Source organism: Alishewanella agri BL06 (assembly GCF_000272005.1).
GTDB lineage: Bacteria > Pseudomonadota > Gammaproteobacteria > Enterobacterales > Alteromonadaceae > Alishewanella > Alishewanella agri.
Genome location: NZ_AKKU01000011.1, coordinates 1 through 57,671, shown reverse-complemented (window position 1 = coordinate 57,671; position 57,671 = coordinate 1). Strand labels below are relative to the sequence as shown.

Here is a 57,671-nt window from a genome sequence, read left to right as displayed (position 1 = left end):
CCACCCGTGATGCTTTACTCCCTTTTATCGCTATTATGCTGCTCGCTGAAGGTAAACCATTATCAGCTCTGAGTCGGGAGTTGCCACAACGCTTTACTGCCAGTGAACGCATCCAAAATGTTCCGGCGGAACTAAGCCAAAAGCTGCTGGCTATCGCGGCGTCTCAGCCTGAACTTATTTTGCAGCAATTGGGAATGACAGACACAACCACGCAAGATATCGATCAAACTGACGGTGTTCGTCTTACCCTGAATAATGGCCATATTCTGCATTTCAGAGCCTCAGGCAATGCACCTGAACTTAGAATTTACAGCGAAGCTGATACCGATATCACTGCCAAACATCTGGCACATCTTGGCACCAAAATAAAACTCAACTAACTTATCCACACGTCTCCGGTACCGGTCAGAGGTCCTACCGGTACCGGAGTGCTGTGGATAAGTGTGGGGAACTAGCCGAAGATGCCGCGGGTATCAATGACGACTTTGGTGGTTACATCGTTAATGTGCAATGCTTTGAACTGACGATGATCAACCAGCACCACCAGCACATTGGCGCGCTCTAAGGCTTTTGGCAGGGTAGTCAGCTTATCATTGTGCTGGCTTAAGCGTTTTGGTAAAGCCTTGATATTAGGCTCCACCAACAGAATTTCACCAACATTGTCATTGATCAAATGCTCAGCGATATCCAGCGCCGGGCTCTCGCGCAAGTCATCAATATCCGCTTTAAACGCCAAACCCAAACAAGCAATTACCGGGCGTTTAAATTGATCTGCCGCTTCTTTCACCTTGTTGATAACATAATGCGGCTTACTGTCGTTAATTTCACGCGCGGTACGAATCATCCGCGCCAGCGCAGGTGCTGAGTCGACAATAAACCAAGGGTCAACCGCAATACAGTGGCCGCCCACACCAGGGCCTGGGCTGAGGATATTTACCCGAGGGTGGCGGTTCGCCAGCTTAATCAGTTCCCAAACGTTAATTTTTAACTCATCACAAATCAGCGATAGCTCGTTAGCGAAGGCGATATTAACATCACGAAAGGCGTTTTCAGTTAACTTCGCCATCTCGGCAGTGCGCGCATTGGTACGCAAGCATTCGCCACGCACAAACAGCTGGTATAAGCCCATCGCTTTTTCGGCACAGCGATCGGTAATACCACCGATAATCCGGTCGTTACTTACCAGTTCCTGTAATACCCGGCCAGGCAGCACTCGCTCCGGGCAGTGGGCGATAAACACATCAGCACTGTCAGAAGGGTCCAGCGGTACTTTTAAATCCGGGCGAAGTTCCGACAGCCATTGGGCGATTTGCTCAGTGGTACCAACCGGCGAAGTCGACTCCAGAATAATTAAATTCCCCTTTTCGATAACAGGCGCAATATTCTCCAGCGCCGAGCGGATATAACTTAAATCCGGCGCTTTATCATCTTTAAAGGGCGTAGGTACGGCAATCATAAAGGCCTGGGCCGGCTCCGGAGTTAACGAGGCCCGCAGCTTACCCGTGGTTACCGCGGCCTGTACCAGCATATCTAAATCTGGTTCGATGATATGAATTTTGCCCTGGTTAATGGTATTAACCGCATGCTCAGACACATCGATACCTACCACCTCAACGCCGCGTGAAGCGATAACCGCTGCAGTAGGTAAACCGATATAACCCAGGCCGATGACAGAAACTTTTGCAAAAGAAGACAGCATTATCCGATCCTTATAACGCTAGAGAAGTGATATAACCATCATAAAGCCGCGAAAATGAATATACAATTTACCAACCAAAATTCTCTTCACCGCTACCGTCTCCGGTACCGGTCGGAGGTCTGACTGGAGCCGGAGACGTATAGCTATGAAAGTATTGTTATTAGGCGCCAATGGCCAGCTAGGCCAGGCGCTAAAAGCCGAAGCGGCTGGGTTTCCTGCATTAGCGCTTATCAGCACCGGGCGCAGCGAAGTTGATATTTGTGATACTGCCAGTATCAGGCAAGCCATTACGCGCTACCAACCACAGGTTATCATTAATTGCGCTGCCTATACTGCAGTAGATAAAGCCGAAGCCGAGCCGGCACAAGCCTACCGCATCAACTGCGATGGCGTGGCGAACCTTGCAGCGCAAGCCGCCCTGTACAATATCGTGTTGCTGCACATCAGTACAGATTATGTTTTCTCCGGTGAGCAGGCGCATCCGTATACCGAGCAAGATAGCCCAGCACCCAAGTCAGTTTACGGCGCCAGTAAATTGGCCGGCGAACAAGCGCTGCTGCAAAGTGGCTGCAAAGGGGCGATTATCCGCACCAGCTGGCTCTATTCGGAATTTGGCAGCAATTTTGTAAAAACCATGCTTAGGCTAGGCCAATGCCGAAAACCGCTCAAAGTGGTTGCCGACCAGTATGGTAGCCCAACCTATGCCAGCGATCTGGCTGCCGCGCTATTACAAATGGCGGCAGCCGCAAAGCAGCCCCTATTTAACCCGCCACAGCTTTGGCATTACGCCAATAACGGCATTACCAGCTGGTACGATTTTGCCTGCGCCATTTTCCACGATGCCGGGCTTGAATGTCAGGTCGAACCCATTCAAACTAGCGCCTATCCAACTGCCGCTAGCCGGCCAGCCTTTAGCGCCTTGGCCAGTGGTAAAATTCAGCAGCACTTTAATACACCAGTGCCATCCTGGCGCGACAGTTTAAAGCCGGCGCTAACCCGGCTGCAAAGCCCAGCCTCACATAAAGTAACAGATTAAAAATAAGGTAATATGGCAAAAGTTATTTTTGTAACAGGTGGCGCGGGTTTTATTGGCTCAGCCCTGCTAAGACACCTATTTCAGGCAACCGACTACACCCTGGTTAACATCGATAAGCTAACCTATGCCGCAGATTTGGCTGCGTTATCCGACATCGAGGCCTCGCCCCGCTATTATTTTTCACAAACCGATATTTGTGACCGTGCCGCTCTAGACAGCTTATTTCAGCAATTTCAGCCAGCTGCCGTTATGCATTTGGCCGCAGAAAGCCATGTCGACCGCTCCATTACTGGCCCGGCAGACTTTATCAATACCAATATCATCGGAACCTACACCTTATTGGAAGCGAGTAGGGCATACCTGCAGCAAGCCCCAGCCGCAGTTAACGCCAATTTTCGGTTTCAGCATATCTCCACCGATGAAGTATTTGGCGACCTGGCCGGTAGTAACGATCTTTTTACTGAAAGCACACCCTATGCTCCCAGCAGCCCCTATTCGGCCAGCAAGGCCGCCAGCGATCATCTGGTACGGGCCTGGCATCGCACTTACAACTTACCAATTTTGATCACCAACTGCTCTAATAACTACGGCCCTTATCAAAACCGCGAAAAACTGATCCCGCTTATGATCAGCAAAGCCCTGGCAGGTGAACCTATGCCGGTATACGGCAACGGCGAACAAATTCGCGACTGGCTATTTGTAGAAGATCACGCCCGAGCGCTGCTTACCGTTTTGACCAAAGGCAAAGTAGGGCAAACCTACAACATCGGCGGCCACAACGAAATCAAAAACATCGACGTAGTAAAAGCCATCTGCGCACTACTGGACGAACTCGCCCCAAAGCAACATTCAACATTCAACACTAAACATTCAACATTAATCACCCATGTAGCCGATCGCCCCGGCCACGACCAACGCTACGCCATCGACGCCAGTAAAATACATCGCGAGCTAGGCTGGCAGCCGCAAGAAAGCTTTGCCAGCGGCCTGCGAAAAACGGTAATCTGGTACCTGCAAAACAGGCTCGACCTCTGACCGGTGTCCGACACCAGTGGATAAGTCGCACATTTTATACACAGGTGTCGAAGACGTGTGGATAACTACATTATAAATCTGAGCTGCAATGAAGATTCTTGAAACCTCCTTACCCGGCTGCCTGCTACTTAGCCAAACCCAATACCGCGACCAGCGCGGATATTTCCAAGAGTTATATGTGCAGCAGCGCTACGAGGAGCTGGGTATAACCGAGGCTTTGGTTCAGGACAACTTGTCACACTCAACCAGGGGAGTAATCAGAGGGATGCATTTTCAGCGGCAACAGCCGCAAGGCAAGCTAGTTACCGTATTACAAGGCCGCATTTACGATGTCATGGTCGATATCCGACCAAATTCTCCCACCTATGGCCAGTGGCAGGGTATCATCCTTAGTGCCGACAACCCGCAACAGCTCTGGATCCCTGCAGGATTTGCGCACGGCTTTCAGGCACTCGACAGCACCAACCTAGTGTTTTACAAAACCAGCAGCTATTACAATCCTTCGGACGAAGGCGTGTTCCAGCCGTTTGACCCCAAACTCAACATAAGTTGGCCATTACAAGACGCTATCCTGTCAGAAAAAGATAGCCAAGCCCCGAATGCTGATTGGTAATAATTAAAAATGCAATATATTATCCACATGTCTCCGGTACCGGTCTGACATCTGACCTCCGACCGGTACCGGAGACGTGTGGATAACTCAAAACTTGTAACCCCTACAGCGGTTTGGTAGCATTGCCGCGGGTAATACGCCCGTACAGGATGTTTATGTAAGATGCGAGTTTTATCAAAAGCAGTTTTGGCAACCTTGGGTTTAAGTTTGGCTCCGGGGCTGCAAGCCACACCATGGGTAAAAACAGACGACCAATTTTTGCAGCAAAGTATTCATCTATTGGCGAATTCTGGCCATATCAATACACCAGTAAATACCTGGCCAATAATGTGGCAGCCGATATTAGAAGACCTCGCCGCCATTGATACGCAGCTTCTCAATGATGCTCAACTCCATGCCTATTTACGAATAAAATCTGCCGCCGCTTTTGCAAAACAAGACCAAATAAAAAGTTTAGCTGTGGCAGCCAGCGAAAATGCTCAGGGTCAAAGAAGCTTTGGCAATCAATATCAGCAAGAAGCAATGATTAGTGTCGGCGCAGAACTAAAAGATAATAACTGGACTACCGGCATCTATAAACAATTCAATCATAACGCTTACGATGCTAACAGTTTTTCCAGCAACGACTCAAGTTGGGACGGTAGCTATGGTGCATATACTGCCGGTAATTGGGTAATGATGGCCGCTATTCATCAACAGTGGTGGGGGCCGGCTATTCACAGTAGTTTTAATTTTAACAACCAGCAACGCCCGGCAAAAAGCTTACAAATAAGTCGTCTTAATCCGAATTTACCACTGCACCAACGCCTAAGTTCACTTGGCGCCGTACAGTTTAATTTGCAATATGGTGAATTTGCCGGCACGGCTCCAACCCGTCATGCAACCTATCTGGCCAGCCGAATTGGCTTAAAACCACTAGCTGATTTAGAAGTTGGGATAACTGGTCGAAAATTGCAGCCTAAGCTTGACCAGCAAAGCATGCAGGAACCCTTTTTTGACCAGCTACCAACAGAAAATATAACTACCCTTGGTTTGGATTTACGATATCACCTGAACATCCAAACCGCGCTTTATGCTGAGTTCTCCAGCCAGCGAAGTGAGAAAAAGGCAACCGGTTGGCTAACCGGCGCACAGTATCATTTAGGTAATCAGTTTGTATTACTGCGTTTTTTCACTGAGTACCAATATATTTCTGCTGACTACAGCCAATGGTTATTTATCCAGCCTGGCCAGTTACAAGCCGCACTTAAAAGCGAATGGGTCGCTGGCGTACAAATTACTACACCGTCGGGTGAAAGTGGCTACCTTAAGTTCAGTAAAGGTACCTCGCAACAAAATGTTGCTCTGCAAGAACAATTAGTTGATCCTGCTGCTATACAAGCCGGATACCAACGACCCTTGCTAAAAGGCTTAGTTAGTATCGACTACCAGTTACAGCGTGCTAAACAGGAGAGTGGCAGTACAGAATTTGATCATGCGGTTGGCGCCCGATGGGAATGGCGCTGGTGATGGTGATAAAATCAGCGGTTAGTTGGTTGGTCGGATGAAACAATTGACGTCCTGCGCTGTTCAGCTTTACCATCTACGCCAGCATTAAGGAAGTAGTACTCTATGGACAGTTGGTATCTATTATATAGCAAATCCCGGCAAGAGCAGCGCGCCCAGCAACATCTCGCTAACCAGGGGTTTGAAAGCTTTGCACCGCATATCTTGGTGAAGAAACTTCGTGCCGGTAAAACAGTGGAGATAAATGAACCGCTGTTCCCTCGATATATTTTTTTGAAATGCCCAAAAGCCCTGAACTTGTCTACCATTCGAAGTACGCGTGGCGTTGCGGGCTTAGTTCGTTTTGGTGATACACTTGCCCGCGTGCCATCAGCATTGGTGCATAACTTATTACAGCAGCAAATTGTTTTGCAACAGCAAACACCAACACAGCCGTTTCAACCCGGCGATACGTTAGAAATTCTTAATGGTCCCTTCGCTAGTTTAAACGCAGTGTTTCAGCAAGCAGATGGGGAGCAGCGCAGTATCATTCTGCTAAATTTCCTGGGGCAGCAGTTGCAGCTCAGCTTTGAAAATAAAGACTTAAACAAAAACAGCTGAAAGCTGGCGCTAACCAGGTTAATGCCAGCGTTAAAATAGTAAAATCGAAGGGAGAGTTAAGGTATACTCCCGCTGGAAAATATAACAGTCAGTACTGGGGCGCTCAACTCAGGGGCGGTAGCATACCTAAAGGCTGTAAATGCATAATCAACTAAAAACGGAAGCAAGTGAATGAGGTTGTCTAAAAGTTTTTTTCGCAAACTGGTTGTGAGTACTGCAGCACTCTTTATGGCTGCCAGTGTCATGGCGCAGCAACCCAGCGCAGCACAAATCGAACAGTTCAAAGCGTTACCTAAAGCTCAGCAAGAGGCCCTTGCCAAGCAATATGGTATTGATATTTCTCAACTTGGTAATGTTGGTGCTGCAGATCGCTTACAAGACGAAGCCGTAATGCCGTTAAAGCAAGGAAATGACAGACAGCCAAGTTTCACCGAACGGGTTTCAACAACTCGCCCAGAGGGTTTGCAGCGCTTTGGTGCAAACCTGTTCGATGCGAACGTTAGCACTTTTGCGCCCGTAGCTAATGCACCGGTCCCAGAAAATTATCGATTGGGGCCAGACGACACCCTTTTACTACAGCTGTATGGCAAGCAAAACGATAATCTTGAGTTGGTGGTAAACCGCGAAGGTAATGTTAATTTGCCTGATCTAGGCCCTGTTAACGTTGCGGGCTTAACCTTTTTGCAAGCCAGTAACTTAATTCGTACCCGCTTAACTGAAGCGAATATTGGCTTGCAAGCAGCCGTTACCATGGGTCAGCTTCGCACCATTAATATTTTTGTCGCAGGCGAGGCGAAAAACCCAGGTATGTACGCGGTGTCGGCGCTTACTTCGGTAACTCAAGCCTTGTTTGTTAGTGGTGGTGTTTCAGAAATCGGTAGCCTGCGTAACATACGTGTTACCCGTAACGGGCAAATCGTTAGCACCTTCGATTTATACGACCTGCTGTTAAATGGCCAGAATAAAAACGACATACTGCTGCAGCATGGCGATGTTCTTTTTATTAGCCCAGTCGGTAAAGTTGTTACCATTGAAGGGGAAGTACGACGCCCTGCACATTATGAGTTGGCTGCAGATGACAACCTGTCAACACTGGTTAAAATGGCAGGTGGCCTGCAGCCCGGAGCGCAAACTAATGCATTATCACTGCAACGAGCCACCGCAGCAGGCCGGGAGTTGTTAACTATTGACTTTAATAATAGCCAACAACAACAGTTAAATTTAGTAACCGGTGACCGTATTCTGGTGCCAGAGCAACCAAACCGGATTCATGAGCAAATTACGTTGGCAGGTGCGGTTGCCCGTCCTGGGCATGTAGCTTGGCGGTCAGGTTTACATTTGCACCAGGTTATTTCTAATAGTTGGTCCGATTTACTCAACACAACAGATACCGACTACGCACTGTTAATTCGTAAACAGAATATCCGGGGCGACGTTGTTGTTATGCAGTTTAACCTGGCAGAGGCGTTGGCCTACAATCAACAAACGCCGGCGAAGCCGGTGCTGCTGCAGCCTCAGGATATTGTTGTCGTTTTTAACCAAGCTAATGCAAGTTATCAGCGTGAAAGCCTAAATGCCTTTATTCGTCGTGGTGTGCAAGAACATCTGGCTCAACTGGCTAACAATACACTTTTATCGGGCGATATCGCGGCAAATAATTTCCGTAATATCGAAGCGCGTACCGCTGTAATCGGTGCGTCACAGTTCGCAACCGAGTCACAAGACGTATCAGCTGAGAGTATCATTGAAAACTTTGTGGCGAACATGCTTAGCCAAATATATGTAGACTCTAAATATATTGAATTTTCCAAGCATTTGACCCGAAGGGAACTATTGTTTCCATTGCTGCAGCAACTACGTAAGCAAAGTAATAATCTACAGGCTATTCCAGTAGTGTCTATTAGTGGTGATGTTAAAGTGCCGGGCGAATACCCGTTAACAAGTAATGCATCTGTTAGTGCCTTACTGATTGCGGCAGGCGGGCTAACAAACTCCGCTTATTTAAATCGGGCCGAGCTAAGCCGTTTTTCTGGTCAGCAAGTACAGCAAAGTGGTATGACTCAACAAAATATCAATATCAATCTTGCTGAAATGCTAAATAACCCAGAAGCAGATCTTGCATTGCAAAGCCGCGATAGGCTTAACGTATTGTCTATTCCGGACTGGTCAAAAGTTCGCCTGGTAAACTTGCAAGGTGAAGTTAAGTTTCCGGGAACTTATCAAGTAATAAAAGGTGAAAAGCTATCAGACGTTATTCAGCGTGCCGGTGGTTTTACCGAGAATGCGTATCCATATGGTGCGGTATTTACACGTAACAATATTAAAGAACGCGAGAAACAACAAGCCGAACGCTTGCTGGCACAATTAAAAGCCGATATCGCGAGTAAAGCCTTAACCAATACCAATGCACTGGGTGCGGCAGCTTCGCCACCACTGGCTCTGATTAACGAATTGCAAACCATTGAACCGGTGGGGCGTCTGGTAATCGATTTAGAACAAATTATGCTAGGTCGAGCCGATTTTGATATAGAAATGGAAGACGGTGACGCTCTCTTTGTTCCTCGTACGCAGAACTCAGTAACGGTAATGGGCGAAGTTCAGCATCCTGGCTCCCATCGTTTCCGTGCCGGCATGAGTGTAAATGACTATCTGGCTCTTGCCGGAGGTTCACGCAAACGTGCCGACGAAAAACGGGTATTTGTAATCCGTGCCGACGGCTCGGTTATGGTTCCAACTCAGAATCGCTGGTTCGGTACAGCTAACAACGACTTAAAACCGGGCGATACCATTATTATGCCACTGGATACCGAATATAAGGATGGCCTGAGTATGTGGGCACAGGTAACGCAGATTTTCTACCAAACTGCGGTGGCAATTGCGGCACTAAATTCATTCTAATCATTATGGCTTAGCAGCTGTCTCTGGTGTGCGAGTAGCACTGGAGGCCGAAACTACTAACAAGGACCCTTATGTCTGAACAACTAACACAACCGAATTCTCAGGTTGCAGACGATGAAATCGATTTACGTGAGCTTTTTAGAGCGTTGTGGCAAGGCAAGTGGATTATTATTGTAACTACCTTACTGTTTTCGGTAGCAGCTGTGTTTTATGCTTTAAGTCTACCTAATGTTTATAAAAGTGAAGTTACATTAGCACCAGTAGCTGAAGATGCCGGCTTAAAAATTCCAGGTCAATTAGGTGGTTTAGCTGCGCTGGCAGGGGTTAATTTAGGCGGTTTGGGCGGTGGCGACAAAACCGGTTTAGCAATGGAGATCCTTAAATCCCGCGAGTTTATCGGCCGTTTTATTGAGCAAAACGATTTGTATTTACCTATTATGGCCGCAGAAGGATGGAACCGTACAAATGATAAACTTCTATTAGACCCTAAAATTTACGATGAGCAAACTCAGCAATGGGTTCGCAAGGTTAATGCTCCGTTCCAACCCAAGCCAAGTACACTGGAAACAGTTGAAGAGTTTAAAAAACTATTTTCAGTAAACCAAGATAAAACGTCCGGCATGGTAAAGTTAAGTGTTGAACATTTCTCACCTTATTTAGCAAAAAACTGGGCAGATAGCATAGTAAAAGCAATTAATGAAGAGATGCGTACCCGTGAGCTAGCTGAAGCGGAACGTAGTATTGCATATCTAAACAGCCAAATTGCGCAAACAAACCTTGCGGATGTTCGCACCATGTTGTACTCGCTGATCGAAGAGCAAACGAAAACCGTGATGCTAGCCAATGTGCGTGATGAATATGTTTTCAAAACTGTGGATCCGGCTGTAGTAGCAGAAAAAAAATCTAAGCCTGCTAGAGCTCTAATTTGCATTTTAGCGGCTATGTTAGGTTTTATGCTAAGCGCATTAATTGTTTTAGTACGTTATTTTAGTCGAAAGTAATTGAATCTGGATTAACAAATGTTGAAATTGAATGATGCACATATCGCCATTATTGGCTTGGGTTATGTTGGTTTACCGCTTGCGGTTGAATTTGGTAAGCACTATCAAACTTTGGGTTTTGATATTAACCAGGCTCGCATCAGTGAGTTGAAGCGGGGCGAGGATCATACCTTAGAAGTGAGTAGAGGCGAACTCGCTTTAGCAAGCAGGCTGAGCTACAGCAACGAAATATCTGATTTACGCCGTGCTAATATTTTTATTGTTACGGTACCAACGCCGATAGATGAACATCGTCAACCTGATTTGACTCCATTGGTAAAGGCGTCGGAAACCTTAGGTGAGGTTATTAAACCTGGCGATGTGGTTATCTATGAATCTACAGTTTATCCCGGTGCCACTGAAGAAGATTGTATTCCTGTCATAGAGCGGGTATCAGGCCTAAAATATAACGTGGATTTTTTTGCAGGTTACAGCCCTGAGCGGATAAACCCGGGTGACAAAGAACATCGTGTTACTACTATTAAAAAGGTGACGTCAGGTTCAACTCCTGAAATTGCAGAGTTGGTAGATAACCTTTACCGCAGCATCATTACGGCAGGCACCTATAAAGCCAGCTCTATTCGAGTGGCGGAGGCTGCCAAAGTTATTGAAAATACCCAGCGTGATTTAAATATTGCCCTGATAAACGAACTGGCAGTTATTTTCAACAAGCTTGGAATTGATACTGAAGAGGTTTTATTAGCCGCGGGTACTAAATGGAATTTCCTGCCCTTTCGCCCGGGCTTAGTTGGTGGACATTGTATAGGCGTGGACCCATATTATTTAACTCATAAAGCTCAAGCGATAGGCTACCACCCTGAAGTCATCCTTGCCGGTCGCCGTATTAATGACAGTATGGGCCGTTATGTCGTTGGTGAGCTGGTTAAAGCAATGATTAAGCGTCGTATTCACGTTGCAGGTGCTAAAGTACTGGTGATGGGTTTAACTTTTAAAGAAAACTGCCCAGATATTCGAAACACTAAGGTGGTTGATATTCTGGCTGAGCTAAAAGACTTTGGCGTTGATGCTGACGTCTTTGACCCTTGGGTAAATAGCGAGGAAGCCATGCATGAATATGGTATCACACCGCTTAATCGGCCAGAGACCGGGGCATACGACGCAGTAATACTGGCTGTAGGGCATAAAGAGTTTCGCGAAATGGGTGCTGCTGGTATCAAAGCGCTGACTAAGAAGGAGAGTGTACTTTATGATTTGAAGTATGTTTTACCGGCAGAGTCAGTTGATATGCGTCTTTAAAGGGTTATTGGTTCATGTATTACGATAAAATTAAGCAGCAGCTGCTTGGGGCTCCTAAAGTCTGGCTAATTACTGGTGTAGCAGGCTTTATAGGGTCAAATCTTCTTGAAACTCTATTGAAATTAAATCAGAAAGTTGTTGGTTTAGACAACTTTGCTACAGGTTATCAGCACAACCTGGATGAAGTTAAAAGCTTGGTCAGCACGGAGCAGTGGTCTCGTTTTAGCTTTATTAAAGGTGATATTCGTAATCTTGAAGATTGCCAGAAAGCGGTCGAAGGCGTTGATTACGTATTACATCAAGCTGCATTAGGTTCTGTTCCACGATCCATTGCCGACCCTATTACATCAAATGCTGCTAACATTACCGGCTTCTTAAATATTCTTGTTGCTGCTCGAGATGCAGCTGTGAAAAGTTTTACCTATGCAGCCAGTAGCTCAACTTATGGGGACCATCCAGCACTTCCTAAGGTAGAAGAGAATATCGGTAATCCGCTGTCGCCCTATGCGGTTACCAAGTATGTAAACGAACTTTATGCAAACGTTTTTGCTCGCAGCTATGGGTTTAAATGTATAGGTCTTCGGTATTTTAATGTATTTGGTAAGCGGCAAGATCCAAATGGTGCTTATGCAGCGGTAATCCCCAAATGGACAGCTGCAATGATTAACGGCGATGATGTCTACATAAATGGCGATGGCGAAACCAGTCGCGATTTCTGTTTTATCGAAAACACAGTTCAAGCCAATATTTTGGCAGCAACAGCTCCTGATAATGCAAAAGATCAAGTGTATAACGTTGCAGTAGGTGACAGAACAACACTAAATGATTTGTTCCGTTCGATAAAACAAGCATTAGAAACCAACGGTATTGTTGTTTCTAAGTCTCCGGTTTATCGAGAGTTTCGTGCTGGCGATGTACGACATTCTCAAGCAGATGTCAGCAAGGCTAAAATGCTCCTGCAGTTTGAGCCGACTCATGTCATTAAGCACGGTATTACGGCTGCAATGCCGTGGTACATAAATTTTATGAGTAAATAAGATGAAATTGTTAGTAACAGGCGGTGCGGGATTTATTGGTTCAGCCGTTGTACGTCACATAATTAAAAATACCAACAACTCGGTAGTGAACGTTGATAAATTGACCTATGCGGGCAATCTCAATTCGGTTGCCGACGTAGCACATGATGAGCGATATGTTTTCGAAAAAGCTGATATTTGCAATGCGGAGGCAATGGACTCACTGTTTGCTAAACATCAACCTGATGCCATAATGCATTTAGCGGCCGAGAGTCATGTGGATAGGTCTATTGATGGTCCTGCGGCTTTCATTGAAACCAATATTATTGGCACTTATACACTGTTGGAAGCATCTCGAAATTATTGGAGAGCCTTACCAGACGAACGCAAACAGTCATTCAGATTTCATCATATCTCTACGGATGAAGTGTATGGCGATTTACACGGTACAGATGATTTGTTTACTGAGTCTACTCCTTATGCGCCCAGCAGTCCTTATTCTGCCAGTAAAGCCAGCTCAGATCATTTAGTACGCGCCTGGTGCCGTACTTATGGCTTGCCTGTTATTGTAACTAATTGTTCAAATAACTATGGTCCTTACCATTTCCCAGAAAAACTGATTCCATTAATTATTCTAAATGCATTAGCCGGGAAGCCATTGCCAGTGTATGGAGAGGGGAATCAGGTCCGCGATTGGCTGTATGTAGACGACCATGCTCGTGCACTCTATAAGGTTGTTACAGAGGGTACAGTTGGTGAGACTTATAATATTGGTGGCCATAACGAAAAACAGAACATTGAGGTTGTTAAGACCATCTGTAAAATTTTGGAAGAGCTATTACCCGTTCAACATTCAACACTGAATATTCCAAGCTACGAGAGTTTAATTACTCACGTGAAAGATCGACCGGGGCATGACCTGCGCTACGCTATAGATGCGAGTAAAATTGAGCGAGAACTTGGCTGGAGACCGGAAGAGACGTTTGAAACAGGGTTGAGGAAGACAGTAAAATGGTACTTGGATAATAAAAGTTGGTGGCAATCTGTCCTGGATGGTAGTTATAAATTAGAGCGCTTAGGGAAGGGAATTTAGCGTATGAAAGGTATTGTACTAGCCGGAGGCTCTGGTACCCGGCTTTATCCTATAACGAGAGGCGTTTCTAAACAGCTATTACCTGTTTATGATAAACCAATGATCTATTATCCATTGTCAGTATTAATGCTAGCTGGCATTCGAGATATTCTCATCATTACTACACCCGAGGACCAACCAGGTTTTCAGCGTTTGTTGGGGGATGGGAGTGATTTTGGTATAAATCTAAGTTATGCAATTCAGCCAAGCCCCGATGGCCTCGCCCAAGCTTTCTTAATAGGGGAGCGGTTTATTGGTAACGACAGTGTTTGTTTAGTTCTTGGCGATAACATTTTCTATGGTCAGGGTTTTAGCCCCAAGTTAAAACAAGCGTCATCCCGTACAACAGGCGCTACGGTCTTTGGATATCAGGTTCGTGACCCCGAACGTTTTGGAGTTGTTGAATTCGATGACAACAAAAAAGCCATATCCATAGAAGAAAAACCGGTAAAACCCAAGTCTAATTATGCTGTTACCGGTCTATATTTTTACGACAATACGGTAATTGATATTGCAAAGAGTATATCGCCCTCAGCTCGAGGCGAGCTAGAGATAACCTGCGTGAATAGAGAATATTTAAAGCAAGGCTCTCTAAATGTTGAGATGTTGGGTCGAGGGTTTGCCTGGTTAGATACCGGTACCTATGACAGCCTACTGGAAGCTTCATCCTTCGTGCAAACAATAGAGCATAGACAGGGTTTCAAAGTTGCAGTTCTTGAAGAGATAGCATATCTGAATGGCTGGCTAACTGCAGATGATATTGTTCGGATATCAAGTACTATGGCAAAAAACAGTTATGGACAATATTTAGCGGAGTTAGTTAAAACAAAATGATACCTGTCAACAAACCCTACCTCCCGGCATTTGATAAATATACACATTATCTTGAGCGCGTATATCAGAGAGCTTGGCTAACAAATAATGGACCTCTTGTACAAGAACTTAAGGTTAGACTTGAAGAATACTTAGGGGTGAAAAATCTACTTCTGGTGGCGAATGGTACTCTCGCTATGCAGCTAGCTTATAAGGTATTTAATCTTAAAGGGAATGCAGTTACGACACCTTTCACTTTTATTGCAACGAGTAGCAGTCTTGCATGGGAAGGCATTGCACCAAATTTTGCTGATATAAACGCAGAAAGTTACAACTTGTGTCCTCATCATGCCGAAAAAGCTATTGATGATTATACGACCGCAATAGTACCGGTGCATGTATATGGTAACCCCTGCGATGTTGATGCTTTTCAGGCGCTCAGTGCAAAGAAAGATCTCAAAGTCATTTATGACGCAGCTCATGCATTCGGCGTTAATGTCAATGGTACCAGCGTACTTAATTATGGCGATGCGTCAACACTCAGTTTTCATGCAACAAAAGTTTTTCACACCGTTGAAGGAGGCGCTGTAATTTTTAAGAACAGTGACGACTATGAACGAGCGTTGTTGATGACCAACTTTGGTATTGATACAAAAACCATGAACATAAATGATAGCGGTATAAATACCAAAATGAGTGAGGTTCATGCTGCTATGGGGCTAGCAGTTCTTGATGACATTGACAACATAATCTCTCATAGAAAAGCACTCTTTGTTGAGTACTGTGCACAATTAAAGGATATTGTCACCCAGCCAAGTTGGCATAATCAGTCAACGTTGAATGGTGCATACATGCCGGTTACGTTCTCAAGTAAAGAAGAATGTACAGCCGTTTTAAAAGGTTTGGCCGATAGCGGAATTATAGCAAGACGTTACTTCAACCCTTCTATCAATACGATTGAACATTATAGAATGCAGAAGTTTGCGAGATGTGAAGTTTCAGAAAGCTATGCAGAGCGTACATTGTGCTTACCTTTATATTTTGACATGAACGATAATGAAGTCCATGCAGTGGTTACAGGTGTAAAGAAGGCTTTGTATGCCGATTCTATCTGATAACGAGCTAAAAGAGTTAGGCTTCAGAAAAGTCGGTAAGAATGTCCGTATTTCTACGAAGGCGAGCATTTTTAATGCTAAGAATGTCTCCATTGGCGACAATGTAAGAATCGATGATTTTGTTGTCATATCTGCAGGGGATGGCGGAGTAGACATAGGCAGTCATATTCATATTGCTGTTTACACCAGTTTAATTGGCAAAGCGCCAATAGTGATTAAAGATTTCGCTAATCTATCTTCACGAGTTTCGATATATAGCTCTAGTGATGATTACTCAGGCGAAACTATGACAAATCCATGTATTCCTGACAAATACAAGAATGTCGAAAATGAAGCCGTTACGTTAGAAAGACACGTAATTGTTGGGTGTGGCAGTGTGATTTTGCCTGGCTCTACATTAGCAGATGGCGTTGCAATTGGCGCTCTAAGTGTCGTAAAAGGTCATTGTAAACCATGGTCGATATTTGCAGGTACACCTTTAAAATATATTAAAGAAAGAAAAAAAAATTTACTCGAGCTTGAAAAGTTATTTGTCGACTTACTTTGTCAATAAATTTTGAAGTAACTTTGCATGTAAAGCACAGTAACCTAACTAGTATAAATTCTTGAAATCAATATCTCTAAATAAAAATATATTTGTGTCATATATCAGTCAGGCATATGTTGTTTTGCTGGGGATAATGATATTACCTTTTTACATAACGTGGCTCGGTGCTGAAGCTTATGGCCTTATCGGTTTCTTTGCGATGCTGCAGGCGATTTTTGGCCTTCTTGATCTAGGGCTCACCCCAACAATAAGCCGTGAGACAGCAAGATATCGCGCGGGAGTTCTAAGTGAATTAATTTACACTCAGTTGTTTCGGACAATGAATCTGATTTTCTCATCGATAGCGGTGTTGGGGGGCGGGGCACTTTACTATCTATCAGAGAGTATTGCCAGTAATTGGCTAAGTATCGAGAATCTCAATCCTTCCGAAGTTGTCATTGCCATAAAGATTATGGCGGTTTGTACTGCTTTGAGATGGATGACGGGATTATACAGAGGTGTGGTAATAGGCGGAGAGCTACTAGTCTGGCTTGGCGGCTTTAATATTATTATCGCCACAATGAGATTTCTATTAGTATTTCCAGTAATGTGGTTTTTTGGTGCGAATGTTACAGTTTTCTTTGCATATCAATTGCTAGTAGCGATAACAGAATTTGTTGCACTACTTTTAAAAGCATTATCGCAAACTCCCAGGTTGCCCAAAAAATTATCAGAAAGTCTTTCTTGGTCTCTAAAGCCTCTAGCACCGATTATTTCATTTTCGATGAGTATTGCCCTAACCTCAGGCTTGTGGGTGATCGTCACCCAAACCGACAAGCTTATTATGTCAAAACTATTGACACTTGAGCACTATGGCTATTTTACGCTTGCTGTTCTTGTCGCTAACGGAATAATGATGATTGCAGGACCCATTAGTGGTGCGATAATGCCGAGAATGGCAAGACTCGAAGCCGAAGGTAAAAGAGACGAATTGCTAAAAATTTATAGCTCCGCAACACGCCTTGTTTGCCTGTTAGCGGGTTGCTCAGGTATTATATTAATTGCTTTTGCAGAAAAAATTCTTTTTGTATGGACTGCAGATTTACATATTGCAACGACGGCGTCTTCAACGCTTAAATTGTATGCTGCTGGATATTTAATGCTAGTAATAGCCGCTTTCCCATATTATCTACAATATGCGTTAGGGAATCTCAAGTTACATGTTCTGGGAAGTTTACTATTTGTTAGCTGTTTGCTGCCGCTGTTATATTTCTTTACAAAAAACTTTGGTATGACTGGTGCTGGCATTGCATGGGTAATTACAAATGCAGTGTATTTTCTTTTTTGGACTGGCATTGTTCATAACAAATATTTGGAAAAATTCCATTTCTCATGGCTGGCTTTCGATGTCTTTAAAGTATTAGCTGTCCCAGCTGCCTTGGCGTTGTTATTTACATTTTCGGCGAATAGCGAATCAAGGACAACAATGTTCATTGAATTGAGTCTTATATCGATAACCATTTTCTTTCTAACAGCGTTGAGTTTAAACGAGTTTAGAAGGAAGTTGAAAGCTATTGTAGGTATTAATGAGTAGTTTTAAGCCTAAGGTTTCGGTTTGTATCGTAACTTATAATCAATCTCAGTATATTGCGGAATGTTTAGACAGTGTTGTTTCACAAAAGACTAATTTCGATTTTGAAGTCATTATTAGCGATGATTGCTCTACTGATGGCACTGCTAAAATTATAGAGCACTACACGAAGAAATATAGTTTTTTGAAGCTAGTGCCCAGGGAAAATAACATTGGTGCCTTTAAAAATTTTATAGAGACTCATAATCTAGCAACGGGAGAATATGTGTGTCATCTTGATGGAGATGATCGTTGGTTACCCGGAAAACTGCAAGCCCAAAGTGACTTTATGGACACTAACCCAGATTTCAGTGTGTGTTGGACCAGAGCTAATTTCTTTAACGACTCTGGCGGTTTTTACCCTGGTGAGAAATATGATTATTCAATGTTTGAAGATGGTATTATAACTTTTGAGTCTAGTTTGCAACTAGGGGCAGTTGCTAACCACAGCAGTATAATGTATCGAAAAGTCTGTAGGAAAACGAAGGATAGTAGTCTGAAATTACTTGATTTGTATTATACATGGGAATATCTATCCTTAGGTAAAGGAATGATACTCGACAAAGTGTATATAGAGTATAGAGTGTCTGCTAAAGGTGCGATAACAGTAAGTTCTAGCGTTAAAATTAAGAAATTATATGCGGCGCACGCTTTAACTTTTTTAAAAATGTTCCCGTCGAAGCGGAAGGAAATATTTATTTTTTCGCTTCTTAATTTTTTTTATGACATAAAGAATTTTAGGTCAAGTTCATTTGATTTCTTTATCTTGTGTCTGAAAAGCTTTTCTTTAGTGTCCCCTAGAAGAGTTTATTCAGTATTTGTTAGTTCACGAAAGTTGATTGTTCCCCGTTTGGAATATGATGATTGAATATTTTTTATATTTACTTTTTCTTTCTCTGTTAAAAGGTTTTCCATTTGCAAGGTTTGTCTGTCTAATTTTCTAAAATTCTTAATCGCATTTATCACATAACAATTTGAAATTTTGAATTTTATTTTTTAATTTTTTGTTTACTAACCGTTATTCTATAGCTTAAAATATTCTCGATTTATTAACTGATTGGTTGAGTAATGCCATATATAAACAGCCTTAAAAGTAATGATTCTACTGCGGTGTTTAGTGCTGTAATTGTATTTTTTGTTTTGCTTTTTTATATACTTAATACTACATTTAGTGTTTACTCGGTTCGGTTGCCTGTTGCTTATTTTGCGCTGATTCTTGGGTTTTTTTTAGCATTTATCAAATACCCTCTTACGTCTTGTAATGTTTTGGTTTCTCGCGAATCTTTGACTGTAATTTTTTTTATTTTGTTTTTTTTGATATATGCATCTTTTATTGAAATTGTTGCTGGCCTTTCAGGTGGTCTTTTTTATTTTTCAATTATTTTGATTAACATTTTGGTTTGTACGCTTTTTTGCTTTGTTTTTTGCGTTTTTTTACTTAAGCAGTTTTTTGATATTAATAATATTTTTAAAATCGTTCTTTACATTGCATTATTCAATTCTATTATTATAATAGCTTCTTTTTTTATTTCTGAGTTAAGATTGTTTGTAGAATCGTTTCTTTACCATCAGGAACGATCAAACATTGATTACTTGAATGTTGACTGGCGGTTAAGAGGTATCGCTGCTGCCGGTGGTGCAAGTTTGTCAATTTTTCTTGCTTTTTCGGTCATGTGCGCAATTATTTGTAATAAAGCAAAATTACTAAGCTCTAGCATTTGTCTTGCTTATATTGTAGTTATCATATTTGCTCAGTTCTTCGTGGCTCGGACAGGGCTTATTTTAAGTTTAGTAATGTTTTCATATTGGCTTATTGCAGAGCTGCTTAGATTTAGAACAGGTTTTTATCTGGTTTTAATAATATTGTGTTTTGTACTTATTTCATCTTTTTCGGCTTTCTATAATGAATTGTCGTCGATTTTGCCATTTGCCTTAGAGTTATTTTATAATTTTTTTTCGGGTGAAGGCTTTGAAACAGGATCAACAAACGATTTATTTGAAATGCTAGTTTTTCCTGAACATCCTGCATATTTGCTTTTTGGATTCGGATGCTTTGAAAATTGTCAATTTTATCGAAGCGATTCAGGTTATCTCAAGTCTATATCGGCAGTTGGTATTATTTTATCTGTTGTGATTTATTTTTTATTCTTTTATTTTTTATTTTTTAAAGTGTCAAGATTAATTTTTTTTGGTAAGTTTTATTGGAATTTATTCCTCATTCTTTTGTTCCTCTCGGAAGTTAAAGAGCCTTTCATTTATCAAAATTATCTAGGCAGAGTTATTATACTTCTAGTCTGTTTTTATTATGTAAACCAGTTTTTAACTAGAGAACGCCATGCGGATTTATCACGTGATTACAAGTCTTGATTTAGGTGGAGCTGAGATCACCTTAAAGAAACTTCTCCTTAACAATAAATACCGTGTTAATGCTAAAGTTATAGTGTTAAACGAAATTGGAGTTGTGGGTGAAGAGCTTATTAAATCCGGTGTCGAAGTCATTTCCCTTCCCGTGAATAACTTGTTTAGACTTCCAATAGTACTATATAAATTATCAAAATTTTTTAGAGAAGAAGATCCTGATATAGTTCACACATGGCTATATCATGCTGATCTGATTGGCGGTATTGCAGCTAGGATGGCAGGTATAAAAAATGTAATATGGAGTATTCGAACAACCCGATTAAAAAAGGGCTCTTATGCGACAGCTGTTGTCCGATTTTTTTTATCTGGCTTGTCTTACGTAATACCAAAAAGAATTGTCTGCGTGGCTGAAGCTTCTTTGGAGTTCCACCGCCAGTTGGGTTATTCAAGAAGTAAGTTTGTTGTTATTGGTAATGGATTTGCAATACCACCTAATGTTGTAGATTTTGAAGATAGGAAAAAATTTTTAACAGAGCTTAATATTAAACCCGGCGAAAAAGTTATCGGCTCTGTTGGGCGCTTTAGTTCAGACAAAGGGCAGGATCTTTTTGTTAAAGCTGCAGGTTTGTTGCTGGAACGATATAGTAATCTAAAGTTTATTATGGTTGGTCGGGGGAATGATACTGGAAATATTGAGCTTGTTCAGTTGATTGAGTCTACAGGTTTTCCCTCAAATTTTATATTGCTCGGGGAGCAATCAAATGTTGGCAGACACTATGCGCTTATGGATGTTTTTTGTTTACATTCCAGAACCGAGGGGTTCCCTAATGTGCTTGGGGAAGCAATGATGCATCAAATACCCTGTGTTGCTACACGAGCAGGTGATGCTGAGCGAATTCTAGGTAGCACAGGTATCGTTGTCGACGGTTTTGAACCAGAAAGTATTGCAAAGGCACTCAGTACAATGTTGGATTATTCTCATGAGAAGCGTATTGAGTTAGGTTGTATGGCAAGAGCCAGAATGATAAATGAGTACAGCTTTGATAGTGTAGTTGTTAAATACATGAATTTATATAAATCTTTAGTCTCGGATTCTTAATATGTGTGGTTTTGCTGGATATTGGTCATTTGGAAGAACAACAGTTGCTGACAATGAAGCGTTACTTCATCGGATGGGTGATGTAATCATCACTAGGGGCCCTGACAGCTCGGGAATCTTTTTTGATGCGGCTGATGCTATAGGTTTTACTCATCGCCGTTTGGCTATCGTGGATCTTTCCGAAGCTGGGCATCAACCAATGCGTTCACAGAGCGGCAGATATGTGATCGCATTTAATGGTGAAATTTATAATCATAACGAGTTAAGACGCGAGCTCGAGCAAACAGTTGCAGTTAGTTGGTCTGGTCATTCAGATACTGAGACTCTGTTAGTCGCAATCGAAAGATGGGGGCTCAAGCTCACCCTGCAAAAAGCGACGGGTATGTTTGCGCTATCACTTTGGGATAGTCAACGCAAGGAACTTTATTTAGCCAGAGATCGTTTTGGCGAGAAACCACTTTACTATTGTTTAAATCAAGGTTCACTAATCTTTGGTTCACAACTGAGTTCGTTGCGCGAGCATCCAGAGTTTTCTGCAGAAATTGAGCGTGATTCAATCGCTTTGTTACTTCGGCACAACTACATACCGGCACCTTATTCAATTTATAAAGGTGTTTTTAAATTACTGCCGGGCACAATAGTGTCATTTAGAGGCGATGCTGGCAGCACTTACGAGGAGTATTGGTCTGCTAGAGACGTAATTTTAAATGCTCTTGCAAACCAATCAGAAGGTGACGTTACAGCGCAATTGGATGAAATTGAGAAGTGTCTGTCAAAAGCCGTTTCTGGACAGATGCTCGCTGATGTACCGTTAGGAGCATTTCTATCCGGTGGAATTGACTCTTCCTTAATCGTAGCTTTAATGCAGAAACAGTCGGATAAACCTGTCAAGACATTTTCTATTGGTTTTGATGACGAGCGCTTTAACGAAGCTAAGTTTGCTAAAGAAGTTGCCACTCATCTGGGGACTGAGCATACAGAGCTTTACGTTACAGCACGGGATGCGCTTGCAGTTATCCCTGAACTCCCGGCAATTTTTGACGAACCATTCTCAGACTCTTCTCAAATTCCCACTTATTTAGTATCGAAAATTGCAAAGCAGCATGTCACAGTCTCATTATCCGGTGATGCTGGAGACGAACTCTTCTGTGGCTATAATCGTTATATGCTTACCGCTAATACATGGGGAAAGTTGAATAGACTCCCGGTGTTTTTACGTAAGGTTCTTTCTCGTCTGCTTTTATTAGTACCTGTTAAAGCCTGGGACTTTATTGGAAGAATACTCCCCAAGAGATACACACTTCGTAATTTGGGAGACAAGTTACACAAAGCTGCTGCAGTGATTACGTCAAAAGACATTAACGAACTATATTTACGACTCGTTTCTCACTGGCAGAGCCCTCAAGAGGTAGTTTTAGGTAGTAAGGAACCGCTTACCGCACTGACTGACCCAGAACGAAGAATTGTGGTTGACGATCCAATATTACAAATGATGGCTTTGGACACCGTAACTTACCTTCCTGACGATATTCTTGTAAAAGTTGACCGATCTGCAATGGCGGTATCTCTTGAGACCAGGGTGCCATTTTTAGATCACAACGTTTTTGAGTTAGCCTGGAAAACGCCTCTATCGATTAAATTAAAAAGTGGCCAATCCAAATGGTGCCTTCGACAGATTCTTTACAAGTACGTTCCTAAGGAATTGATTGAAAGACCTAAAATGGGTTTTGCAGTTCCATTGGATAGCTGGTTACGAGGCCCCTTATTGGAGTGGGCTGAGAACTTGCTTAATCATGAACGTCTGGTGTCGGAGGGATTTTTTGACGCTAATATAATTAGTAGCATGTGGCAAGAACATAAATCCGGTAAAAGAAATTGGCAGTACCAACTTTGGGATATATTAATGTTTCAGGCTTGGTTCGAGAAGTACCATAAATGAAAGCGAAGATACTTTTCGTCGTAAACGTAGATTGGTTCTTTGTTTCGCATCGTTTGCCTATAGCTGTTGCAGCAAAAGAGGCGGGTTATGAGGTTCACGTCGCGTGTCAGTTCACAGATAAAGCAGATGTATTGGTATCCTCTGGTTTCGTAGTGCATGAGTTAAAGCTAGAGCGAAGTGGAACCTCAATTGTTGCAGAGCTCAAAACGTTATTTTCCATATGGAGATTAATTAGTAAGCTTAAACCATCGCTGATTCATATGGTTACTATAAAGCCCGTGTTGTACGCTGGTATCGCTTCGCGTTTTTTTCGCGTAGCCAGGGTGGCATCGATTTCAGGTCTGGGTTTTGTGTTCATCGCTGAAGGCTTTAAAGCTAAGTTGTTGCGTTTTTTTATTAGTTTACTGTACCGCTTTGCACTCAGAAATTCGGCAACGAGGGTTATCTTTCAAAATAATACAGATAAGCAGTTGTTTATTTCTCAAAAAATCATTGAAGAAAATGCGGCGGTTACAATCCGTGGCTCGGGAGTTAACCTAAATAATTACGTGATTAGTGAGGAGCCAGCGGGGGCGCCGGTTTTTCTGTTACTTGCCAGACTTTTAGTTGACAAGGGCGTCTTAGAATTTGTTGAAGCTGCGAAGTTGCTTAAAGCCCGAGGCTTGGATTGTCGTATGGTATTGGTTGGTGATACTGATGAAAATCCAAAGTCAGTTACTAAGCAACAAATTGATAGTTGGGTCTCTGACGGTTTAGTCGAGTATTGGGGCTATTCTAAAGATGTTAATTCAACCTACGCTAACTGTCATGTTGCTGTGCTGCCAAGTTATCGCGAGGGGCTACCGAAATCACTCATTGAAGCTGCAGCTTGTGGGCGAGCAGTGATTACTACAGATGTGCCGGGATGTCGTGATGCTATTACTCCTGACGAAACGGGTTTGCTTGTCGAAGTCAAAAATGCAGAACAACTCGCTGATGCGATCGAAAAACTGAGTGTTAATAAGCATTTGCGCCTGAAGCTGGGCCTTAACGGCCGGCGATTGGCAGAGGCTGAGTTTGATATCAACACAGTAGTGGGCATCCATCTGAAGCTTTATCAGGAATTATTGGGGCGTTAAATTGCTTAAGGATGTAATTTTAATTACCGGTCACACTGGTTTCGTTGGATCGGCCCTGGTGGCCGCGCTATCCGGAAGCCAATTAAGACTCGTCGGGCGTCGTCACATAGCGGGGCAGCCAGGACAGTTTTTTCAGAAAGAGCTTACTACTACTGAAGACTACTCCGACTGCCTGGCCGGCGTTTCGGTCGTCATTCATGCAGCTGCGCGTGTACATGTGATGGATGATACGGCTGCAGACCCGCTGGCAGCATACCGTGAGGTCAACGTTGCCGGAACTCTTAATCTGGCTCGTCAAGCCGCAGCGTCCGGCGTAAAGCGTTTTATTTTTATTAGTACGATTAAAGTGAACGGTGAAGCAACGCTCCCAGAGCAGCCGTTTACTGCGCATGATTTAAGCAAAGCAACTGATCCTTACGGGATCTCCAAAGCGGAAGCCGAAGCTGCTTTAAAAAGATTATGTTCGGACACCGGAATGGAGTTTGTAATAATTCGTCCTCCGCTGGTATATGGTCCGGGAGTAAAAGCAAATTTTGCTGCGATGCTACGTCTCGCAAAAAGGAACTTGCCGCTGCCCCTAGGAGCTATTCGTAACCAGCGAAGTATGGTCGCGCTCAGCAATCTGGTCGACCTGATAAAAGTTTGTATTGATCATCCCAAAGCTGCCAATCAAACATTTTTAGTGAGTGATGACCGTGACCTGTCAACCACCGAGCTGTTACAGCTAATGGTTCGAGCCTATGGAAAAACTCCCAGACTTATCCCAGTGCCTGAGAGTTGGTTTAGACTGGCTGGTAAACTTACGGGTAAGCAAGCTATTGTTGATAGGTTGTGTGGCAATTTACAGGTAGATATTAGCCATACAAAAGAGACTCTCGGCTGGAAGCCGCCGATTACGGTGGAAGAGGGGATTAGGCGGTGCTTTAATAATGTTGAATGTTGAATGTTGAATGTTGAATGTTGAATGTTGAATGTTGAATTTCTTTTTTATTTCCTTTTGAGGTTATATGTTAATTAGGTTGTTGGATATTATTTTTGCCTTTTGTGGCTTAGTGGTAGGGTTTCCTGTGCTGGTTATTTTAACCATTATTGGTTTGTTTGACACAGGCTCACCAATATTCCGGCAAGTTAGAGTTGGGCGTAATAAAAAGCCGTTTACGCTGGTTAAGTTTCGTACTATGAAAAAAGATACTGCTTCGGTTGCTAGCCATCTTGCTAGTGCCAGCGCCATCACTCCCTTTGGTAGTTTTTTACGCAAAACCAAGTTAGATGAATTACCTCAGCTTTGGAATGTATTTTGGGGCGATATGAGCTTAGTTGGTCCAAGGCCGGGTTTATTTAACCAGGAAGAACTCACAGCAGCGCGGGACAAAAAAGGTATTTTTAATGCTCGCCCTGGTATTACGGGTTTAGCGCAGGTAAATGAAATTGATATGTCTACGCCAGAGCTGCTGGCTGAAACCGATGCCAAGATGTTAGAAAATTTAACCTTAGCAAATTATTTTAAATATATCTTTATGACCGTTGCTGGTAAAGGCAGTGGTGATCGTATTAAGAGGTAACAAGGATGAAACGCCAATATTTCGGTACCGATGGTGTACGCGGTAAGGTCGGTACCTTTCCGATGACGGCAGACTTTGCCATGAAGTTAGGTTGGGCTGCCGGTAAAGTGCTTGGCGCAGCTGGCACCAAAGAAGTGTTAATTGGTAAAGATACCCGTGCCAGTGGGTATATGTTGGAATCAGCATTGGAAGCTGGTTTATCGGCTGCTGGGGTGAATATTGCTTTGGCCGGCCCTTTGCCTACGCCGGCGGTAGCCTATTTAACCTCTACCTTTCGGGCCGATGCCGGGGTAGTGATTAGTGCCTCGCATAATCCCTATTATGATAACGGCATTAAGTTTTTCTCCAACAGCGGTACCAAGCTTACCGATCAGCAAGAGTCAGAAATAGAGGCCTTGCTGGAGCATGCTTTGCAATATGGTATTGATTACGCCAGTAGCGAAAGGCTGGGTAAAGCACGGCGTATTGATGATGCCTCTGGCCGTTATATTGAGTTTTGTAAAGGCACTTTCCCTAATAGCTTAACCCTGGCCGGACTGAAAATTGTGGTGGATTGTGCCAACGGTGCTGCCTATAAAGTAGCGCCAGCAGTATTCCGCGAGCTGGGCGCCGAGGTAGTAGCCATTCACGACCATCCAGATGGTATTAATATAAATTCCCATTGTGGCGCCACCCATCTCGACAGCCTGGCCACGGCTGTTGTGGCGCAACAGGCGCATTTAGGCCTGGCGCTTGACGGTGATGCCGATCGCATTATGTTAGTTGACCATAATGGTGTTGTGGTCGATGGCGATGAAATTCTGTATATGCTGGCCAGCACTGCTAAACAAAATGGCACCTTACAAGGTGGTGTAGTAGGCACCCAAATGGCTAACCTGGGATTGGAGCTGGCGTTAAAGGCGCTGGATATTCCTTTCGTCAGAGCCAAAGTAGGCGACCGCTATGTGCTAGAGCAGCTAAAAGCTCATAATTGGGTGATTGGCGGCGAGAACTCCGGTCATATTTTATTGCTGGATAAAGTAAGCACCGGCGATGCCATTGTAGCGGCTTTACAGGTATTGGTTGCGATGCTGCAAAGCGGCAAACCACTGGCCGAATTTAAGCTGGGTATGCAAAAGCTGCCGCAAGTGCTGATTAACGTGCGGGTAGAAGGTGAGGCCGCTGCAGTACTGCAATCTGACGCTGTTAAACAAGCAGTAAGTGCGGCAGAGCAACAATTAGCCGACAATGGCCGGGTATTACTACGAAAATCCGGCACTGAGCCGCTTATTCGGGTAATGGTGGAGGCTGCTGATGCTGTTCTTTGCCGGCAGATGGCGGAGATGATTGCTTACGCTGTTAAAAGTTGAACTATTATTGTGTTTTAACTTTTTTGTAATAAAGCGGAGACAAGGATGTCAAAGTTTACTTGCTCACCTCGTATAATTCATCACGGAGCAGTCGACGGTGTTACCGGTTCCTGCCATGAGTATTTGATAACACCAGACTACGCCGTGCTAATCGACTGCGGCTTATTTCAGGGGGACGAGCAGGGCAGCGGCAGCAAAGCTAATCTTGCAATCAACTTTCCCATCTCTCATATCCGCGCTCTTATTGTTACCCATGTCCATATCGATCATGTCGGAAGAATTCCTTATTTGCTGGCGGCCGGTTTTACCGGCCCTATTTTTTGCTCTGAAGCCTCAGCTCATTTGTTACCTTTAGTACTGGAAGATGCACTTAAAGTTGGGGTAACGCGCGACGAGCAGCTGATTAACGGCTTTTTGCGTACCATTGCCCGCCAGATTGTGCCCTGTAAGTTTAACGCCTGGGTTGAGTTCCCTGCTTTTAACGGTATTAAGGCACACTTCAGGCTAAAAAAAGCCGGGCATATTCTGGGCTCTGCCTATGTTGAAATTAAACATTGGGTTGCCGGCAAACCTTTTTTAACGGTGTTTTCCGGTGATCTGGGGGCGCCATATTCCCCCTTATTACCCGCACCAAAACCGCCTTATGCTGCTGATATTGTGGTAATTGAAAGTACCTATGGTGATAAGTTGCACGATAACCGGCGGGATAGGATTAAGCGCTTAGAGCAAGCATTGCTGCATTCGTTGCAGGATAACGGCACTGTGTTGTTTCCGGCTTTTAGCATCGGCCGTACTCAGGAGTTGCTATACGAGCTGGAAACGTTAATTCATCGGTTACGTGGCAAAAAAATTCACCAGCATTTAGGCTGGGATGAGCTGACCGTCATTGTAGATTCACCTTTGGCCGCTAAATTTAATGTGGCTTACCAACAACTGGCCGCATGCTGGGATGACGAAGCACTAAAACGCTTGCAGGAAGGTCGCCACCCGCTAAATTTTAGCCAGCTGTATACTATTGATAGCCACGCAGAACATTTGGCTGCGGTAAATTTACTTAGCAGTACCCGTAAACCGGCTATCGTTATTGCCGCCAGTGGTATGTGTGAGGGTGGCAGAGTGGTAAATTATCTGAAGGCTATGCTGGGTGACCCGGTGCATCAGGTAGTATTTGTAGGTTATCAAGCGCGTGGTACGCTTGGTGCGGCGATCCAGCAATATGGCCCGCGAGGTGGTTATGTTAATATTGACGGCCAGCGTATTGATATTAAGGCAGAAGTGTTAACATTAAGCGGCTATTCTGCCCATGCCGACCAGCAAGGGTTAACTCGCTTTATAAAAGGTATGCGCAAACGGCCAAAGCAAGTGCGGATTGTGCATGGTGATGTCGATGCGAAGAAAGCTCTGCAAACTGCTTTGGCTGCTTATGCGGATAAAGTGGTGATTGCGGAATGATGGGTTTTGAATGTTGAGTGTTGAGGGGTATTGCTATGCGGCTAACTGAACCACAACAGCAAATTATCAGGCAAGTGTTGTTAAAGCATTTTGGTCAGAACTCTGAGTTACGTTTGTTTGGTTCAAGGGTCGATGATAACGCCAGAGGTGGTGATATTGATCTCTACATTGAACCGGAAATCTGTTCTGTCGACGAGATCGTTGAGGCTAAGCTCAATGCTCTTGTTGATCTTCACCGTGCTCTGGGTGATCAAAAAATCGATCTTGTGGTTAACCGTAAAGCCGGAACAGTATTACCCATTTATAAAATTGCTAAAGAGACGGGTGTTCCGTTATGAATAAGGCTGTTTTTCAGGGAATAATTGATGTATGTAAAGTACATGCTGAGCGTTTGCGCTGGTCCATGTCGCATTTAGCTGAAAAAAAACCTTTTACGGCCGATAGTCTGGCGCAACTGACCGAGATCGAACTGGCAATATTTGATCAATTTATTGTGCGCTTTTCTAAATTGCAGGATGTAATGGGCGCTAAGCTTTTACCAGCGGTGCTTGAATTGACTCATGAAGAAGGTGAACTTAACACCTTTATAGATAAATTGAACAGACTTGAGAAAATTGGTGCGCTGAGTTCAGTTGATCAGTGGCTAAAACTTAGGGAAATGCGCAACCAATTTGCACACGACTACCCCGACGATCCTGAAATTCAAAGTACCTTACTTAATAGAGCTTTTGTTATGGCAGAAGAGTTGTTAAAAGTACTTGATCATGTCATTCATTTTTCTGCAAGGTATGGTGTTTTAAAGGGAGCTTTATGAAAGTCACAGTATTCGGTATTGGTTATGTTGGTCTGGTGCAGGCGGCGGTGTTGGCCGAGGTGGGGCATCAGGTGCTTTGTGTCGATGTGAATGCAGATCGGGTTGAGAATCTGAAGAAAGGCATCATCCCTATTTATGAGCCTGGTCTTACGCCCCTTGTTGAAAAGCATTTTGCCAGTGGTTACCTGAATTTTACGACGGATGCGCAGGCTGGTGTAGAGCATGGTGAAGTGCAGTTTATTGCAGTGGGTACACCACCTGATGAAGATGGCTCTGCCGATTTGCAGTATGTGTTGGCGGTTGCCAGAACGATTGCCACTTATATGCAGGCGCCGAAAGTAATTATCGATAAATCCACGGTACCTGTCGGTACGGCCGACAAAGTCAAAGCAACCATTGCTTCAGTGCTGGCGCAGCGTGAGCAAGCCATTAATTTTGACGTGGTTTCTAACCCCGAATTTTTAAAAGAAGGTGCAGCAGTAAATGACTGTATGCGTCCGGATCGGATTATCGTTGGCACTTATGATGATCGACCAAAAGATCTCATGCGGGAGCTATACGAGCCGTTCAACCGTAATCACGATAAGATGATTTTTATGGATGTGCGTTCGGCCGAACTCACCAAGTACGCCGCCAACTGCATGCTGGCGACAAAAATCTCTTTTATGAATGAAATGGCGAATCTCGCCGAATTACTTGGCGCGGATATCGAGGCAGTGCGAAAAGGCATAGGTTCAGACCCCCGTATTGGTTACCACTTTATTTATCCGGGTTGTGGCTATGGTGGCTCTTGTTTCCCTAAAGATGTGCAGGCATTGATTCGCTCATCTGAACAAATGGGCTATACACCAAGGGTGTTGCAGGCGGTTGAAGCGGTTAACAACAAACAGAAATTTAAATTGCCAGAATTACTTAAACAGCATTTTGCAGGCGATCTCGCCGGTAAAACTATCGCAATCTGGGGCCTTAGCTTTAAACCAAACACTGATGATATGCGGGAAGCCAGTAGCCGCGTATTAATGGAAGAAATGTGGCACGCGGGGGCTAAAGTTCAGGCTTATGATCCGGAAGCGATGGAAGAAACGCAGCGTATCTATGGCGTTCGCGATGATTTAACGCTGGTTGGCACCAAAGAGGCCGCGTTAAAAGGTGCTGATGCGCTGGTGATTTGTACTGAGTGGCAACAATTCCGCGCCCCCGATTTTGAGCTGATTAAAGCGCAATTAAAGCAACCGGTAATTTTTGATGGCCGTAATCTGTACGAACCAAAGCGCTTAGCGCTCCGTGGTTTTACCTACTATGCTATCGGTCGTGGTGATTCTGTTCGGAATCCGGCGTAGGGAACCGCTATGAAATTTCTGGTTACCGGAGCGGCAGGTTTTATTGGCTTTTATGTTTGCCAACGTTTGTTGGCACTCGGTTATCAAGTTGTAGGCCTTGATAATCTTAATGATTATTATCCGGTACAACTTAAGCGTGATCGGCTGTCACAGCTTCAGAAGCAACCAGGTTTTCGTTTCGTGCAGTTAGATTTGGCCGATCGTGATGGTATTGCCGCCTTGTTTGCGAGCGAGCAGTTTCAGCGGGTTATTCACCTCGGCGCTCAGGCAGGGGTGCGGTATTCGCTGCAAAACCCGATGGCCTATGCCGACAGCAACCTGATTGGTACTTTGACTATTTTAGAGGGCTGTCGCCAGCATAAAGTTGAGCATTTAGTTTATGCCTCATCCAGTTCGGTTTATGGCATGAACAGTAAAATGCCCTTTAGTACCGGCGACCGGGTAGACCACCCGGTTTCCCTTTATGCCGCTACTAAAAAAGCCAACGAGTTAATTGCCCATTCATATAGCCACTTATATGGTATTCCGACTACAGGGTTACGCTTCTTTACGGTGTACGGCCCTTGGGGACGCCCTGATATGGCGCCGTTTTTATTTACAAAAGCCATTTTAGCCGGCGAGCCAATTAAGGTGTTTAACCATGGCCAGATGCTCCGCGATTTTACTTATATCGATGATATTGTTGAAGGTGTAGTGCGTATTCAGGCGTTACCGCCTAAGCCACATGCTGATTGGGATGGTAGTGATGCCAGCAGTAGTTTTGCGCCTTACAAGGTGTTTAACATAGGCAACAACCAGCCAGTTAAGTTAATGACCTTTATTGAAGCCATTGAAAAGGCCACGGGTAAAACAGCGGTAAAAGAATTTTTACCCATGCAGGCTGGGGATGTACCGGCGACCTATGCCGATATTGATGATTTACAAGCTGCGGTAGGCTTTAAACCGGCAACTCCGATTGAGGAGGGGATGCAGCGGTTTGTGGACTGGTATCGAGGGTATTATAGTGTTGAATGTTGAATGTTGAATAAAGCAAGGATTGATAATGGCAAATAATGTTGTGCGTAAAGCGGTGATTCCTGTAGCAGGTTTGGGAACCAGGATGTTGCCTGCTACTAAAGCTATTCCAAAAGAAATGCTGCCGGTTGTGGATAAACCTCTTATTCAGTATGTGGTGCAAGAGTGTATTGCGGCAGGCATAAAAGAAATTGTGCTGGTTACGCACTCATCTAAAAATAGCATTGAGAACCATTTTGATAAAAGTTTTGAACTGGAATCTATGCTGGAAAAGCGGGTAAAGCGCCAGTTATTGGATGAAGTGCAAAATATTTGCCCGAAAGACGTAACCATTATGCATGTCCGCCAGGGTGAGGCTAAGGGGCTTGGTCACGCTGTGTTGTGTGCTTTGCCGCTGGTTGGCGATGCCCCTTTTGCCGTGTTATTGCCCGATGTGATAGTTGATAGTTATGACTGTGACTTAAAACAAGATAATTTAGCCGAAATGGTCAAATTGTTTACAGAGTCACAAGTAAGTCAGGTAATGGTTGAGCCTGTTCCGAAGCAAAACGTGAGTAATTATGGTATTGCTGATGTGGCTGGCGTGGAGTTAGCCCCGGGTGACTCGGTTAAAATGACAGAGATTGTCGAAAAACCGACAGTTGAGCAAGCTCCATCCAATTTAGCGGTAGTGGGTCGCTATGTGTTTAGCAAGGATATTTGGCCGTGCCTTAAACGTACGCCAATAGGTGCGGGAGATGAAATTCAACTAACTGATGCGATTGCCATGTTATTGGATCAGCAACAAGTTAATGCGTACCAAATAAAAGGTCGCAGCCATGATTGCGGTAATAAGCTGGGGTATATGCAGGCTTTTGTTGAGTTTGGAATACGCGATAAGAATTTAGGTTCGGCTTTTAAGGAGTGGTTGGTAAAACAGCTGGGGGATTAGAGTGTTGAGTGTTGAGTGTTGAGTTGCGGGTAATGAAATAGCCTTGCTTTGCTGCTATACTTGCACGCTAAATTGTTATGTTTGGTGCCGGTAACTGAAACCGGTACGATGGAGTAGAAAAATGCTTGCATGGTTGCTGGCGCTGCCGCGTTCGGCTAAGCGCATAATTTCAGTAGTAATAGATTCATTGTTTTTAACCATGTCGTTGCTGTTGTCTTTTGTGCTTACCCAAAATGGTGATATTAGCCAATTTCAATTTATGGTGCTGGCGTTTGCCGTAACGCTGCCGTTAACCTTACTGATTTTTACTAAGCTGGGTTTGTATCGCGCGGTAATTCGCTATGTTGGGCAGCACGCCTTGGGTGCTGTTATTTTTGGCATTATGGGTAGTGGCGTTATTCTGGCGCTAATGTTTGCGGTATTAGGTGTGCACGACAAAACCAATATGGTGGTGGTGTACGCTTTGTTGGCGTTGGTTACATCAGGTGGGGTGCGTTTGGGCGCACGGTTATTGCTAAGACCCAATAATAACAACCACAAAACCCGCGTACTTATTTATGGTGCCGGTTCATCTGGCCGGCAATTGGCACAGGCATTGATTAACGGCGAACAGTATCATCCGGTGATGTTTGTAGATGATGATACTACCTTACAGCGTTCTACCATTTTGGGTATTCCGGTCAGTAGCCCTGATAATATCGCGGGTATTGTTAAACAGCGTAATATCGGCCGTATTTTGTTGGCGATGCCTTCAGCCAGTCGCTCTCGCCGTCGCGAAGTATTAGATCGACTCGAAGAATTACCGGTTCCGGTGTTATCAATTCCTGGTATGAGTGATTTAGTTAACGGCAGTATGCGCATTGATGAGTTGCAAGATGTTAAAATTGAAGACTTGTTAGGTCGCGACCCGGTAGCACCGAAAAAAAAATTATTACATGCCAACATCAAAGGCAAGGTTGTTATGGTTACCGGAGCTGGGGGGTCTATTGGCTCAGAATTATGTCGGCAAATTATTCGGTGTGAGCCCCTCACGCTGGTTTTATTTGAGTTGTCGGAATATGCTCTGTATGCCATTGAGCAGGAACTTAAATCGACAATTAGTTCCGAGGGTCTGGAGATTAACCTGATACCGGTAATGGGCACTGTTCAGCGGCAAAGTCGTATGGAAAGTGTTATGCGTGCCTTTGGAGTAAATACTGTCTATCATGCGGCTGCTTATAAACATGTACCTTTGGTCGAATACAATGTTGTTGAGGGTGTTCGCAATAATGTATTTGGTACTTGGTATGCAGCTGAGGCCGCAATAAAAGCCGGTGTTGACACCTTTGTGCTTATTTCTACGGATAAAGCGGTACGCCCTACTAACGTAATGGGAGCATCTAAACGACTGGCTGAACTAGTATTGCAAGCTTTGGCGCAATACCAAAGCAAGACACGTTTTTGCATGGTACGTTTTGGTAATGTGTTAGGTTCCTCTGGCTCAGTAGTACCGCTGTTTCGGGAGCAAATTCGTAAGGGGGGGCCTGTTACCGTAACTCACAAAGATATTATCCGTTACTTTATGACTATACCCGAAGCGGCGCAGTTGGTGTTGCAAGCCGGTGCGATGGGCAAAGGCGGCGATGTTTTTGTGTTAGATATGGGAGAGCCTGTGCGTATTGCGGATCTGGCCCGTCGTATGATTCATTTAATGGGTTTAGAAGTGCGGGATGATGAGCATCCAAATGGCGATATTGAAATTAAATACACTGGTTTGCGGCCTGGAGAAAAGTTGTACGAAGAGTTACTGATCGGAAATAATGTACGGCAAACAGAGCATAGCCGTATTATGGCTGCTGATGAAGTTTATTTGACTTGGCCCGAGATGGAACATTTGTTGCAACGATTGGACAAAGCCTGTAAATTTTTTGCTGTAGAAGAAATAATAGAAATTATTCGTAGTGCACCTACAGAATTTTATTATACTAATGCAACCAGCGATTTAGTGGTTAACGCTGCTTGTGCTCTGTTAACAGCCAAGCAGTTAAATGACGTCGCTAAACTTGATACTGTTGCTGGTTTAACTGTAGTTTCATCCAAACCCAAGCAGCAGATTGCCTGATTTTGGCGATAGTTGAATTTTTGTCAGTTGTATTTGGTTGCGGAGCAACCTGTTTTACTGTAACCTTTTAACAATTAAGTTTTTAAACGAGGGATCAACAATGAAAAAATTCGCTTTAGCAGCGTTGGCTTTAACATTATCTTTAGGCGTATCAGCTCAAACTGAGTCTAGCGCGACGGCCGGTGGTACTGGCGTTGCTGGTTTGGGTGGTGTTACTGTAGCGACTATCACAGCGTTGGGTGTAACTGCAGCAGTTGCTGCCGCTATTATTGCGAACGCACAGGAATCGGGCGTGTTACCAATTACACCACCACCACCGCCACCAGGTACTGTAACCACAACTACACCTCAAATCCGATTGATTTGTAATGAAGGCGATGGTGAGCCGGTTGCCGGTGTATGTACCAATAACAGTACAACGGTAACTGTAACTGGTACCGGTACCGCTACCACTACCATTACGGTTCCAGTGACTTCAACTTACCCTGCTATTATCACTACCCCATAACGGATAGTGTTGAAAAAAAGCCGCCAGAAGGCGGCTTTTTTGTTCCGGTTCTTTATCAGGGTACAGTATAAATGACAATAAAAAAGGTAAAACTGCTGGCGGTTTTAGTTTGCGTTAGCCTGCTCAGCGCATGTGCGGGCACTTACCGAACATATTATGAGATGTTTAAATTAGCGCTTAGCACGCCAGAAGATGTGTCGTTAACTTATTCGGCGATAGCTGAGGCACCATACGATTTTATGTATTTACGTCAGGGAGAAAAACCCAGAGTTGCATTAGCTTTGGCTTTTATTGAGCAGCAGCAATTTAAGTGGGTATCTGGCGAACAGGAAATGGTGGTTACTGAGAGTGGCCGTATTGTGCGAACCCTTGGTTTGGGCAATGATTTACTATTTCTAAGTAATCGCCAGGCTGATCCGCTTAAGCAGGGAGCGTTCCGAGGCACACAGTGGCGAACTGCAGCGGATTGGCAGCTCGGTGAATATGGTACCGAATTGCGCTCAACATTTTCGGAACACCACAATTATCAACTCACATATTTTAACCATGTTTTACCAACAGTGTTAGTGATCGAGCAGGTTGCAATTGATACTAAGCCTCGATTCTGGCGTTTTGATGGTAGTTGGCAAAATCTGTATTGGCTGGATGCTCAAACTGGGCGAGTCTTGCAGTCCCGCCAGCAACTTACCGCCGGGCAAGCGTCCTACGAACTGGTTTATGTGAGCGAGGTAGTTCGAGCGTTAAAACGCCGTGGTTTAGTTGTCGCCGGGGATGAGCAGCTATGAGTATAAAAGAGTTTTTCTTATTAACGCTGTTGGCGGTAGCAACAACGGATTTGACAGCTATGGAGCAAAGTGATGCTCTTACAACTGACGCAAAAGTTGAAGTGCGGGTTAACAGCACTTTATATGCATTTGAGCAGTTACCCACCTTAGCCGAAGTTTTGGAGCCGGTAGCATTAAAACAACAGTGGTATTGGCCGGCCAGCAAGCTGTTTCGGTTAAACACGGTTAGCTTGGAACCACAAAGACAAGTATTATTGACTAAGTTACAGCATATCGCATCTAACAGTACGCCAGAGCAACAAAATGTTTTGTTAGCCCTGCAAGCAGAGGTTTCTGGCTGGCAGTTAGCAGAACGTGTACTAATTACTGTTGATTATGATCTTGCCAGAATAGCACCGGCCAAGAATCCACGTTTTACGCCTGGTACTTATCAATTGTTATTAAATGAACGCCCCTCATATCTATCTTTTGTCGGGGCGATTTCATCGTCTGTTCGTCTTGCCTATCAACCAGCTACATCGCTGAACGAATATATCAAGAATATTAGACTTTCGTCTTTTGCTGACACGGCTAACTTATATGTGGTGAAACCAAATGGAGAAGTTGTTAAGGCTGGAGTTCAATTGTGGCAGTCCAGTCAGCTGCAACCAGAGCCCGGCGCAATGGTGATTATTCCTTTTCAGGTTGGTTGGCTATCAGACGAGATGGCAGAGATTAATGAATTATTAATTACTCTTGCAGTGAATAGGGTCTACTGATGCAAAAGAATGCTTTTACATTGTCGCTTTTAGCAATAGCTTGTAACGCAGCTTTCGCGGCTAATGCGCAGTCTTCCTGGCAGTTATCTGCGGCAAAACCATCACAGGCAGTGCATGGCGGTGTGGGGTTAATTCAAGTTCCTACCGCCCGGATGGCAGATGAAGGGAGTGTTTCATTAAATTATACTGACAATAATGAGTACCGTTTTTGGTCCGTTAGTATTCAGCTTTTTCCATGGTTGGAAACCTCGGCACGTTATACAGATGTGCGGACTAGGCTTTACAGCGATTCGCCTGGATTTAGTAATGATCAAACACTCAAAGATAAAGGTCTTGACGTTAAATTCAGAGTTTGGCAAGAAAGTAATTACACCCCGGAAGTTGCCATTGGCCTGAGGGACTTTGGTGGTACCGGGCTATTTGAAAGTGAGTTCGTTTCCCTAAGTAAAAAACTGGGAGCTTTTGATTTTCATCTCGGTATGGGCTGGGGTTACTTGGGGGCGGCGGGTAATATTACTAACCCTTTTTGTGAGGTGAGACAGAGCTTTTGTGAGCGACCGGGTGGTATTAGTGGTCAGGGTGGTAAGATAGAGTTTCGTAAGTTTTTTAAAGGTGCTGCCTCGTTATTTGGTGGTGTTGACTATCAAACGCCCTGGCAACCATTAACGCTCAAGCTTGAGTATGAGGGTAACAATTATGTTAATGATGCCGCAGGTGAATTACCACAAAATTCGCGCTGGAACTTTGGCGCATCCTATCGCTGGCAAGATTTGACCTTTGATTTAAATTATCAGCGAGGTAATACTGTAGGGTTTGGTGTGCATTACGCTTTCAATATGCACAGTGCAAACCAGATAAAAATTAAACCCGCACCTGTTGCTGTATCCGCTGATCGTTCACAGCATCCTGCAAGTATTAACTTTAATACGCTAACGACGAATCTCTACTATAACGCGGCATTTCTACCTAAAACTATTCATGTCGCAAATAACGAATTTATTATTCACGGAACCAGCTTTGCTTACCGTGATGATAATGAGGCCACTGAGCGAGTAGGTAGGATTATTGCTTCCCAGTTACCTGAGCACATTAAAACTATTCGGGTTGTGGAGCACGCCAACAACCTGGTTCAGGTAGAAAAGGTGATTGATGTTGATGCTTTTGTGAGTGCCGTTGCTTACCAGGAGCTTCAACCAGATATTCGATCGACTTATGTAAGACAGCAACCTGATGAAAATTCACTTAGCATAGTAGAGGTACCAGAATACAAGGGGTTTTATACCGGTGCAGAAGTGTTCTGGGTACAATCTTTTGGTAATCCTGAATATTTCTACATGTATCAAGGTGGTCTTTACCTTGGCGCTGGATACCGTTTTAACTCGGACTTTAGCTTAGCAGCGACTGGGAAGCTAACGGTTCTGGAAAACTTCGATAAATTTAACTTTAAAGTTGATGCTATTGAGTCCCGATTACCGCGCGTGAGAACCTTTGTTAGGGAATATGTCACCCGTAGTAAATTTGGTATGGAGAATATGTATGGCCATTGGCAGAAGGAAATTGCGCCAGCCGTTTTTGCGCAGGCTTATGCCGGCTATCTTGAAACCATGTTTGGTGGTGCGGGTGCTGAAGTATTATATCGCCCTGTTGATAGCACTTTTTCTTTTGGTTTTGATTTGAACTATGTCAGACAACGATCTTATGAAGATGATTTCAGCTTCTTCGATTACAAAACACTGACTGGGCATTTCAATATCTATTGGCAACCGAGTTTCTTACCTGATACCCGACTAACGTTTAATATCGGTCAGTTTTTAGCAAAAGATAAAGGGGTAAATTTTGATTTTGCTAAGCGATTTGATAGCGGCATTATCGTGGGCGGTTATGCGGCTATAACCGATGCATCTTCCGCTGACTACGGTGAGGGCAGTTTTACAAAAGGATTTTATATTTCGATCCCATTCGATCTATTTTCCGTAAAACCAGCCAAAGGGCGAGGCAGAATACCTTGGGTACCAATTGGCAGAGATGGAGGGCAACCATTGAACCGCCCCATCAAGTTAATTGATATAACCGAGCAGCGCTCACCGTTCTTCGACTAATAATCCACACGTCTCCGGTACCGGCCCGACCAGTTTATCCACAGGTCTCCGGTACCGGTCTTACCAGTTGTAACGAGGCGTTTTGCGTTTATAGGTGGAACTAATGATTTATTTTAATAGCAAAAATATCCCTGAACTGCAGGGCTTGAATTTTTCGCAACGGATGCAGGTGATTCGTGCTGCCGCTGACCGCTTGCCTGCGCCAACAAAAATTACGCTTAATATTATTAAGTTAATTATTTTATCAGTGTTGTTTATTCTAATAGCTCGCGCTGAGGGCTGGGCCATAGCCGGATATGTGGCGTTATTAGTGGTGTTGTATCCGTTGATTACCCGGCCAATTACCTTTTATTTATGCCGCAAATCTTTTGCTGGCATTCGCCTGCAGCAATTCCCTGAACATGCTGAATAAATAAAAACTTAAGAATTATCCACACGACTCCGGTACCGGTCCGATCTCGGACCTCCTACCGGTACCGGAGACATGTGGATAACTCAGGCTAAGCCGTGTTTTTTCATTAGGGCTTCTAGCTCAGGCAAGCTAGCCGGGTCATCGATAGTCGAAGGAATTTGGTAATTTTCGCCTTCGCCGATTTGCCGCAGCAGTTTACGTAAGATTTTGCCTGAGCGGGTTTTCGGTAAGCGCGGCACCACCAATGCCCGCTTAAAGCAAGCAACAGCCCCAATTTCCTGGCGAACTAAGGCCACTAACTCCTGTTGAACCGTTTCAGCATCGGTGGTGACACCGTTTTTCAGCAGCACAAAACCAACCGGTTGCTGGCCTTTTAGTTCATCTGGTAAGCCAATTACACAGCATTCGGCCACGGCGGGATGCGACGCGATAATCTCTTCCATTTCGCCGGTGGATAAGCGGTGCCCGGCAACGTTAATCACATCATCGGTTCGGCCCATCACAAATAAATAACCGTCTTCATCCAGATAACCGCCATCGCCGGTGGCATAGTAGCCCGGAAACTGGCTCAGATAGCCCGCGAAAAAACGGTCTGGATTGCCCCAGATAGTACTTAAACAGCCGGGTGGTAAAGGCAATTGAATGGCGATATTACCTTGCTGGTTCGCAGCAACCTGTTGGCCTTCGTCATTCAGGATTTGTACATTGTAGCCCGGTACTGGCCGGGTGGCGGAACCGGCTTTGGCTGGCAATAATTCGATACCGGCTAAATTGGCACAGATAGCCCAACCGGTCTCGGTTTGCCACCAGTGATCAATCACCGGTTTGCCGGAGACTTCACAGGCCCAGTGATAAGTCGGCGGATCCAAGCGCTCGCCAGCCATAAAGATGGTTTCGAGTTTGCTCAGGTCATGTTGTTTCATTAATTCGGCATGCGGATCTTCTTTGCGGATCGCCCGAAATGCAGTAGGCGCTGCGAAAATAGCCTTAACGCCATATTCGGCGCAAACCCGCCAGAAGGCACCGGCATCGGGTGTAAACACCGGTTTGCCCTCATATAAAATCGTGGTGCAACCAGCCAGTAATGGTGCATAGACGATATAAGAGTGGCCAACTACCCAACCCACATCGGATGCAGCCCAAAATACTTCGCCCGGTTTGATATTGTAAATCGCTTGCATGCTGTAGTGCAGCGCCACGGCATGGCCGCCATTATCACGTACCACCCCCTTGGGCTTACCGGTGGTGCCGGAGGTGTACAGTATATACAGCGGATCGGTGCCTTTTACCGCAACCGGCCCGGCAGGCGCGGCCTGTTGCATTTCGCGATGCCAATCTAAATCTCGCCCGGCGACCATACTGGCACTGTGTTGTGGCCGCTGCAAAATAATGCAGCGCTCGGGCTGATGACTGGCTTTTTCCAGGGCACTGTCCAGTAACGGTTTGTAGCTGATAATACGGTTTACTTCGATACCACAGGACGCACTCACCACTACCTTCGGACTGGCATCGTCAATCCGCACAGCCAGCTCGTGTGGCGCAAAACCACCAAAAACCACCGAGTGAATCGCACCTAAACGAGCCGTAGCCAGCATGGCGATTGCGGCCTCTGGCACCATCGGCATGTAGATCACAACGCGGTCACCTTTGCCTACGCCCTGAGCTTTTAAAACGCCGGCGAATTTCGCTACTTCATCACGCAACTCCCGATAGCTGTAGCAGCGTTTGCTGCCGGTGACCGGTGAATCATAAAACAGCGCTGCTTGCTCACCACGGCCCTGTTCAACATGATAATCCAGAGCCAGATAGCTGGTGTTAAGTTCGCCATCGGCAAACCATTGATATTGTCCCTGATGTTCAGTTAAGACCTGGGTTGGTTGCTTGAACCAGGCCAGCTTGCTCGCTTTATCAGCCCAGAATTTTGCCGCATTGTCGACTGATTCTTGGTGTTCGGTACGGTAAGACATGGTTTTTGCCTCTTTTTTGGGACGTTATGTCGACACTTTACAAAATTTCACGCTGAATAAAACTTAGACTATAGGCTATAGCCTTGCCAATCCTCTCAACAAAACTTATCCACACGTCTCCGGTACCGGTAAGAGCTCTGACCTCCGTCCGGTACCGGAGACGTGTGGATAAGTTGTTTCTGGTTTGGGGATTGAAAGTCGGCGGCTTTTATCGATCTCTGCTCGGTTATTTGTAATAATCGCGAGTGATTTGTTAACTTAGGCGGTGCGATATGACAATTACGTTGTGGTTGTTCCTCCGTCGGTCGTTGTGGTTTGGTTTGGTTGCAGCGGCCTGCTGGGCAGTGTTAACAGCTAATTCCGGCTGGGGCTTCTTCACCTTGCTGCTTCCTTTGTTGCTGCTGTGGCAGTGGCATTATCCGCTACCTATGCCGGCGCTGCGCTGGCGCTATCTGCCTGCATGTTTGTTGTTGTTCGGTCGTCAGTTGTTGCTGGGCGGTTTTGATGTCGCGGTGCGTGCTTTGGGGTGGCGCCCTTTGGACAGTAGTAACTTTTGTCACTATCAAAGCCAGCTCACTTCACCTGCCAGCCGGTTGTTATTGGCTTCTCTGATCAGTTTATTACCCGGCACCTGCACAATAAGTTTGCAACCAGACGGCATGTTACGGCTGCATGTGTTAGATCAAACGGCTAATTGGCAACAGGAAATTGCCGCCCTGGAGTGGCAGTTGGCACGGCTTTTTGGCCAAAGTGGGTCAGGAGAGCAACCATGAGTGTCGTGGCCCTAATCTTACTATTCTCGATGCTGCTGGGGATTTGGCGCGTGCTAAAAGGTCCTGCGCTGCTGGACCGACTCTTAACTATTCAACTCTTCGGTAGTACCGGTGTCGCCATTTTGTTGGTACTCAGTAAAGTTTTTGCGCTACCAGCCCTACTGGATGTCGCCTTACTGCTAGCCATTCTGGCGGCTGCTGCGCCGGCCGCACTGGTGCAGCGGCTGCGACAGCAAAAACAACGGTCACGGCAGAGGACATCACTATGACAATTATGTTGATGATAAGCTGGCTTTTGCTGGCGCTGGGCTTAATGTTCTTCCTGGCGGGCAGTATAGGTTTGCTGCGTTTTCCCGATAGTTTTTCCCGTTTGCATGCGGTTACCAAGGCCGATACGCTTGGCCTTGGGTTGCTGGTGCTGGGGCTGAGTTTACAAAGTAGCTGGCGTGAAGGGCTGTTAATGGCATTGATCTGGCTGATCGTGATGGCATCCGGTGCCGTGTCTTGTCAGTTGTTGGCGCGTTTTAGCGACGAGCAGCCGTCGGAATCTGCTACGCAGCAGGAGGACTAATGGCGTTATTGCTGTTTGATCTGGTGCTTTGTGCGCTATTACTGCTGTTAGCGGGTGCGGCAATGCTCAGCCGCAGCCTGACCCAGGCGGTAACCTTGTTTATTGCCTTTGGCGTAATGATGGCATTGGCCTGGGCCCGGTTAAAAGCCCCGGATTTGGCATTGGCCGAGGCGGCTATTGGAGCTGGTTTAACCGGTGCCTTATGTTTTACTGCGCTGGTGCGTTATGCCAAACAACCGGCTTATCCGCAACCGGCGCTGTGGCGACCACTGACATTTATCGGTTTAGTCACTGCACTATTACTGGCAAGTCTATCGCAGATCCCGCTACAACCCAGCTCTGCTATTCCTGCTCTGGTGCAGCAACATTTACCGCAAAGCGGGGTTAGCCATCCGGTTACCGCCGTACTGCTCAATTTCCGTGCCTGGGATACCCTACTGGAACTGTTAGTGTTGCTATTGGCATTACTGGGGGCAAGGCAGGCACCGGGCGATTTGCCCCGTTATCGCGGTTGGTCGTTAAGTATCAGCTGGAGCAGGCTGCTAAGCCCATTGTTATTGCTGGTCAGTGGTTATTTGCTTTGGCGCGGTGCCGCAGCGCCCGGTGGCGCCTTTCAGGCCGGCGCGTTATTGGCATCAGGCCTGGTGATTTTGAGGCTAAATCAACAATTAAGCTGGCTAAGCTGGCGGCATTTCTGGGTAAGAATGTTAGTGCTCGGCGGTTTACTGGCATTTGTGTTGGCGGGGGCTGTTAGCCTGCTGCTGCAAGATTTGGGTGCTGTGTGGTTAAGCTGGCCACAGTCCATCGCCGGTGCGGTAATTTTAATAGTGGAAAGTTTTGCCACCCTGGCAATAGCGGTGACCTTAACCTTGTTAGTGGTCGGCGAGCCAAAACCGGAGGTCGCGGATGCTTAGCTTTTATTTGTATCTTGGCACCGCTGTGTTGCTGGTCGGAATTGGCGGCCTCGGTTTGTGGCGTGGTCCGGAATTATTGCGTCGTATTCTGGCGTTAAACGTGATCGGCGCTGGCATCTTTATGTTGATGGTAACCTTGGCCTATCGGCCCGTGATGCAGGGAGAGCCGGCCGACAGTGTGTTGCATGCACTGGTATTGACCGGCCTGGTCGTAGCCGTGAGTGCGACCGCTTTTGCGCTGGCATTGCTCGGACGTTTACTGACGAGGGCCGACTGATGTTTCCGGCACTATTGTTGGTAACCTTGCCGCTTAGCGCAGCCTTATTGATGCTGCTTTGGCCACGTTTTGCCCGCAGCCTGCATGTAACGGTAGCGCTGCTGTCGGTGCCGCTGGCCGGTTACTTTTTACAGCAAATTTTATTGCATGGTGAACAGCAGTGGTTACTGGGCGGGTGGAGCCCGCTACTGGCGATCCGCTGGCAAGCCGACAGCCTTAGCGCATTATTATTGCTCCTTTCGGCGTTGTTGCATTTATTGGTGTCAGGTTATGCCTTAGCGGTACAAGCTCGCGACCGTTTGCCGGCAGCATTCTGGCCACTCAGTAGCTTGCTGCTGGCCAGCTTACAGGCATTATGGTTAGCGCGGGATCTGTTCAATTGGTATGTCTGTCTCGAGTTGCTTGGCATGGTAGCGGTGGCTCTGGTCACGCTATCGGGTGATAAAGCACTAAAGCCAGCATTGAATTACTTATTGTTTTCGTTATTTGCATCACTTTGCTACTTGCTTGGGGTGGCACTGCTGTATGCCGGTTATGGCGCCTTGGATCTGCCGCTTTTGGCCGGGCAACTAGAGGCAAATCGCCTGAACGCCATGGCGCTGCTCCTGATAACACTGGGCCTAATGCTGAAAGCAGCCTGTTGGCCATTGCATATTTGGTTACCGGCGGCTCATGCCGCGGCACCGGCGGCGGTCAGTGCGTTGTTGTCGGCATTGGTGGTAAAAGGCCCGCTGTTTATTCTCTATCTGGTTTGGACAGAGCTGGCACCACAAGCATTTTGGCTGCCGGCATCTTATTTGTTTGCGTTGGCGGCCCTTGGAGCTTTGCTGTTCGGCGGTATTGCTGCCTTGCGCACGCCTTACGGCAAATCGCTGGTGGCATACTCAACCGTGGCGCAGTTGGGTTACGCGACTTTGGCTCTGGCCTTTGTGTTGCGCTTTAATTTGCCTGAGTTTGTCGCCGCATTGTGGCTATTTGTGCTGGCGCACGCACTGGCGAAAGCAGCAAGTTTTCTGGCGATGGGCGAGTTGCAGCAAACGCTGGGTTCAAAACAGGTTAGTGCGCTAAAAGGTGCCAGCCAGACAATGCCGCTGGCGATGTTTGCTTTTGCGGTGGCCGGTGGCAGTTTAATTGGTTTACCGCCCAGCGGTGGCTTTCTGGCCAAATGGGCTCTGTTACTGGGGTTGTGGCAAAGTCAGCAGTATTTCTGGTTATTGGTATTAGCGGTTGCGACCTTACTGGCGGCAGCCTATGTATTTCGGGTCGTGGTGTTAGCCTTTGATCGTGCTGAACCCACCGCTCCGGATTTCGCCCCACAGCGCTTACCGCAATATTTGGCGTTGTTACCTGCATTAGCGGTTTGGGCGATGGCGCTGTTTAGTATGCCGCTATTAACGTTGTTAAAGCAGGAGCTGTAATGCAAGCCTGGTTACTGGACTATTTGCCGCTACTGATAGTGCTAAGCTCGCTACTACCGGGCTTGTTGATCTTTACCCTAAAGGAGCAGCAGGTAGCGCTACGAACGTTTTTAAACCTGTTGGGTGTCACGCTGAAATTGGTGTTAGTTTTTCTGATGTGGCAAGGGGTAAAAGAGGGTGAGAGTTATTATTACCGGATCGCCTTTTTACCGGGCGCAGATCTTATCTTACAAGCTGATGCCTTATCGCTGTTGTTCGTGGTGTTGTCGTCGGTACTATGGCTGGCGACGACGATTTATGCCATTGGCTATTTAGAGCATTCACCGCTGCGTTCGCGCTTTTTCGGTTATTTTAGTCTTTGTGTTAGTGCCACTGTGGGGTTGGCGCTGGCGGGTAATCTGGTTACCTTCTTACTGTTTTATGAGCTGCTGACGCTGGCAACCTTTCCATTAGTGGTACATCGGGGAACGCCACAATCGCTTGCTGCCGGACGTCGTTATCTGGCTTATACCCTAAGTGGCGGCTTGTTGTTGATGTTAGGTGTGTCGCTATTGCATTTGCTGGCCGGTAGCCCGGACTTTACACCCGGCGGTTATCTGGCACCACTGCTTGCTTCCGGAAGTATACTTTTGCAAGTCGCTTTTGCTCTGCTGATTGCCGGTCTGGGCGTAAAGGCGGCGTTATTCCCGTTACATGGTTGGTTACCTCAGGCGATGGTGGCACCGGCACCGGTCAGCGCCTTATTGCATGCGGTAGCAGTAGTGAAAGCCGGAGCCTTCGGTATTGTGCGGGTGGTATATGATGTTTTTGGCGTAGAGGTAGTCAGAGCCCTCGATTTGGCCTGGCCGCTGCTGTTTTTAGCTGCTTTTACCATTTTATTTGGCTCCTGGCGCGCCCTGGCGCAGCAGGATCTGAAAAAGCGCCTGGCGTATTCGACCATTAGTCAGGTGTCTTACATTACGTTGGGTGTGGCCCTGCTCGGGCCTCTGGCGGCTGTGGGAGCTTTGGTGCATCTGGTGCATCAGGGTGTAATGAAGATCACGTTATTTTTCTGCGCCGGTAATTATGCCGAGACATTGGGGATCCATAAAATTCGTGAGTTAAACGGTGTTGGCCGGCAGATGCCTATGACATCGCTGGCTTTTACTATCGGGGCGCTCGGAATGATTGGCATTCCACCAGCGGCGGGCTTTATTAGTAAATGGTACTTGGGGCTGGGTGCGGCTGAGGTGGCACAGCCCTGGGTAATTCTGGTATTCGTGTTATCTGGCTTGTTAAATGCCTGCTACTTTTTGCCGGTAGTTTACCGGATCTGGTTTGGGGTGCAGTACAGCGCCTGGCCCTCACCTCAGCGGTTGTCATCGCGCTTCGAAACGCATTGGATGCTGCTGGCGCCGTCGATGTTTACGCTGGGCTTAATTCTATTAATGGGGCTGTTCGCCAGTACCGAGCTTAGCCCGCTCAGCTGGAGCGAGCTGATTGTCGAGCGGGAGTTTAGTTTTGATGATTGATCTGAGCCATTTACTCTGGCCCGGCGCTGGTCTGGGTTTTACCTCTGCGGTCAGTCAGGGCTGGCTGTTGTTTACACTGCTGCTTTGGTTGTTGGCTCTGTTGTATAGCTTGAGCAGTCAGCAACAGGATCCGCGGGCGGGTCGTTATTGGTTGTTTATGCTGCTGTGTTTTGCCGGGAATGTGCTGTTGATTGCGGCACAGGATGCCCTGAGTTTTTATCTCGGCTTTAGTATGATGAGTCTGGCCGGAACCGGCTTGGTGCTGCACAGTGGCACTAAGCAAGCCCGGCGCGCTGGAAGGTTGTATTTGCAGCTGGCGGTAATAGGGGAGTTGCTGCTGTTTAGTGCACTGGTGCTGCGGGCAAGTGCGGCCGGTGGGCTTTATGATTGGCAAAGCTGGCAAAATGTCCCTCTGGATCATCTAACTATCAGCCTGTTTGTGCTGGGGCTTGGCCTAAAAGCCGGATTCTTTCCGCTACATCTGTGGTTACCTCAGGCGCATCCTGTGGCACCGGCAGCGGCCAGTGCGGTGTTATCCGGCGCTATGATCAAGGCCGGGATCTTTGGTATGTGGCTATTCTTACCGGCAACAGATCCCCTGCTGCAGCAATGGGGGCAGGGGGTGTTATGGCTGGGGTTTGTATCGGCTATCTTTGGTGCCTTGGCGGCACTTTGCCAGCAAAAAAGCAAACAAATCCTGGCCTATTCTTCGGTTAGCCAAATGGGCTATCTGCTAATGTTATTGAGTTTGAGCTGGTTGTTGCCGCCCGCGCAGCAGAGCCTGGCGCTGATTGCACTGGTTGGCTATGCGGCGCATCATGCCTTTGCCAAAGGTGCCCTGTTTTTACTTGCTGGCAGTGCCAGTCGTTATCGGTTTGGCACTGGGGATCAGCTGTTACTGGGTTTCTTTATCGTCAGTTTAGCCGCCTTGCCATTTACGAGTGGCGCTATGGCGAAAACAGCACTAAAACAAGCTACTGCCGCCTTCGCCTTGCCGGCGGCAAACTTACTATATTTAGGCGCGCTTTGCACCGCCTTGGCACTTTGTCATTTACTGATGCGACTAAAGGCCGAACAACTGGCGTTGCTAAGCCAGACTTCAGCCAGCAATATGCCCTGGTTGCAGCGCGGGCCGGTGCTGTTATTAGCTGTCGCCGCGGTGCTACTGAGTTGGAGTGGGGTGATGCCAGCTAGTGCTTCGGTCTGGCTACCGCTGGGCATTACTTCTTATACCTCCTTAAGTTTACAGGCGTTGACGGCTGCTGCTATCTGGGCTGCGATATGGCCACTGCTAATGGCCCTGCCAACTTATTATCTGTTACAGCGTTTCGCCGGTAGCTGGCTGCTGCAGCTTGGTCGCAGGCAGCGCTGGGTGTTTTTCACCTCACTAAAACTGAAACGCCTCTACCAACCCCTATAGTTATCCACACGTCTCCGGTACCGGTATGAGCTCTGACCTCGGACCGGTACCGGAGTGCTGTGGATAAACTGGTCGGGCCGGTACCGGAGACGTGTGGATAAGTTAGCCGTTGATGGTGTGGAGTTGGATCATGTTCTCGCGAATGGCGCCTGACAGATCGGATTGCAGATGGGGTTCGGCATCAGCAAACGGCACATTCAGGCCGGTTACCAGGTTGATTTGATTACGGCCGTTCACTTTGCTCAGGTACAGTGCCATATCGGCCACCTGAAGTACGCGTTCCCAGTTGAATTGATGCTCTGGCACGCCAGCAAAGGGCAGGTTGATAAAGCCACCGCTGATGGTAACGGGAATTTCTTTGCCTTCAAACAGTACTGGCAGCTCAGACACCTTATGGAGCAGTGTCTGGCAGAGCTGGTCGATGTCGTCTTGCTGTGGGCGCTGCAACACGATTAAAAACTCCTCACCACCCCAGCGGATTAATAGTTCCGACTCCTGACAAAGCGCCTGTAAGCGTTGGCTGATTTCAATCAACACCGCATCGCCGGCAGCGTGGCCATAATGATCATTAATATGTTTGAAGAAGTCGATATCCAGCAGTAAGAGTGCACAGCGTGCGGGTTGGCTTTCCTGATGGCGTTTTGCCATCTTTTCCTGCATGGCGCGGCGGTTATACAAGCCCGTTAAGGGATCGCGCAGCGACTGATATTCCAGTTGTTTATTCATTTCCCGCAGCCGCAAATTAGAGCGGCGTACTTTACGGTACAACTGAACCAGCATCACGGCAGCCAGCCCCATCAGAATAATAAATAGTAGGGTGATTTGTTGTTGTAGTTGTTTGTTTTTAATCAGCTCTTCCTGCAAATCATTTTGCTGCTGCAAAATGGTGATTCGCTGTGCTTGGGATTTGAGATCGTAACGGCTTTGCAATTCATTGATCCGCTTTTCTCTGTTTTCAGAGAAAATTTCCTCACGCAGCGCCATTTGCTTTTGCAGCGTATCTGCCAGTTTTAAATAATCGCCGGCAGCGCGGTAGGCCTTGGCCAGCCATTCCAGATGGCCTTCCAGCTCGGTCTTAACGCCAAACTCTTCATAGTACGCATAGGCCGCCTCCATCTGTGCTAAACCGGCCGCAGTATCGCCCTGCATCACGCGGATATAGCCCAAATTTAAGCGCATAATCTGATAAGTGTTGGGATCTTCTAACGCTTCAGCTTCCGCTAATGCTGTTTCCAACATGGTTTTAGCTTCGGCATAGCGTTGTTCTTCAATCAGAATTGAAGCTTGGTTATTCATAAAGGTCAGCGCTAAAGATGGTTGTTTGCGCGCTCTGGCTAAGTCATGCCCTTGCTGGTTGATTTGCTCCGCCGCCTGAAAATCTTTTTGCATACTCAGCACATAACCGAGTGCCAGATAAAGATCACCTAAGTAATCGTCCTGACCATGCTTTTTAACTTCTTCAATCAGGTTTTCGAGTAGCGGTCTGGCCTGCGTCCAGTTTTTTAGCTCGGTATATACCAGAGCCGTTTGCCAGTTCAGGGACGAGCGGCGTAGCAGTAAACGGTCATCATTCAATTGTTGCAGTGCATCCATGGCACTACTGTAATGCACCAACGCCTGTTCAAACTGGCCGTCGGTGCGGGCGAGATTACCCAGCATGCCGTGCGTCCAATAGAGGATGCGTGGATTATTGGTATCCGCTAAGTATTCTTTGACTGTTTCAGCTTGCAGATAGGCTTCGTTTAGCTGTGATTTTAACAGCAGCACCTGCAATTGGAGTGTATTGATTTCCGTTAAGGCGTTGACAGTAATAGGTTTATCAGCTTTTGCCTGCAGTGCGGTCAGTAACTGCATTGCTTCAGTTTCATCGTCGGCTTGTCTGCTGTAAAACTTTGCCAGGATTTGGTAAGTCCTTGCTCTAACGTAGGTTTCAATGGGGGTAGTGTCATCCAGCTGGTTTACAATACTTTGTAGTAAAGCGGCAGCTGTTTCCGGTTCACGAAATTCAAGGTTGAGGTAGCGGTCCAGCTGCGCTTCCAGCTCCGCGTCTTGTGCTTGTTGTATCGATAACACCGTTAGCGGTTTATCCAGATCCTGAGTATAAGCATAAGCTGACGGCGACACAGAGGCTGTCATAAAACTACAACACAGGATGGCTACTGTAAGCGCTGACTTAAGCATATTATTATCGCAGCTCGCTATATATTAGCCGTAGTTGTAACTAAATTTTTCAGTAAAGTCCAGATAATAGCGTCAGCCAAACAGTGAAATAACGTATACTACCAATGGCGTAGCTGACAGCTGTTGGCTCTGGCGCTTTTTAATAGCTTTGTTGCGGATAATCTATGACAACCCTTGAATACCTGCTGGTGATGTTTTTGCTGGTCGCAGCCAGTTCGTTTTTTTCGATCTCTGAAATTGCTCTGGCCGCATCGCGCAAGATGCGATTGCGGATGCTGGCAACTGAAGGCGATGTGCGGGCAGAAAAAGTACTGCAGTTGCAGGAACATCCGGGTAACTTTTTTACGGTGGTGCAAATTGGCCTAAATGCCGTTGCAATCCTCGGCGGTATTCTGGGTGAATCGGCTTTTACCCCTTATTTTTCGAGCTTACTGGCACTGATTAGCTCAGAGCCCTGGGTACAGCCGGCGGCTTTTACCTTGTCGGTATTTTTTGTTACGTCCTTATTTATTTTGTTTGCTGATCTTATGCCAAAACGCCTGGCGATGATTGCACCTGAACAAATCGCACTTCGTATCGTGTCGCCGATGTTGTTTCTTATTTTGGTACTTCGCCCCTTTGTTTGGTTATTTAACGGTCTGGCAAACTTATTCTTTAGTTTGTTTAAAGTACCAACGATGCGCAAAGATGACATTACGCCTGACGATATTATGGCAATGATGGATGCCGGTGCTCAGGCGGGGGTGTTACAGGAGCACGAGCATCAACTGCTGGAAAACGTGTTTGATATGGAATCCCGCACCGTGACCTCGGCAATGACTGCGCGTGAGAGCCTGATTTTCTTCACCAAGGATGAATCGCAAGACAATATCAAAGCCAAGATTGCCGAGCATCCGCATGCCAAATTTCTGGTATGCGACAAGGTGTTGGATCAGGTGGTGGGTTATGTTGATACCCGGGATATTTTAATGCAGGTGCTGCATGACCAACCTATTTCTTTGAGTAAAGAGGGCATAGTGCGGGCGCCACTGATTATTCCGGATACCTTGTCACTGTACGAAGTACTGGAACACTTTAAGTCAGCAGGTATCGACTTCGCGATTATCCTGAACGAATATGCGCTGGTAGTGGGCATTATCACGTTAAAAGATGTGATGAGTATCGTCATGGGTGAGTTAGTCAGCTCAGAAGAAGATCAAATCGTAGCCCGGGATAACAACTCCTGGCTGGTGGAGGGCTTAACGCCACTGGCCGACGTAATGCGGGTGCTGGGTATTGATAGCTTTCCCGATGCAGAGAATTACGAAACTATCGCTGGTTTTATGATGTACAGCCTGCGCAAAATCCCGAAACGCACTGATTTTGTGCTGCACGGCGGCTATAAATTCGAAGTGGTCGATATTGATAGTTACAAAATAGACCAGCTGTTGGTAACCCGGATAGAGCAGCCGTGAGCACTATACTTTAATCAGGGAGCGCTATCACTCAGACGCAGTTGGCTGCTCAGGCTTGGTAAAGCTTTCCAGCATCTTTTCGCGGAAGCTCTGTAAACCCTGTTGCACTAAATCGTAGGTGGTATCGACGCCGGTTTTTACTTCACCATTAAAAACCTGCAGACCTTCGAGAATTTTAATCGCATCGGCAAAGCCTTGTTCTATGCCTTTGCCAATTACAGCCATAAATTCATCCAGCTGTTGTTCCTGGTCATCAGATGGGCGCTGTTGCTGATATAGAGAAAACAAGCTGGTAGCAAAGCCAACGATACGGCCGGCAGTGGCTTCCGGTGAGGTGTCGATACCGGAGTCATAAATTTTTTGCGCGGCATTTTTACCAAAAATTGGCTCCAGCTCTTTGTTAATACCTTCCAGCGCAGTCTTGTACAATAAACTCAGCGAATTATTACCGCTTTGTAATGCCACTTTTTCGTTGGCTTGCAGGATGGCGGCATTCATCTGCGCCTTGCCGGTTTTTTCCAGCATCTGACTGTAGTTTTCCTGCGCTTTGACATTGGCGCTGGCCGGCAATTCGGTTTTAAAGGCAGTCTGGCGGTTAGCATTAATCGCGGCATCGGGTTTGATGGTACTCATAGCGGCGCTCCTGTTACATTTTGGCCTTAACGGGTTAACGGCCAGCTTAGTGTAAACTTTAGCCGAAATTTAGTTACCGGGAATAAAAAAGGAGCCTTTGCCGGCTCCTTTGTTAACTATTAACGGTACTGCGTCAGGCAGAGTTTTTACTGGTAATGGTATCCAGACCATGACCATGCGGGCCTTGCTCGGTGCGCCAGAGTTTATAAGAGAAATATAAACCCAGTGATGCCATACCGGTATAAAGCCACATACCCGGTGTATAGCCGCCGATATTATCCGGGCCAGCCATAAACTTATCGTTCAGGAAACCAATGGTTAGCGGCACTATTGCCCAGCCGATTTGCTGGCAAAAGGTCATGAGTGCATAGGCCGAACCGAGACGGCGCCCATCAACGATATAGGCAACAGAAGGCCACATAACGGCTGGGATCAGTGAGAACACTATGCCCAGTACGGTGATCACCAGTAATAAGGTGAGTGGCACCACGGCACTGCCAATAAAGGGGATGCTAATGCCCACCAGCGGACCGGCGGGCGCATAGGTGACGATTAAAAACAGCGGCAGTAGCACCAGCGAGCCGGCGGCCATAAAGAGGGCGCGTTTGCCGATGCGATCGACCCAGAGACCAAAGAGCGGCGTCGCGATAATGGCGGCTACCGGCAAAATGCTGCTGAGAATACCGGCGGCTTCGCGGTCCAGGCCATGCGCTTGCTGAAAATAGTCGATAGCAAAGCTACGAAATGGAAATACGGTGGCATAAAACACCACACAAAGCGCTACCACATACCAGTACGAGGCACTGAAGCTGTAAAGGCCTTTAAATTCCAATTTTTCGTTATTTTCAACCACGCCCAGGCCGTAACGGCCTTCGGCGCGACGTTCTAAAATCCAGTACAGGATAGCGGCACTAACTGAAATCCCGGCTACGGCGGTCGCCAGCCACAATGGGTCTTGCCAGTTGGCGTAAAGCGGGCTGGCAAAACCGGTTGACCAGTCAGCGGCAGTAGAGCCTAAACGGGCAATGGACAGGTTAATACCAAAGGCAAAACTGAGTTCCTTGCCTTTAAACCATTTCGCCAGTACGGTGGTAGCGGCAACAATCAGGGGTTCGGCACCTAAACCCAGCAAAAAGCGCCCGGCCAGCATCATCTCAAAATTCGGGCTCCAGGCGGTAACCAGCGCGGCAAATAAACAAATCAAGGCAAACAGCGTAATGGCTCTTTTAGTACCCCAGCGGTCAATCAAATAGCCACCAGCCAGTAATACCAGCAGTGCCGCTACGTTATAGGCAGTGGAAAGCCAACCAATTTGCTGATAGCTGAATCCGCGTTGTTCGCGCAGTAAATCGACGATAGGCCAGAGCGAGTCATAAATGTAGTAGTTACCAAACATCGCCAGGCTGACAAACAGCAACACCATCCAGCGATAAAAAGGCGTGGGCGGGGGCAAATCCCGCCAGGATGCGTCATGCATAAGAAGTTTCTCGTTATTAGTATATAAGGTAAAAAGGGGCCAGATCTGCCGATCTCACCCCATTCTTGACCTCACAACTGTACCCGAGCTGACCGCCAGCTGCAAGCAGGCCGCATTAAGCTGGTCAGACCGCACTCCGGTACCGGTCTGACCAGTGTTTCAACTTTTAGGCGCTGGCGCGAGGATAATCGGTATAACCTTGAGCTTCGTGAGTGTAAAAGGTCGCCACATCAGGCTGCGCCAGCGGTAAGCCCTGAGCCAGCCGTTCAACCAAATCGGGGTTAGCGATAAAGGCACTGCCAAACGCGACGGCATCGGCTTGGTTGCGACCAATTACCTGGTTCGCTTCTGCCAGATCGTAACCCATATTTACCAGTAAGTTACCCTGATAATTAGCGCGTGCTGCACTGACCACGTCGCCAAACTGTAAACCGGCAAAGTCGGCACGCATCAGATGCAGGTAGGCCAGATTTAACGGAGTTAACACTTTTGCCAGGTAAGAAATAAGACCTACCGGGTCGCTGTCTTTCGCGCTGTTAAAGCTGTTCAGAGGTGATAAGCGTAAACCAACCCGGTCGGCACCCCAGACGCTGATCACGGCATCCAGCACTTCCAGCAGGAAGCGGGCACGGTTTTCGATACTGCCACCGTAACGGTCATTACGGTTATTAATACCATCACGCAGGAACTGGTCAATCAAATAGCCGTTGGCACCGTGTACTTCCACGCCGTCAAAGCCAGCTTGTTTGGCATAAAACGCCGCCTGGCGGAATTGTTCGACCACCTCTGCCACTTCATTTGTGGTTAGCTGACGTGGCGCGGTGTAATCTTTTTTGCCCTCAGGGGTATGAGTGTAATCGTTAATGGCGGTGGTGCCGGCAGATACCGGCACTTTGCCGTTATTTAATGCCGGGTGACAAGCGCGGCCACCGTGCCAGATCTGCAGGAAAATTTTGCCATCTTTCGCATGTACTGCTTGGGTGACCTGGCGCCAGGCTTCGGCATGGGCGGCAGAGTAGATGCCAGGTTCACGATAAAATGCCGAATTACCCTCAGCAACCATGGTCGCTTCGGCGATCAACAAGCCGGCACTGGCACGCTGGGCATAATGTTCAGCCATCAGTGCGGTGGCGTAGTGATCGACAGTCGCACGACAACGGGTTAATGGCGCCATCACAATGCGGTTTTTCAGCGCGACTGCGCCCAGTTTAATCGGGGAAAAGACAGTATTCATAACACTCCGGTGGTTGTGGTTTCTTCGTGTGACATAGATATGGGCGGTGCAGCGGTTAGACCAGTGCAAATAATCCGTCTTTTCTTTCGATTTTTTGCAAGTCTTCTACTCGGCTACTAGTCAGACCGCACTCCGGTACCGGTCTGAGGTCGGACCGGTACCGGAGTCGTAACGAAGAGTGGCGTGTCGGGAGCAGGGATTTCGGGTACAATGGCCGTCTGTGTCGAAGTAGTGGCGTAGTGGGACGACAGACATTGATTGAATATAAATCGGTGGCGTTTTATCGCAGTGCATTGGCACTTTGTGTGGCAGCTGCGGCGGTGTTTGCCAACCTGCATCTGATGCAACCACTATTACCGGAGCTAAGCCGGCAGTTTCAGCTATCGGCACTGACAGTAAGCTGGGTCTATACTATCGGCACACTTTGTCTTGGCTTGTCGTTACTGGTGTATGCGGCACTGTCGGATGCCTGGGGCCGGAAAAAGCTATTGTTAATTACTCTGGCCGGGATGACGTTCAGTACCCTGATGTTAAGTCAGGTGGAGTCTTTTTCAGCTTTGCTGTTCTGGCGTGCGGTACAGGGGCTGTTTTTAGGTGGTTTGCCGGCTATTGCTATTGCCTGGATGGGCGAAGAGTATAGCAAACCTGCTCTGGTCACCGCGGTTGGCTTTTATATCAGTGCCAATTCGCTCGGTGGTATTTCCGGCCGCTTATTATCCGGTGCTATGGCCGATTTAGGGCACTGGCAGTGGGTATTTTATCCGATGACCTTACTTGGCCTGATCAGCTGTTGGTTGATTTGGCGTTATCTGCCCGCGTCTACCCAATTTCAGCGTACCTCGTTTCGCTTCAAGCAAGCCCTTAGCGACAACCTCTTTCATTTGCGCCAGCCGTTGTTACTACTGGTCTATCTGATTGGCGGGCTAAATTTTCTGGTGTTTTTAAATCAGTATACCTATATCAGCTTCGTACTGGCGGCGGCACCGTTTTTATTAAGCAGTAGTTTGATTGGTTTGTTGTTTGTGACTTATCTCACCGGCACTTTGGGTTCGGCGCTGTCAGCAAAGATCGCCGCAAAACTTGGTGCGCCGTTAGCGATGGCGGTAGGCATTCTTATTATGATCTTAGGCTCTGTTATCACCTTGGGGTCAGGTCTGCTGCTGATTGCGGCCGGTTTTTTTGTCAGTGCTTTTGGCTTTTTTCTGTGCCATTCACTGGCCAGTAGCTGGGTCAGTCAGCATGCCACAAGGGCGAAAGCCAGTGCCAGTGCGCTTTATCTGGTGTTTTACTATCTGGGGGCCAGCTCCGGGACCCTCTATTTGCAGCCGTTCTGGCAAGCAGGGCAGTGGCAAGGTGTGGTGCTCGGTTCGGTACTGATGTTTAGTGTCACGCTGGCACTGTGTTGGCTGTTATGGCGTTATAAGCAGCAAACGTCAACACGCCCTAGTTTGCAGTAACGCTAATTCTTCTGCACTGATTGGCCGCAAAGCGCCCGCTGCAAGTGCCCCCAACTGCAGCTCACCAATGGCAACCCGGCATAAATCCAGTACCCGATAGCCCAATGCCCGGCACATATAACGAATTTGCCGGTTTTGACCTTCTTTTAAGGTGATTTTTAGTTGGTATGGGGCAAGAACTTCCGCCTCACAGGGCTTGGCCTGATATTGATGCGGTCCGACATGCCAGCTAATCCCTGCGGCAAACTGCTGGCTGAGCTCTGCGGTAATGGGCTTGTCGACGGTAACCAGATAGGTTTTCGGCTGATGTGAATCCGGATGCAGTAAGCGTTGTGTTAAGGCGCCATCATTGGTGAGCAATAATAACCCGCGGGAATCTTTATCCAGCCGGCCCACCGGGTAGAGTCGCTCGGGAAGTTGTGCCAGCACACTCGCAATGCTGGCCGGATCGTCCGGGCGGATATTGCAATCAATACCGACTGGTTTGTGATACAGATAATAACAAGACGCCGGACGGCCGGGCAGTGGTTTACCATCCACCCGGATTGTCGAGCTATCAGACAAATGTAAGGTGTGACTGGCGACTTTATCGGCTACCGTCACTCTGCCAGCACTGATTAAGCGACTGGCGGCACGACGCGAACAGAGCCCACTTTGCGCAATCAGTACCGCAAGCCTGCTTGGTGGTGGAGTATCAGAAATTGTCACGGAATTGCCAGTGAACTGTCATAAAATTGCCACAGCATAACGGCATACTAGCAGCCGTTACACCTTCCTTCCTGGATATTTCACTCTTGTTTAGTGGTAGGGGGCCATTGGCCCCCGC

General features: G+C 46.4%; 52 protein-coding genes (1 of these 52 running past the window's edge). 45 read left to right on the top strand and 7 right to left on the bottom strand.

Features of this window, described 5'->3' with window-relative positions:
* Positions 1-380 carry the 3' portion of a phosphomannomutase gene (locus AGRI_RS04790; RefSeq protein WP_008983872.1) on the top strand. It extends 1,036 nt beyond the left edge of the window, so 380 of the gene's 1,416 nt are visible here — the last part of the coding sequence; the start codon falls outside the window, past its left edge; it ends in the stop codon at positions 378-380.
* Positions 381-451: 71 nt separating this feature from the next.
* Here the strand turns inward: AGRI_RS04790 and wecC are convergent, their stop codons facing one another.
* Positions 452-1,699: a UDP-N-acetyl-D-mannosamine dehydrogenase gene (wecC, locus tag AGRI_RS04785; RefSeq protein WP_008983871.1), complete on the bottom strand. Its 1,248-nt coding sequence runs from the start codon at positions 1,697-1,699 to the stop codon at positions 452-454.
* Positions 1,700-1,844: 145 nt separating this feature from the next.
* Here wecC and rfbD point away from each other — a divergent pair, with 145 nt between their 5' ends.
* The 34 genes from rfbD (at position 1,845) to AGRI_RS04615 (ending at position 39,558) form a co-directional block, all read left to right on the top strand.
* A complete protein-coding gene (gene rfbD / locus AGRI_RS04780) occupies positions 1,845-2,735 on the top strand; it encodes a dTDP-4-dehydrorhamnose reductase (protein WP_008983870.1) in 891 nt (296 codons plus the stop codon).
* Positions 2,736-2,747: 12 nt separating this feature from the next.
* Positions 2,748-3,770 (top strand): dTDP-glucose 4,6-dehydratase, encoded by a 1,023-nt coding sequence (gene rfbB / locus AGRI_RS04775; protein ID WP_008983869.1) that lies wholly within the window; start codon positions 2,748-2,750, stop codon positions 3,768-3,770.
* Between the two features lie 88 nt (positions 3,771-3,858).
* Positions 3,859-4,383: a dTDP-4-dehydrorhamnose 3,5-epimerase gene (gene rfbC, locus AGRI_RS04770; RefSeq protein ID WP_008983868.1), complete on the top strand. Its 525-nt coding sequence runs from the start codon at positions 3,859-3,861 to the stop codon at positions 4,381-4,383.
* Positions 4,384-4,545: 162 nt separating this feature from the next.
* Entirely contained in the window at positions 4,546-5,892 is a 1,347-nt protein-coding gene (locus AGRI_RS04765; RefSeq protein WP_008983867.1) for a capsule assembly Wzi family protein, read from the top strand.
* 102 nt (positions 5,893-5,994) lie between these two features.
* Positions 5,995-6,489, top strand: coding sequence for a transcription/translation regulatory transformer protein RfaH (gene rfaH, locus AGRI_RS04760; protein ID WP_008983866.1), 495 nt, complete (start codon positions 5,995-5,997; stop codon positions 6,487-6,489).
* A 171-nt stretch (positions 6,490-6,660) separates the two neighbouring features.
* Complete coding sequence (locus tag AGRI_RS04755; RefSeq protein WP_008983865.1) at positions 6,661-9,387, top strand: polysaccharide biosynthesis/export family protein; 2,727 nt, start codon at positions 6,661-6,663, stop codon at positions 9,385-9,387.
* Positions 9,388-9,458: 71 nt separating this feature from the next.
* Positions 9,459-10,388, top strand: a complete 930-nt coding sequence (locus AGRI_RS04750; protein ID WP_008983864.1) for a Wzz/FepE/Etk N-terminal domain-containing protein — start codon at positions 9,459-9,461, stop codon at positions 10,386-10,388.
* An 18-nt stretch (positions 10,389-10,406) separates the two neighbouring features.
* On the top strand, positions 10,407-11,684 hold the full coding sequence (tviB, locus tag AGRI_RS04745) for a Vi polysaccharide biosynthesis UDP-N-acetylglucosamine C-6 dehydrogenase TviB (protein WP_156808356.1): 1,278 nt from the start codon (positions 10,407-10,409) through the stop codon (positions 11,682-11,684).
* A 14-nt stretch (positions 11,685-11,698) separates the two neighbouring features.
* Complete coding sequence (locus AGRI_RS04740) at positions 11,699-12,721, top strand: NAD-dependent epimerase/dehydratase family protein (protein ID WP_008983862.1); 1,023 nt, start codon at positions 11,699-11,701, stop codon at positions 12,719-12,721.
* A 1-nt stretch (position 12,722) separates the two neighbouring features.
* Positions 12,723-13,793, top strand: a complete 1,071-nt coding sequence (gene rfbB, locus AGRI_RS04735; protein ID WP_008983861.1) for a dTDP-glucose 4,6-dehydratase — start codon at positions 12,723-12,725, stop codon at positions 13,791-13,793.
* A 3-nt stretch (positions 13,794-13,796) separates the two neighbouring features.
* Positions 13,797-14,666 carry a glucose-1-phosphate thymidylyltransferase RfbA gene (rfbA, locus tag AGRI_RS04730; RefSeq protein ID WP_008983860.1) on the top strand — a complete coding sequence of 290 codons (870 nt, stop codon included), beginning with the start codon at positions 13,797-13,799 and terminating at the stop codon, positions 14,664-14,666.
* Positions 14,663-15,760 (top strand): DegT/DnrJ/EryC1/StrS family aminotransferase, encoded by a 1,098-nt coding sequence (locus tag AGRI_RS04725; protein ID WP_008983859.1) that lies wholly within the window; start codon positions 14,663-14,665, stop codon positions 15,758-15,760. Before rfbA ends, AGRI_RS04725 begins: the two co-directional genes overlap by 4 nt.
* On the top strand, positions 15,744-16,313 hold the full coding sequence (locus AGRI_RS04720) for an acyltransferase (RefSeq protein WP_008983858.1): 570 nt from the start codon (positions 15,744-15,746) through the stop codon (positions 16,311-16,313). Before AGRI_RS04725 ends, AGRI_RS04720 begins: the two co-directional genes overlap by 17 nt.
* A gap of 85 nt (positions 16,314-16,398) precedes the next feature.
* On the top strand, positions 16,399-17,880 hold the full coding sequence (locus AGRI_RS04715) for an oligosaccharide flippase family protein (protein ID WP_083847135.1): 1,482 nt from the start codon (positions 16,399-16,401) through the stop codon (positions 17,878-17,880).
* Positions 17,873-18,784, top strand: a complete 912-nt coding sequence (locus tag AGRI_RS16175) for a glycosyltransferase family 2 protein (protein ID WP_008983856.1) — start codon at positions 17,873-17,875, stop codon at positions 18,782-18,784. Before AGRI_RS04715 ends, AGRI_RS16175 begins: the two co-directional genes overlap by 8 nt.
* Positions 18,785-18,984: 200 nt before the next feature.
* The gene (locus AGRI_RS04705) at positions 18,985-20,283 is read left to right on the top strand and encodes a hypothetical protein (RefSeq protein ID WP_008983855.1); all 1,299 of its coding nucleotides are present in this window, start codon (positions 18,985-18,987) and stop codon (positions 20,281-20,283) included.
* Positions 20,252-21,376 carry a glycosyltransferase family 4 protein gene (locus tag AGRI_RS04700; RefSeq protein ID WP_008983854.1) on the top strand — a complete coding sequence of 375 codons (1,125 nt, stop codon included), beginning with the start codon at positions 20,252-20,254 and terminating at the stop codon, positions 21,374-21,376. Before AGRI_RS04705 ends, AGRI_RS04700 begins: the two co-directional genes overlap by 32 nt.
* Position 21,377: 1 nt before the next feature.
* Positions 21,378-23,315, top strand: a complete 1,938-nt coding sequence (asnB, locus tag AGRI_RS04695; RefSeq protein ID WP_008983853.1) for an asparagine synthase (glutamine-hydrolyzing) — start codon at positions 21,378-21,380, stop codon at positions 23,313-23,315.
* Positions 23,312-24,433, top strand: coding sequence for a glycosyltransferase family 4 protein (locus AGRI_RS04690; RefSeq protein WP_008983852.1), 1,122 nt, complete (start codon positions 23,312-23,314; stop codon positions 24,431-24,433). The genes asnB and AGRI_RS04690 overlap by 4 nt, the downstream gene beginning before the upstream one ends.
* A 1-nt stretch (position 24,434) precedes the next feature.
* On the top strand, positions 24,435-25,376 hold the full coding sequence (locus AGRI_RS04685; RefSeq protein ID WP_008983851.1) for a UDP-glucose 4-epimerase family protein: 942 nt from the start codon (positions 24,435-24,437) through the stop codon (positions 25,374-25,376).
* A 64-nt stretch (positions 25,377-25,440) separates the two neighbouring features.
* Positions 25,441-25,995, top strand: coding sequence for a sugar transferase (locus AGRI_RS04680; protein ID WP_008983850.1), 555 nt, complete (start codon positions 25,441-25,443; stop codon positions 25,993-25,995).
* Positions 25,996-26,000: 5 nt separating this feature from the next.
* Positions 26,001-27,344 (top strand): phosphoglucosamine mutase, encoded by a 1,344-nt coding sequence (gene glmM / locus AGRI_RS04675; protein WP_008983849.1) that lies wholly within the window; start codon positions 26,001-26,003, stop codon positions 27,342-27,344.
* Between the two features lie 45 nt (positions 27,345-27,389).
* Positions 27,390-28,796, top strand: coding sequence for an MBL fold metallo-hydrolase RNA specificity domain-containing protein (locus tag AGRI_RS04670; protein WP_040291460.1), 1,407 nt, complete (start codon positions 27,390-27,392; stop codon positions 28,794-28,796).
* Positions 28,797-28,831: 35 nt separating this feature from the next.
* Positions 28,832-29,134, top strand: coding sequence for a nucleotidyltransferase domain-containing protein (locus AGRI_RS04665; RefSeq protein ID WP_008983847.1), 303 nt, complete (start codon positions 28,832-28,834; stop codon positions 29,132-29,134).
* A complete protein-coding gene (locus AGRI_RS04660; protein ID WP_008983846.1) occupies positions 29,131-29,610 on the top strand; it encodes a hypothetical protein in 480 nt (159 codons plus the stop codon). The genes AGRI_RS04665 and AGRI_RS04660 overlap by 4 nt, the downstream gene beginning before the upstream one ends.
* Positions 29,607-30,950: a UDP-glucose dehydrogenase family protein gene (locus tag AGRI_RS04655; RefSeq protein ID WP_008983845.1), complete on the top strand. Its 1,344-nt coding sequence runs from the start codon at positions 29,607-29,609 to the stop codon at positions 30,948-30,950. Before AGRI_RS04660 ends, AGRI_RS04655 begins: the two co-directional genes overlap by 4 nt.
* 9 nt (positions 30,951-30,959) lie before the next feature.
* Positions 30,960-31,967 (top strand): NAD-dependent epimerase, encoded by a 1,008-nt coding sequence (locus AGRI_RS04650; protein WP_008983844.1) that lies wholly within the window; start codon positions 30,960-30,962, stop codon positions 31,965-31,967.
* Positions 31,968-31,992: 25 nt separating this feature from the next.
* Positions 31,993-32,895 carry a UTP--glucose-1-phosphate uridylyltransferase GalU gene (gene galU, locus AGRI_RS04645; protein WP_008983843.1) on the top strand — a complete coding sequence of 301 codons (903 nt, stop codon included), beginning with the start codon at positions 31,993-31,995 and terminating at the stop codon, positions 32,893-32,895.
* Between the two features lie 121 nt (positions 32,896-33,016).
* A complete protein-coding gene (locus AGRI_RS04640) occupies positions 33,017-34,996 on the top strand; it encodes a nucleoside-diphosphate sugar epimerase/dehydratase (RefSeq protein ID WP_008983842.1) in 1,980 nt (659 codons plus the stop codon).
* Positions 34,997-35,096: 100 nt separating this feature from the next.
* Complete coding sequence (locus AGRI_RS04635; RefSeq protein ID WP_008983841.1) at positions 35,097-35,504, top strand: hypothetical protein; 408 nt, start codon at positions 35,097-35,099, stop codon at positions 35,502-35,504.
* Between the two features lie 161 nt (positions 35,505-35,665).
* Entirely contained in the window at positions 35,666-36,289 is a 624-nt protein-coding gene (locus tag AGRI_RS04630) for a YjbF family lipoprotein (protein WP_202800785.1), read from the top strand.
* Entirely contained in the window at positions 36,286-37,047 is a 762-nt protein-coding gene (locus AGRI_RS16170) for a capsule biosynthesis GfcC family protein (protein ID WP_008983839.1), read from the top strand. Before AGRI_RS04630 ends, AGRI_RS16170 begins: the two co-directional genes overlap by 4 nt.
* Complete coding sequence (locus AGRI_RS04620) at positions 37,047-39,146, top strand: YjbH domain-containing protein (RefSeq protein ID WP_008983838.1); 2,100 nt, start codon at positions 37,047-37,049, stop codon at positions 39,144-39,146. The genes AGRI_RS16170 and AGRI_RS04620 overlap by 1 nt, the downstream gene beginning before the upstream one ends.
* A 103-nt stretch (positions 39,147-39,249) precedes the next feature.
* On the top strand, positions 39,250-39,558 hold the full coding sequence (locus AGRI_RS04615; RefSeq protein ID WP_008983837.1) for a DUF6170 family protein: 309 nt from the start codon (positions 39,250-39,252) through the stop codon (positions 39,556-39,558).
* A gap of 83 nt (positions 39,559-39,641) precedes the next feature.
* Here the strand turns inward: AGRI_RS04615 and AGRI_RS04610 are convergent, their stop codons facing one another.
* Positions 39,642-41,525, bottom strand: a complete 1,884-nt coding sequence (locus tag AGRI_RS04610; RefSeq protein WP_008983836.1) for a propionyl-CoA synthetase — start codon at positions 41,523-41,525, stop codon at positions 39,642-39,644.
* A gap of 272 nt (positions 41,526-41,797) precedes the next feature.
* Between AGRI_RS04610 and AGRI_RS04605 the strand changes: the two genes are divergently transcribed.
* Genes AGRI_RS04605 through AGRI_RS04570 form a run of 8 tightly spaced genes read left to right on the top strand, consistent with a single transcriptional unit; the run spans position 41,798 to position 48,409 of the window.
* A complete protein-coding gene (locus AGRI_RS04605; protein WP_008983835.1) occupies positions 41,798-42,298 on the top strand; it encodes a Na+/H+ antiporter subunit E in 501 nt (166 codons plus the stop codon).
* Positions 42,295-42,567, top strand: coding sequence for a monovalent cation/H+ antiporter complex subunit F (locus tag AGRI_RS04600; RefSeq protein ID WP_008983834.1), 273 nt, complete (start codon positions 42,295-42,297; stop codon positions 42,565-42,567). The genes AGRI_RS04605 and AGRI_RS04600 overlap by 4 nt, the downstream gene beginning before the upstream one ends.
* The gene (locus AGRI_RS04595) at positions 42,564-42,869 is read left to right on the top strand and encodes a cation:proton antiporter (RefSeq protein WP_008983833.1); all 306 of its coding nucleotides are present in this window, start codon (positions 42,564-42,566) and stop codon (positions 42,867-42,869) included. The genes AGRI_RS04600 and AGRI_RS04595 overlap by 4 nt, the downstream gene beginning before the upstream one ends.
* On the top strand, positions 42,869-43,783 hold the full coding sequence (locus AGRI_RS04590) for a Na(+)/H(+) antiporter subunit B (RefSeq protein WP_008983832.1): 915 nt from the start codon (positions 42,869-42,871) through the stop codon (positions 43,781-43,783). Before AGRI_RS04595 ends, AGRI_RS04590 begins: the two co-directional genes overlap by 1 nt.
* Positions 43,776-44,060, top strand: coding sequence for a Na+/H+ antiporter subunit D (locus tag AGRI_RS04585; protein WP_008983831.1), 285 nt, complete (start codon positions 43,776-43,778; stop codon positions 44,058-44,060). The genes AGRI_RS04590 and AGRI_RS04585 overlap by 8 nt, the downstream gene beginning before the upstream one ends.
* Positions 44,060-45,478, top strand: coding sequence for a complex I subunit 5 family protein (locus AGRI_RS04580; protein ID WP_008983830.1), 1,419 nt, complete (start codon positions 44,060-44,062; stop codon positions 45,476-45,478). Before AGRI_RS04585 ends, AGRI_RS04580 begins: the two co-directional genes overlap by 1 nt.
* On the top strand, positions 45,478-46,989 hold the full coding sequence (locus tag AGRI_RS04575; RefSeq protein WP_008983829.1) for a proton-conducting transporter transmembrane domain-containing protein: 1,512 nt from the start codon (positions 45,478-45,480) through the stop codon (positions 46,987-46,989). Before AGRI_RS04580 ends, AGRI_RS04575 begins: the two co-directional genes overlap by 1 nt.
* Positions 46,982-48,409, top strand: a complete 1,428-nt coding sequence (locus tag AGRI_RS04570; protein WP_008983828.1) for a proton-conducting transporter transmembrane domain-containing protein — start codon at positions 46,982-46,984, stop codon at positions 48,407-48,409. Before AGRI_RS04575 ends, AGRI_RS04570 begins: the two co-directional genes overlap by 8 nt.
* 102 nt (positions 48,410-48,511) lie before the next feature.
* Here AGRI_RS04570 and AGRI_RS04565 read toward each other — a convergent pair whose 3' ends face one another.
* Positions 48,512-50,545, bottom strand: a complete 2,034-nt coding sequence (locus tag AGRI_RS04565) for a tetratricopeptide repeat-containing diguanylate cyclase (RefSeq protein WP_008983827.1) — start codon at positions 50,543-50,545, stop codon at positions 48,512-48,514.
* Positions 50,546-50,754: 209 nt separating this feature from the next.
* Between AGRI_RS04565 and paeA the strand changes: the two genes are divergently transcribed.
* The gene (gene paeA, locus AGRI_RS04560) at positions 50,755-52,044 is read left to right on the top strand and encodes a polyamine export protein PaeA (protein ID WP_008983826.1); all 1,290 of its coding nucleotides are present in this window, start codon (positions 50,755-50,757) and stop codon (positions 52,042-52,044) included.
* A 27-nt stretch (positions 52,045-52,071) separates the two neighbouring features.
* Here the strand turns inward: paeA and AGRI_RS04555 are convergent, their stop codons facing one another.
* The 3 genes from AGRI_RS04555 to AGRI_RS04545 all read right to left on the bottom strand — a co-directional run bounded on the left by AGRI_RS04555 (position 52,072) and on the right by AGRI_RS04545 (position 55,388).
* On the bottom strand, positions 52,072-52,677 hold the full coding sequence (locus AGRI_RS04555) for a DUF5610 domain-containing protein (protein WP_008983825.1): 606 nt from the start codon (positions 52,675-52,677) through the stop codon (positions 52,072-52,074).
* 133 nt (positions 52,678-52,810) lie between these two features.
* Positions 52,811-54,154 (bottom strand): MFS transporter, encoded by a 1,344-nt coding sequence (locus AGRI_RS04550; RefSeq protein WP_008983824.1) that lies wholly within the window; start codon positions 54,152-54,154, stop codon positions 52,811-52,813.
* A gap of 166 nt (positions 54,155-54,320) precedes the next feature.
* A complete protein-coding gene (locus AGRI_RS04545) occupies positions 54,321-55,388 on the bottom strand; it encodes an alkene reductase (protein ID WP_008983823.1) in 1,068 nt (355 codons plus the stop codon).
* A gap of 254 nt (positions 55,389-55,642) precedes the next feature.
* On the opposite strand from AGRI_RS04545, the gene AGRI_RS04540 reads away from it, so the two are divergent.
* Complete coding sequence (locus tag AGRI_RS04540; RefSeq protein ID WP_008983822.1) at positions 55,643-56,845, top strand: MFS transporter; 1,203 nt, start codon at positions 55,643-55,645, stop codon at positions 56,843-56,845.
* Here AGRI_RS04540 and AGRI_RS04535 read toward each other — a convergent pair.
* Positions 56,822-57,553, bottom strand: a complete 732-nt coding sequence (locus AGRI_RS04535; RefSeq protein ID WP_008983821.1) for a pseudouridine synthase — start codon at positions 57,551-57,553, stop codon at positions 56,822-56,824. The genes AGRI_RS04540 and AGRI_RS04535 overlap by 24 nt on opposite strands.
* Between the last annotated feature and the right edge of the window lie 118 nt (positions 57,554-57,671).

What these genes read in the sequence shown, in the direction of transcription:
- AGRI_RS04700 (WP_008983854.1), top strand. Translation starts at nt 20,252, where the DNA reads ATGCGGATTTATCACGTGATTACAAGTCTTGATTTAGGTGGAGCTGAG.
- glmM (WP_008983849.1), top strand. Translation starts at nt 26,001, where the DNA reads ATGAAACGCCAATATTTCGGTACCGATGGTGTACGCGGTAAGGTCGGT.
- AGRI_RS04725 (WP_008983859.1), top strand. Translation starts at nt 14,663, where the DNA reads ATGATACCTGTCAACAAACCCTACCTCCCGGCATTTGATAAATATACA.
- rfbC (WP_008983868.1), top strand. Translation starts at nt 3,859, where the DNA reads ATGAAGATTCTTGAAACCTCCTTACCCGGCTGCCTGCTACTTAGCCAA.
- AGRI_RS04720 (WP_008983858.1), top strand. Translation starts at nt 15,744, where the DNA reads ATGCCGATTCTATCTGATAACGAGCTAAAAGAGTTAGGCTTCAGAAAA.
- tviB (WP_156808356.1), top strand. Translation starts at nt 10,407, where the DNA reads ATGTTGAAATTGAATGATGCACATATCGCCATTATTGGCTTGGGTTAT.
- AGRI_RS04610 (WP_008983836.1), bottom strand. Translation starts at nt 41,525, where the DNA reads ATGTCTTACCGTACCGAACACCAAGAATCAGTCGACAATGCGGCAAAA.
- AGRI_RS16175 (WP_008983856.1), top strand. Translation starts at nt 17,873, where the DNA reads ATGAGTAGTTTTAAGCCTAAGGTTTCGGTTTGTATCGTAACTTATAAT.
- wecC (WP_008983871.1), bottom strand. Translation starts at nt 1,699, where the DNA reads ATGCTGTCTTCTTTTGCAAAAGTTTCTGTCATCGGCCTGGGTTATATC.
- AGRI_RS04550 (WP_008983824.1), bottom strand. Translation starts at nt 54,154, where the DNA reads ATGCATGACGCATCCTGGCGGGATTTGCCCCCGCCCACGCCTTTTTAT.
- AGRI_RS04765 (WP_008983867.1), top strand. Translation starts at nt 4,546, where the DNA reads ATGCGAGTTTTATCAAAAGCAGTTTTGGCAACCTTGGGTTTAAGTTTG.
- AGRI_RS04670 (WP_040291460.1), top strand. Translation starts at nt 27,390, where the DNA reads ATGTCAAAGTTTACTTGCTCACCTCGTATAATTCATCACGGAGCAGTC.
- AGRI_RS04640 (WP_008983842.1), top strand. Translation starts at nt 33,017, where the DNA reads ATGCTTGCATGGTTGCTGGCGCTGCCGCGTTCGGCTAAGCGCATAATT.
- AGRI_RS04555 (WP_008983825.1), bottom strand. Translation starts at nt 52,677, where the DNA reads ATGAGTACCATCAAACCCGATGCCGCGATTAATGCTAACCGCCAGACT.
- AGRI_RS04545 (WP_008983823.1), bottom strand. Translation starts at nt 55,388, where the DNA reads ATGAATACTGTCTTTTCCCCGATTAAACTGGGCGCAGTCGCGCTGAAA.
- AGRI_RS04600 (WP_008983834.1), top strand. Translation starts at nt 42,295, where the DNA reads ATGAGTGTCGTGGCCCTAATCTTACTATTCTCGATGCTGCTGGGGATT.
- rfbB (WP_008983861.1), top strand. Translation starts at nt 12,723, where the DNA reads ATGAAATTGTTAGTAACAGGCGGTGCGGGATTTATTGGTTCAGCCGTT.
- AGRI_RS04680 (WP_008983850.1), top strand. Translation starts at nt 25,441, where the DNA reads ATGTTAATTAGGTTGTTGGATATTATTTTTGCCTTTTGTGGCTTAGTG.
- AGRI_RS04630 (WP_202800785.1), top strand. Translation starts at nt 35,666, where the DNA reads ATGTTTAAATTAGCGCTTAGCACGCCAGAAGATGTGTCGTTAACTTAT.
- AGRI_RS04580 (WP_008983830.1), top strand. Translation starts at nt 44,060, where the DNA reads ATGTTTCCGGCACTATTGTTGGTAACCTTGCCGCTTAGCGCAGCCTTA.
- AGRI_RS04690 (WP_008983852.1), top strand. Translation starts at nt 23,312, where the DNA reads ATGAAAGCGAAGATACTTTTCGTCGTAAACGTAGATTGGTTCTTTGTT.
- AGRI_RS04755 (WP_008983865.1), top strand. Translation starts at nt 6,661, where the DNA reads ATGAGGTTGTCTAAAAGTTTTTTTCGCAAACTGGTTGTGAGTACTGCA.
- AGRI_RS04665 (WP_008983847.1), top strand. Translation starts at nt 28,832, where the DNA reads ATGCGGCTAACTGAACCACAACAGCAAATTATCAGGCAAGTGTTGTTA.
- AGRI_RS04605 (WP_008983835.1), top strand. Translation starts at nt 41,798, where the DNA reads ATGACAATTACGTTGTGGTTGTTCCTCCGTCGGTCGTTGTGGTTTGGT.
- AGRI_RS16170 (WP_008983839.1), top strand. Translation starts at nt 36,286, where the DNA reads ATGAGTATAAAAGAGTTTTTCTTATTAACGCTGTTGGCGGTAGCAACA.
- asnB (WP_008983853.1), top strand. Translation starts at nt 21,378, where the DNA reads ATGTGTGGTTTTGCTGGATATTGGTCATTTGGAAGAACAACAGTTGCT.
- AGRI_RS04615 (WP_008983837.1), top strand. Translation starts at nt 39,250, where the DNA reads ATGATTTATTTTAATAGCAAAAATATCCCTGAACTGCAGGGCTTGAAT.
- AGRI_RS04660 (WP_008983846.1), top strand. Translation starts at nt 29,131, where the DNA reads ATGAATAAGGCTGTTTTTCAGGGAATAATTGATGTATGTAAAGTACAT.
- AGRI_RS04585 (WP_008983831.1), top strand. Translation starts at nt 43,776, where the DNA reads ATGCTTAGCTTTTATTTGTATCTTGGCACCGCTGTGTTGCTGGTCGGA.
- AGRI_RS04655 (WP_008983845.1), top strand. Translation starts at nt 29,607, where the DNA reads ATGAAAGTCACAGTATTCGGTATTGGTTATGTTGGTCTGGTGCAGGCG.
- AGRI_RS04565 (WP_008983827.1), bottom strand. Translation starts at nt 50,545, where the DNA reads ATGACAGCCTCTGTGTCGCCGTCAGCTTATGCTTATACTCAGGATCTG.
- rfaH (WP_008983866.1), top strand. Translation starts at nt 5,995, where the DNA reads ATGGACAGTTGGTATCTATTATATAGCAAATCCCGGCAAGAGCAGCGC.
- AGRI_RS04575 (WP_008983829.1), top strand. Translation starts at nt 45,478, where the DNA reads ATGCAAGCCTGGTTACTGGACTATTTGCCGCTACTGATAGTGCTAAGC.
- rfbD (WP_008983870.1), top strand. Translation starts at nt 1,845, where the DNA reads ATGAAAGTATTGTTATTAGGCGCCAATGGCCAGCTAGGCCAGGCGCTA.
- AGRI_RS04705 (WP_008983855.1), top strand. Translation starts at nt 18,985, where the DNA reads ATGCCATATATAAACAGCCTTAAAAGTAATGATTCTACTGCGGTGTTT.
- AGRI_RS04570 (WP_008983828.1), top strand. Translation starts at nt 46,982, where the DNA reads ATGATTGATCTGAGCCATTTACTCTGGCCCGGCGCTGGTCTGGGTTTT.
- rfbA (WP_008983860.1), top strand. Translation starts at nt 13,797, where the DNA reads ATGAAAGGTATTGTACTAGCCGGAGGCTCTGGTACCCGGCTTTATCCT.
- AGRI_RS04740 (WP_008983862.1), top strand. Translation starts at nt 11,699, where the DNA reads ATGTATTACGATAAAATTAAGCAGCAGCTGCTTGGGGCTCCTAAAGTC.
- AGRI_RS04650 (WP_008983844.1), top strand. Translation starts at nt 30,960, where the DNA reads ATGAAATTTCTGGTTACCGGAGCGGCAGGTTTTATTGGCTTTTATGTT.
- paeA (WP_008983826.1), top strand. Translation starts at nt 50,755, where the DNA reads ATGACAACCCTTGAATACCTGCTGGTGATGTTTTTGCTGGTCGCAGCC.
- AGRI_RS04590 (WP_008983832.1), top strand. Translation starts at nt 42,869, where the DNA reads ATGGCGTTATTGCTGTTTGATCTGGTGCTTTGTGCGCTATTACTGCTG.
- AGRI_RS04620 (WP_008983838.1), top strand. Translation starts at nt 37,047, where the DNA reads ATGCAAAAGAATGCTTTTACATTGTCGCTTTTAGCAATAGCTTGTAAC.
- galU (WP_008983843.1), top strand. Translation starts at nt 31,993, where the DNA reads ATGGCAAATAATGTTGTGCGTAAAGCGGTGATTCCTGTAGCAGGTTTG.
- rfbB (WP_008983869.1), top strand. Translation starts at nt 2,748, where the DNA reads ATGGCAAAAGTTATTTTTGTAACAGGTGGCGCGGGTTTTATTGGCTCA.
- AGRI_RS04595 (WP_008983833.1), top strand. Translation starts at nt 42,564, where the DNA reads ATGACAATTATGTTGATGATAAGCTGGCTTTTGCTGGCGCTGGGCTTA.
- AGRI_RS04635 (WP_008983841.1), top strand. Translation starts at nt 35,097, where the DNA reads ATGAAAAAATTCGCTTTAGCAGCGTTGGCTTTAACATTATCTTTAGGC.
- AGRI_RS04750 (WP_008983864.1), top strand. Translation starts at nt 9,459, where the DNA reads ATGTCTGAACAACTAACACAACCGAATTCTCAGGTTGCAGACGATGAA.